This window comes from Couchioplanes azureus, from assembly GCF_014648355.1.
Classification (GTDB): domain Bacteria; phylum Actinomycetota; class Actinomycetes; order Mycobacteriales; family Micromonosporaceae; genus Actinoplanes; species Actinoplanes azureus.
In genome coordinates, this window is sequence record NZ_BMQY01000003.1 from 656,999 (window position 1) to 714,669 (window position 57,671).

Consider the following 57,671-nt stretch of genomic DNA (forward strand, 5'->3'; position numbering starts at 1 on the left):
GCCCCGGGCCCCGACGCGGCCGCCGCCCCGGCAGGCGTGATCGTCGTCGGTGATCTGGTCACGGACGTGCTGGTGGTGCGGGCCGGGCCGCTGGCCACCGGGTCGGACACCGACGCCCGGATCCGGGTCGGCGGGGGTGGGCAGGCGGCGAACACGGCCGCCTGGCTCGCCCACGCCGGCGCCTCGGTGACCCTGGTGGCGGCGGTGGGCGACGACGCCGGCGGACGGGAGCGGGTGGCCGAGCTGGCCGAGGCCGGGGTGCGCTGCGACGTGCGGCGCCACCCGGGCGCGGCGACCGGCAGCGTCGTCGTGCTCAGCACCTCCGACGAGCGGACGATGATCACCGACCGCGGCGCGGCGCTGCTGCTGGCGCCGGACGACGTCACGGCCGCGGTCGAGACCGCACCGGACGCCGGGCACCTGCACCTGTCGGGGTATCCGCTGCTGCACCCCGGATCCCGGGCGGGCGGGCTGGCGGCGCTCGCCGCGGCCCGCTCGCGCGGGCTGACGACCAGCGTCGACGCGGCCTCGGCGGCGCCGCTGCGGCGCTCGGGCGACTTCCTGGAGCTGGTACGCGGAATCGACCTGCTGCTCTGCAACGCGGACGAGGCGGAGGTCCTCGCCGGTCCGGGCGGGCCGGAGCGGCAGGCGGCGGTGCTCACCTCGGCCGCCCGCAACGTGGTCGTCAAGCGCGGGGGCGACGGTGCCGTCTGGGCGACTCGTGACGGGGTGTTGCGGTCGGTGGCGGGTGTCCGCGTACCGTCGCTCGATCCGACCGGCGCGGGTGACGCCTTCGCGGCGGGCCTGCTGCGGGCCTGGTGTTCCGGCGCGGATCCGCAGGCCGCGCTGGCGGCCGGCGCCGCACTCGGGGCCGCGGCCGTGCAGCGGATCGGCGCACGCCCTTGAGGCGGAATTGAGTTCCTCCGGAGAACCGGGCGGCCGGCCCGAGGCATGCTCTCAGCGTGAGAGCACGCATGTCGCCCACGCGCTCAGGGCTCGGCGTCGATGGTGCGGTGCGGGGCCGGCTCGTCCGGCTGCTGCGTGACGGCGCGCGGGTGCGGCCGGGGCTGCGGCGCGGGCGGGTGCGTCTTGCTCTTGGGCGGGCGGTCGTTGGCGATCAGGACCGCCGCCCAGGGCAGGAAGACCATGCCGGCCGCGCAGAGGATCAGCCAGAGCGGGAGCAGCGGAGGCTGGGCGCTGATGAGCACGGCCCCGAGGATCAGACACCCGGCACGAATGCCCATCATCGTGACATAACGGATCTGTCGGCTACGGAGTTGATCTTCTTGGCTGCGGGCGGCGTCGGTGATCAGCACCGGCCGCTCCGGCTGCTTCTTCACCGGCCCATCCTCGCACTGTCTCCGGTCCGCATACCACCGGACGCCGGTCGTTCAAGTACGGCGCGCAACGGCCGATCAAGTACAGCGTGCTGACGAGTACGCCCGTCCTCAAGCGGCGCCGGTGGTCCGGCGTCGCCATCGTGGTCGTGGTCGCGCTCACCGGGATCGCCGCGTCCTGGGGTGCCGCGCAGGGCGCCCGCGACACCGAGCAGCGCTACGCCGCGCAGCTCATGGACCGTTACACCAGCGACCTCAACCGGGCCATCTCCAACGAGATCCAGCGGTACGGCGACACCCTCCTCGACGTGGCGATCGCGCTCGGCGCCCAGAACGACCTCAACGCCGAGCACTTCACCTGGATCACCTCCAAGGTCAGCACCCGCCGCCTGCCCGGCGCGACGTCGCTCTCCTTCGTGGTCTCCTCCCAGGACACCGGCGTCGCGATGCTGGAGCAGTACTGGCGCGGCAAGGGCGCGCCGGACCTGCGGTTCAAGCCGGTGGGCACCGGCATCGAGCACACCTTCGTCGTGTTCACCAAGTCGTTCGACGGCCGGCCGGTCTCCACGGGCTGGGACCTCAACAGCACCCCCGAGGCCGACGAGACCCTGGACGAGGCCCGGATCGTCGGCGGGCTCGCGGTCAGCCGGGCGTACGTGTTCCCGGCCGACCGCGGCCTGCCCCTCGCCGAGCAGCAGCAGTCGTTCACGCTCGCGGTGCCGGTGTACTTCAAGAACGGCCCCATCCGCGGGTGGCTGAGCCTGGGCGTGCACGGCGGCGACCTGCTCAACGAGACGCTGCGGGCACAGGCCCACGGCGCGGTGACCGCCGAGCTGGCCGACCCGGCCAGCACGAGCGACCGGGTGGTCGCCCAGGCGACCGCCGAGCTGGCGCGTCCCTCGGCGACCCTGAGCCGCACCGCCTTCATCCCCGCCGGCCTGCGGATGTGGAAGCTGGAGGTGCACCCGACCGAGCGGCTGCTCGCGGAGACCGACCGCGGCATCGTCGGCTCGGCGTGGGCCCTCGGCCTCACCATCACCCTGCTGCTGACGGCGCTGGTCGGCATCCTGACCGGCGCCCGCAACCGGGCGATGAGCAAGGTCGACGCGGCCACCGCCGCGCTGCGCCGCGACATCGAGCGCCGCCAGCAGGTGGAGACGAAGCTGCGGCAGCGCGAGAACGAGCTGCAGCGGTTGGCGCTGCACGACCCGCTGACCGGGCTCGCCAACCGGGCCGGCCTCGAGGACCGGCTCGCCCGCACGGTGGGCGACCGCGAGGACGTGGCGCTGCTGCTCATCGACCTCGACGACTTCAAGCTGGTCAACGACGCGTACGGGCACGCCGCCGGCGACACGATGCTGACCGGCTTCGCCGAGATCCTGAGCTCCTCGGTGCGCGCCGAGGACGTGGCGGCGCGCATCGGCGGCGACGAGTTCGTCGTCCTGCTCACCGACGTGACCGACGCCGACTCGGCGCTGGCCGCCGCCCACCGCATCCTCGGCGCCGCGGCGGCCTCGCCGGTGTGCTTCGGCAACGACACCGTGCCGGTGCGCGCCAGCGTCGGCGTGGCCACGACCCGCGCCGGCGACACGCCGAAGGACCTGCTGCGCCGCGCGGACATTGCGATGTACCAGGCCAAGAACCTGGGTACGCACGGCGTCCAGCTCTACGACCCGTCGATGACCGACGGCCGCGCGGCCGACGCCCAGCTCGGCGAGGACCTCACCGGCGCCCTGGAGCGCGGCGAGCTGACCGTGCTCTACCAGCCGCTCGTGGACCTCTCCGACAGCCGCCCGGTCGGCGTCGAGGCGCTGGTCCGCTGGCAGCACCCGGAGCTCGGGGTGGTGTCCCCGGCCCGGTTCATCCCGATCGCCGAGCGCAACGGCACGATCAACACCCTGGGGCTCTGGGTCCTGCGGGAGGCGTGCGCCCAGGTCGTCTCGTGGGGCGGCGACACGTACGTCAGCGTCAACCTGTCCCCCCGCCAGCTGCACGAACCGACGCTGGTCCACGACGTGCTCGCCGTGCTGCAGCTCACCGGCCTGGAACCGGGCCGCCTGGTCCTCGAGATCACCGAGTCGGCGCTGGTCGACGACGTCGCGGGCATCACCATGCTGGCCGAGTTCCGCGCCCACGGCATCCGGGTCGCCATCGACGACTTCGGCACGGGCTATTCCTCGCTGCACTACCTCACCCGGCTGCCGGTCGACATCCTCAAGATCGACCGCAGCTTCGTGGCCGAGCTCAACGGCACGCCGGAGGGCGCCGGCATCACCGAGGCGATCCTGCGGCTGAGCCACGCGCTGCACCTGACCACGGTGGCCGAGGGCATCGAGACCACCGAGCAGGCCACCGAGCTGCAGCTGCTGGGCTGCGGCATCGGCCAGGGCTACCTGTTCGCCGAGCCGCTGCCGCCCGCGCAGATGCTCAGCCTGCTCGCGCGCTCTTCGCAGCCGCCTTCATCTCTTTCTTGAAGGCTCGCACCCGCGCCAGCGACTCCCCGTCGACGATGTCGGCCACCGAGCGGTACGAGCCCTCCTCGCCGTACGCGCCGGCAGCCTCCCGCCAGCCGGGCGGCCGGACGCCGTACTGCTTGCCGAGCAACGCGACGAAGATCTGCGACTTCTGCTTGCCGAAGCCGGGCAGCGCCGCGACCCGCCTGAGCAGCTCCTTGCCGTCGACGGCGTCCCGCCACAGGTGGGCCGCGTCGCCGTCGTAGCCGTCGACGAGCGCCCGGCAGACCTCCTGCACCCGTGCGGCCATCGCCTTGGGAAACCGGTGCAGCGCCGGCGGCTCGGCGAAGATCGCGATCAGCGCATCGGGGTCGAAGGCGGCCAGCTCCTCGGCGGTGGGCGCGTGGCCGAGCCGCTGCGCCAGCACGTACGGCGAGCTGAACGCCTTCTCCAACGGGATCTGCTGGTCCAGCACCATGCCGACGAGCAGCGCCAGCGGGTCGGTGGAGAGCAGCTTGTTGGCCTCGGCGTCGATGGGCAGCGAGAGCGTCATGGGCCACATCCTATGGACAACCCCCGGGCCGGTGAGGCAACCTCTAGGTTGTCTAGATGACCTGGAGGACCAATGGCGAAGACGCCGCTCTATGTGCGGATCGAGCGGGCCCTGCGCACCCGTCTCGCCGGGGCCAGTCCAGGCGACCTGGTGCCGGCCGAGTCCGCGCTCGCCGAGGAGTTCGGCGTGGCGCGGATGACCGTGCGCGCCGCGCTCAACGCGCTGGAGGCCGACGGTCTCATCGAGCGGGTGCAGGGCCGGGGCACCTTCGTGCGCCAGCGTCCCGCTCCACGCGCCGCCGCCACCCTGATGAGCTTCCACGACCAGGTGCTCAGCTGGGGCCGGCGCCCGTCGTCGCGGGTGGTCGAGGCCGAGCTGCGGCCGGCCCGCGCCGAGGAGGCCGCGGCGCTGCAGCTCACCGCCGCCGCGCCGCGGGTGATCTCGATCGTCCGGGTCCGGCTCGCCGACGACGTCCCGATGGCGATCGAGTACGCGAGCTTCCCGCCGCACCTGACCGCCTTGCTCGACGTCGACCTCGAGACCGGCTCGCTGCACCGGGCCCTGCACGAGTTCGGGCTGCGGCCCACCCTGGGCTCGTCCACGCTCAGCGCCCAGCTCGCCGGCCCCGACGGCGGCCACCTCCAGGTCGCCGCCACCGAGCCCCTGCTGGTCGAGAGCCGCGTCATCGTCGACCAGTTCTCGCAGCCCCTCGAACACTCGGTGAGCCGCTACGTCGGCAGCCGCTACTCGCTGCACGTCACGTTCGACGTGCAGCCGCCCCGGACAGGAGACACCCGATGAACGTCGCCAAGATGATCGACCACGCGCTGCTGCGTCCCGAGCTGACCCCCGAGGACGTCCGGCAGGGCTGCGCCGTCGCCGCCCGCTACGGCACCGCCTCGGTGTGCGTGCGCCCCGCCGACGTGGCGCTGGCCAAGGCCGCGCTGCACGGCACCGGCGTGCTGGTCGGCACGGTGGTGGGCTTCCCGCACGGCAGCACCCCCACCGCGGTGAAGGTGGCGGAGACCCACGCCGTGGTCGAGGCGGGCGCGGACGAGATCGACGTGGTGCTCGCCATCGGCATGCTGCGCGGCGGCGAGCACGCCGCCGTGCGCGCCGACCTCGCCGCGGTGGTGGCCGCCGCCCAGGGCCGGGTGGTCAAGGTGATCCTCGAGACGGCGTACCTGACCGACGAGGAGAAGGTGCACGCCTGCCGCCTCGCCGAGAGCGCGGGCGCCCACTTCGTGAAGACCAGCACCGGCTTCGCGCCGGGCGGCGCGACCCTCGACGACATCCGGTTGATGCGCGCGGCCGTGTCACCCGCCGTCGAGGTCAAGGCCTCGGGCGGCGTCCGTACGCTGGAAGCCCTGCTCGCCCTCTACGAGGCGGGCGCGACCCGCTTCGGCACCACCGCGACCGAGGCCATCGTCGCCGAGCAGGAGGCCCTCGCCCGCGGCGAACGCCCGGCCGTCGCCGCCCCGGCCACCGCCGGCGACTACTGATCCACGGCCTGCGCCACGCGGGCGGCCAGCGCGCGGTCCGCCGCGAGCACCTGCCGGGCCTGCGGGTCGGCCAGCGCCACGGACACGCCGCGCACCAGGTACGCCCGCAGGCGCGAGGCCGTCCGCGGGGGCAGGCAGCCCCGCAGCTCGTGCAGGGCCGCGAGGACGCGGAGCTGGTCCACCGCGGTCAGCTGGAGCCGCAGCAGGTTCATCTCGTCGACGAGCTCGGGCACGCCCTCCCCGCCGGGTATCCGGGCGGCGGCGAGGCACTCCAGGACCTCCGGCACCACCCGCCGGAAGTAGCTGCTGCGCACGTACGCCCCGAGCCAGCGCAGCACGTCGGCGACCGGAAGCCGGGCGGCGTCGCGGGTCAGCATGCCGAGCAGCAGCCGGGCGGCCCGGCCGAAGTGCAGCTGCGAGGCCGCCTGCTCCGGTCCCCCGCTGAGCAGGGCGTCCACCGCGCGGGCGTAGCCGGCGGCGAGGGTGGCGGCGTCGGCGCTCGCCGCGCCGACCCAGACCCGCACCAGCGCGTGCGCCACGGACTCGGCGTCCTCCTTGCCCATGGCCACCACGGTGGTGACCGCGTCCGGCATCCACCGGGCGAGCGGTTCGGCGGCCCACCGGACCAGGTCGGCCGCGGTGTCGGCGGTCAGATGCAGGCGGTTGGCGACCCGGTCGTACGGCACCGTGCCCCAGGTGCCGGGCGTGCCGGCCGTCGCGCCGGCGGTGCTCCAGCGCAGGTCCACCGCCGGGAAGCGGCGCTCCGCGGTGGGGTCCAGGACGAGGTCGCGGCGGTCGCCGTCCCAGCCGCGGATGACCGTCAGCGTGGCGACGAGCTCGTTCCAGATGCCGGACGGGACCGCCGCCTCCCACTGCAGGGCGGCGCCGCGCAGCCACGCCGCCGGGTCGCCCGCGTACAGGAAGAGCTCGGAGGCGCGCAGCGGCTCACCGCAGGCGAGCGCGAGCAGGGTGAGGTTCAGCGAGTACGTCGCCATCAGGTGGTCCACCCGCTTGTCGACCGGGCGGTATTCCTGGGCCGGATGCGCCGGCCGGGTCAGCGCGACGCGCAGCGTGTCGACCAGCCACCCGCGGATCATGCCCCGGTCCTCGCCGGCGAGCATCGACGTGACGAACGGCAGCACCGTCGCGCGGGCGGCCAGCGGCGCGTATCCCAGCAGCGTCCGCACCAGGCCCTCGTCCCGCGGACCGCCCAGGGGCAGCCGCGCCACGGCCGCGCGCGCCGCCGTGTCCCGCAGCGCCCGGACGGTGAGCCGGGCCACCAGGAACTCCCCGAAGGTGGCGTGCAGGAACTCGTACGTCTGCAGCGTGCGATCGTCCTGCGTGGCCCGGGACCGCTGGATGAAGAAGAAGCGCCCGATCAGCTCCTCCCCCGCGGTCAGCGGCCGGTGGAACGCCTCGGTGCCGGGCCGCACCGCCGCGAGGCCGAGGGCGGCCAGGTCGGCGTCGAGCTCCCGCTCGGTGACCGACTGGCGCAGCCGGTTGAACATCGCGAACGCGACCACCGACAGGCGGACCAGCTCCTCCTCGACCAGGCCCGGCACCGCCGCCTCGGGCTCGCGCGGGTGCAGCCGGCGCACCTCGCGCTCGGCGAAGCTGCTGAGTAACCGCTCGTACAGCTCCGCGGTCTCGAGCGAGGCCTCGCTCTGCAGCGCGTGCGTGGCGGCGTCGTAGAGCGCGAGCATCAGCAACAGCAACGGCTGCTCGCAGAAGTCCGGGAAGCGCGCGAGCACCTCGGCCGGCAGCGGCCGGTGCTCCGGGCGCCCGGCGTTGGCCCGGTTCCAGGTCGCCAGCCAGGCGGCGACCTGGGCCTCGTCGAAACCCTCCAGGCGCACGGCGAGCGTGCCGCCCGGCAGCCGGGCCCGGTCGGCCACCGCCAGGCGGCTGGTGACCACGACCGCCACCGGCCGGCCGAGGACGGCCTCGCGTTGCTGGAACGCCGCCACCCGCTGCAGGTAGTCGGACTGGTGGATGCCGGTCGCCTGGATCAGCTCGTCGAACCCGTCGAGCAGGATCACCGGCAGCGCGCCGGCCGCGGCGCGGGTCAGCTCGGGCCAGGAGACGCTCTCCCCCACGGCCGCGCGTACGGCCAGCTCGACCTGGTCCTGGACGGCCGCCTCGGCCGGCACGTCGCGCAGCACCACCCGCACGACGAGGAAGTCCGCGGCGGGCAGCCGCGCCGCCAGCACCCGGGTCAGCGCCGACTTGCCCGCCCCCGGCTGGCCGAGCAGCACCAGCGGCGCCTCGAAGGCCTGCGGCGTGGTCAGATGGCCGGCGAGGAAGGCGGCGAGGTCCGCACGGGTCTCCCCGGTCCACCACGACTCCTCCGCCAGGCTGGAGTTCGGCGACGCGAGCCGGGCCCGGAACCGCGGATCGAGGTACGCCTCCCCCAGCGACGGGACCCGGACCTCCCCGGTGTCGCCGCGCAGCACGGGCAGCTCCAGGTCGGCGCGGTACGCCGCCGCGAGCGCGGCCCGCCAGCCCTCGGCCCGACGTCCGGAACCCGTCCGTTCCAGCAGCTCGCGCAGCTCGCCCAGGCTGTGGCCGATGGCCTGGCGCTCGGCGCGCGCCACCCAGAAACCGAATTCCGGCACGTCCACGGCCAGGCGCAGGCTGATCTCCTCGTAGCGGCGGACCGCCAGGCCGGGAAGCCGGGCGCCGATCAGGTCGCCGGCGGCGCGCCGCTCCCGCTCGCTCGCCCGCTCCCAGACCGCCAGGCCCTCGAGGAAGCCGCGCAGCCGGGCGCTCGCGGCCGCGTAGAACTCGGCCAGCTCCGCGGCCAGGCCCCGGTGCGGCCGCGCCGCCGACGGGACCGGGAGCTCCGCGGTGACCAGCGACTCCAGCCAGTCCCCGTCGACCCTGGTGCCGGTGGAGAGCAGGATCTGCTCGTCGCGGGTCAGGGCCGCCGCGCCGATCCCGGCCTGCGCCACCACCTGGTCGAACGCCTCGAAGTAGGCGGCCAGCACCAGCACGCCGTGTGCGGCCTGGAGGCGGCTGCTGCGGTCGTGGCGGGGGAGTCCCCGTACGGAATCATGCAGCTTGCCGGCCACGACGTGGCCGAGGCGGACGATCTCGGTCTTGGCGTCGAAGAGCGACAGAGCCGCCGCCGAGCCGCCCGCGGTGGCCACCGCCAGCACCCCGCCGAGGAGGTCGTCGACCGCCTTGGCGGCGGGCCCCGCCCCGTCGAGGATCTTGACGGCATCGACGTAACGCAATCCGCGGGCCATCCGTCCATGATGTCCGGTACGCGGATCGCCGCCAAGAGCCGGTACGCTCGGCGCCGATGAGGGCACTGATACAGACCGTCAGCCGGGCGAGCGTGACCGTGGCCGACGAGGTCGTCGGGAAGATCGAGGACGGCCTGCTCGTCCTGCTCGGCGTCACGCACACCGACACCGCGGAGACCGCCGCGACCATGGCCCGCAAGGTCCACGAGCTGCGCATCCTCGACGACGAGCGCTCGGCGGCCGAGGCCGGCGCGCCGCTGCTGGTGGTCAGCCAGTTCACCCTCTACGGCGACGCGCGCAAGGGCCGGCGGCCGAGCTGGTCGGCGGCCTCACCTGCGGAGGCCGCCGAGCCGCTGGTCACCGCCGTCGTCGAGGCGCTGCGCGAGCGCGGGGCTACCGTCGAGACGGGCCGGTTCCGGGCCCACATGCTCGTCGAGAGCGTGAACGTGGGCCCGCGAACCGTCCTGCTGGAGATCTAGAAAAGACCGCGGCGCTGGGCGGACTGCTGCAGCCAGCCGTTGAGCTGCGCGGTCCAGTCGACCTGGTCGACCGTGTGGTAGTCGACGTCGAAGCGGCCGAACGCGTCGTGGCCCTCGGTGAACAGCCCGCCCCGCTTGTCGATCTCCAGCACCACCTGGAGCTGGTGCGGCGTCGGGATGAACGTGACCTCGAGCTGGTTGATGCCGTGCGCGAACTGCGCCGGCGGGTAGAACTCGATCTCCTGGTAGAACGGCAGCGTCTGCTGCACGCCGTAGACCCGACCGCTCTCCACGTCGGCCCGGCTGAAGCGGAAGCCCAGCCGCAGGAAGGCGTCGAGGATCCGCTCCTGGGCCGGCAGCGGGTGCACGGCCACGGCGTCCAGGTCGCCCTTGTCGACCGCCCGGGCCACCTCGAGCTCCGTACGCAGACCCATGGTCATGCCGTGCAGGTGCTGCCCGTACACCTCCGTGATCGGGGTCTCCCACGGCACGTCGAAGCGGAACGGGATGTCGTAGCGCGCGCCCGCGTCGAGCTTGAAGGAGCCGGTGAGACGCTGGCGGTGGAACTCCTGATCGGTGTTGTACTCGCTGTCGCCGCTCTCCACCTCGACCCGGGTCATGAGTCCGACAGCCACGTACTCGATGTCGACGGCGTGGTCGCCGCCCATCACGTGCACCTGGCCCTCGAGGTAGCCGCCGGGGCGGCAGTTGGGGTTGGCGAGCACCGTCTCCACGGACGGCCCGCCCACGCCCATCGCCTGCATCAACTTTTTGAAAACCACCGAACCTCCTCGTACGACCCGTGCCCTCCTGGCAGATTACCGGTCCTCGACCACGCATTCGGAATTGAGCCGCGTTCGGTAAATGTCACACCAATCCGGGCGCCTGTCGGCTTGCCGACCTCATGGTTCTCCCCGATTCATGCCACCCGCACGCTTGCCTTACCTCGGCTTAACGCCCCCCGGTCCACACTTCTGATCACCGGCACGAATGCGGCTGGGAACGCACGACATCGGTTGAGCGGGGAGGGGACTGAAAGGTGGTCCTGCAGATGAAGGCGATGGAGTCCACGGTGGTTGCCGCCGAGAACATCATGACTGACGGTGTCGAGGCCCTGGCCGATCTGGACGCCACCGACGAGCGCGGCGTCTCCGCGGACCTCGTCCGGGCGTACCTCAACGGCATCGGCCGCACCCGCCTGCTCACCGCGGTCGAGGAAGTCACCCTCTCCAAGCGCATCGAGGCCGGCCTCTACGCCGAGGAGAAGCTCCCCGAGGCGGGCGAGGACCTGGCCCCGCTCCTCGAGATCATCGTCGCCGAGGGCCGCGCCGCGAAGAACCACCTGCTCGAGGCCAACCTGCGCCTCGTCGTCAGCATCGCGAAGCGCTACACCGGCCGCGGCATGGCGTTCCTGGACCTCATCCAGGAGGGCAACCTCGGCCTGATCCGCGCGGTCGAGAAGTTCGACTACACCAAGGGCTACAAGTTCTCCACGTACGCCACCTGGTGGATCCGCCAGGCCATCACCCGCGCCATGGCCGACCAGGCCCGTACCATCCGCATCCCGGTGCACATGGTCGAGCAGGTCAACCGCATGGTCCGGGCCCGGCGCGACCTCGCCGCCCAGCTCGGCCGCGAGCCCGCCGTGGCCGAGATCGCCAAGGCCCTGGGCGTGCCCGAGTTCCAGGTCATCGAGCTCATCTCGTACGACCGCGAGCCGGTCAGCCTGGACCAGGCGGTGGGCGAGGACGGCGAGAGCGCCCTCGGCGACTTCGTCGCGGCGGTCGACCCGAACGCCGAGCCGGGCGGCACCATCACCCAGGGCGAGCTGCGCAACGAGGTCGAGATCGTCCTGGCGACGCTGTCGGAGCGCGAGTCCGCGGTGATCCGCCTCCGCTTCGGCCTGGACGACGGGCGTCAGCGCACGCTCGACGAGGTGGGACGCGAGTTCGGGCTGAGCCGTGAGCGGATCCGCCAGATCGAGAAGGTCACGATGTCGAAGCTGCGGGACCCGCAGCGGGCGTCGCGCCTGGAGGCGTACGCCAGCTGAGTTTCACGGGGGTTCACGGGGTCACGGGGGATCACGGGGGTTTTACGGGGGAAGGCCGGTCGCGGTATGCGGCCGGTCTTTCTCGTCCGGGTGTTTCTTGCCGGGTACCTGTGTCGGTACTTCGCTTGCAGGGGTGTTCGTCTGCGCTTCGCATGCACGCGCCTCGTCCGTGGTCCGTCTGCATGGCGCCTTCTCCGCGCCCCGTTGGCGTGCCGTCTGCCCGGCGCCTTGGTCCGCGTCCCGCCTACCCGGCGCCTTCGTCCGCGTCCCGCCTACCCGGCGCCTTCGTCCGCGTCCCGCCTACCCGGCGCCTTCGTCCGCGTCCCGCCTACCCGGCGCCTTCGTCCGCGTCCCGCCTACCCGGTCCTGTGCCGGGCCCCTCGGTGATGGGCCGCTCGTTGGACGCTGGGTGCCGGCGTCAGGCGGTGTGCAGGCGGCGGGGGCCGGTGTCCGGGCGGGTGCCGGCCTCGCCGATCTCCACCGAGGCGTGCAGGACCGTGTATCCGTCCGGGCGGGCCAGCACCGGTTTCAAGGACAGCGCCCGGACGCGCGGGTGCTCGTCCGCGAGGCGGCCGACGCGGAGCAGCAGGTCGGCCAGCGCGTCCCGGTCGACCGGCTCGGAACCGCGGTAGCCGTGCAGCAGCGGCGCCGCCCGCGGCTCGTCGACCAGCGCCTCGGCGGCCCGGTCGGTGAGCGGGGCCGCCCGCCAGGCCAGGTCGCCGAGGAGCTCGCTGGCCACGCCGCTCAGGCCGAAGCCGATCACCGGGCCGAAGGCGGGATCCTCGACCACCTCGATCGTGCACGCCACCCCGGGGGCCACCATGGACTGCACGAGCACCTGCGGGCCGAACGCCGCGGACAGCTCCTGGTAGGCGGCGACCACGTCACCCTCGTCGGCCAGGGCGAGCCGGACGGCGCCGAGGTCGATGCGGTGGCGCAACGAGCGCCCGGCCGCCTTCACCGCCACCGGGTAGCCGAGGGCCCTCGCCGCGGCGACGGCCTCGTCGAGCGTGGCCGCCGAGACGGACGGCTGCATCGAGATCCCGTACGCCGCGAGCAGCTCCGGCAGCGGCCCGTCGATCTCGGCCGCCGCGGGATCCACCCCGGAGAGCACCGGCAGGACGCCCGGTGGCCGGCGCAGCCAGTCGGCGTACGACGCCACCCGGCCGAGGGCGCGCACCGCCTCCTCCACGGACGGATACGCGGGCACCCGGGCGGGCAGCCGCCCGAGCAGGAACGTCGCCACGGTGGGCTTCTCCCCCGCCAGGGCGACGCTGCCGAGGGCGGCGGCGAAGTCGGCGTCCTCGTCGGAGAGCTGCCCCGGCAGCGGCGGCGCGAAGACCACCACGAGCGCGTCGACCCGGTCGTCGACGGCCGCGTCGGCGAGGGCGTCCGCGAAGTCGTGCGCGCCGGCCTGCGGGCCGATGTCATGCGGATAGCCGTCGGCCACGGTGAGCCCGTTGGCCCGGCACGCGGCCACCGCCAGGCCCGACAGCGCCGACGAGTTGCCCACCACGGCGACCCGGCGCCCGGTCGGCAGCGGCTGGTGTGCGAGCAGGACACCCACGTCGAACAGCTCCGCGACCGTGTCGACGCGGATGACGCCGGAGCGGGCGAACAGCGCGGTGACCGCCTTGGTGTCCGGACCGGGAAGATCTCCGGCCAGCCCCGGCGGGCGGCTCGCGGACGCCACCGCGACCACGGGCTTGGTCCGGCTCATCCGCCGCGCCAGCCGGGCGAACTTGCGCGGATTGCCGAACGTCTCGAGATAGAGCAGCACGACATCGGTGCCGGGGTCGTCCTGCCAGTACTGCAACAGGTCGTTGCCGGAGACGTCGGCGCGGTTGCCCGCCGACACGAAACTCGACAGGCCCAGCCCGCGACGGTCGGCCTCGGCCAGCAGCGCCACCCCGAGCGCTCCCGACTGGCTGAAGAAGCCCACCCGGCCCGCCGCCGGCAGGAGCGGCGCCAGCGTCGCGTTCAGCCGTACCGAAGGGTCGGTGTTGGCGATGCCCAGGCAGTTGGGACCCACGACCCGCAGGCCCGCCGCGCGTGCCGTGTCGACCAGGGCCCGCTGCGCCTGCGCCCCCTCCGGCCCGGTCTCGGCGAAGCCGGCGGAGATGACCACCAGGCCGCCTGCCCCGGCCGCGGCCGCGTCGGCCACCGCCGCCGCAACCCCGTCCGGGGGTACGGCAATGAGCGCGAGGTCGACATCGGCACCGGCGTCGGCGGCCGACCGGTACGCGGGCAGCCCCGCGACCCGGAGGGCACGCCGGTGCACGGGCACGACGGTGCCGGTGTATCCGCCGTCGCGGAGGTGGGCGAGCAGGGCCGCACCGATGCCCTGCCCGCTGGCGCTCGCCCCGTACACGGCGACACCGCGCGGATGCAGCAGGCGCGCGATGGACCGCGCCTCCGTACGCTGCTCGCGGCTCTCCTGCACCTCCCGGGACTTCTCGGTGGGGGCGATGGGGAAGCTCAGGTGCACCACGCCGTCGGCGTACTGGCGCTGGACCTGGTAGCCGAAGTCGCTGAAGACGCGCAGCATGCCGCCGTTCTCGGGCAGCACCTCCGCGACGAAACGCGAGATGCCGTTCTCCTGGGCGGCGTCGGCGAGATGCTCGAGCAGCACCGACCCGATGCCCCGGCCCTGGTGCGCGTCCTCGACCACGAAAGCCACCTCGGCCTCGGGCGAGTCGGGACCGAGGCGCTCGTAGCGCCCGACGGCCATGATGCGCGCACCGGACACGATGACGAAGGCCTCGCGGTCGCGGTGGTCGACGTTGACGAAGCGGTCGAGGTCGCGCTGCGGGATGCGCGGGTAGGGCGAGAAGTAGCGCAGGTAGCGGGTGCGGTCGCTCATTCGCGAGTGGAACTCCACGATGGCGGGTGCGTCATCCGGGCGGATGGGACGCAGATGCACGGCGCTGCCGTCGGAGAGCAGCACGTCGGCTTCTCTGGTCACGGACTCTCTGCTCACCGGCTTCACCTCCCCAGTCTCCGTCTCCGATGCGATCCCGTCGCGGGTCTCTCCCGTTTGTCCCTTGCGAAGGTGGCGCTCCCGCCCCTACGGAGCCGTCACCGGTCGACCGCGCTCCAGGGCGCGGGGGCGGTCAGTCTCGGGGGTCATGGGGGTCCAGTCCGTGCAGGGGGAAGACGGCCGACCGGGTCGCCATGATGGCCTTGTCGACCGCGTCCGTCGCGGTGCCCGGCTCCCAGCGCTCGACGGGCGGAGGGTGGCCGTCTGTCAGCGTCGCCGGGACCGTGCCGCCGGGGCAGCGCTCGGCGGCGAGTTTGCGCCAGCCTGGCGGGGTCGCCGTGCCGGGGTCCAGCGGTGCGCCGGTGGCCACCGCGAGGAGGTGCGCCCAGGCCCGGGGCACGACCTCGACCAGCGCGTATCCGCCGCCGCCGGTGGCGATCCACCGGCCGCCGGTGACCTCGTCGGCCAGGGCGCGCAGGGCGATGTAGGCGGCCCGCTGACCGTCCACCGACAGGCGCAGGTCGGCGAGCGGGTCGAGCCGGTGGGCGTCCGCGCCGCACTGGGTGAACAGGACCTGCGGCTCGAACGCGCGCACGACCGACGGCACGACCGCGTGGAAGGCACGCAGCCAGCCCGCGTCGCCGGTGCCCGGTGGGAGGGCCACGTTGACCGCCGTGCCCTCGGCTCCCGGCCCTCCCGTCTCGTCGGGGAAACCCGTGCCCGGGAAGAGCGCCAGCGGCGACTCGTGCAGGCTCACCGTCAGGACGCGAGGGTCGTCGTAGAAGGCGGCCTGGACGCCGTCGCCGTGGTGGACGTCGATGTCGATGTAGGCGACGCGCTGGGCGCCGAGGTCGAGCAGGCGCGCGATCGCGACGGCGGGATCGTTGTAGACGCAGAACCCGGACGCGCGCGAGGCCATCGCATGGTGGAGCCCGCCGGAGACGTTGACGGCGCGGGTCGCCCCGCCGGACCAGACGGCCTCGGCCGCGGCGATCGTGGCGCCGCAGATGCGGGCGGACGCCTCGTGCATGCCGTCGAAGACCGGGTTGTCCGGCGTGTTGAGGCCCCAGCCCTGGAAGAAGGGATCGATCGGCGCGGCCCGCACGGCATCCAGGTAGTCGGCGCGATGCACGCGCGTCAGGGCGTCGTCGCCGGCCGGCGTGGGCACGATCATCCGGACCCCCGGGCGGTCGAGGACTCCCAGCTCGCGAGCGAGCGCGATGGTGAGCTCGACCCGGACCGGGTTGAGCGGGTGATCGCCCATGTCGTATGCGAGCAGCGCTTCGTCCCAGATCACTGCCGTCGTCCCATCCGCCATGCCGTCACTCTGCCACGCCGGCCCGACAGATTCGGATCGCAAGCCGAGGGCTGTGGATAACAACGCGCCGGGCACTCAGCGGCCGCGGCAGCCAGCGAGGCGCAAGAGGCCAACGAAACGCAGCAGATCAACGGCAGGACACAGGAGGCCAACAACGGGACGCAGCAGATCAACGGCAGGAAGCAGCAGGTCAGCGGCGAGACGCGACGGAGATACGGCGGGGCCGGGTGGACGGCGAGCCGAGGACGGCGAGAGCGGGATGGGCCGGGTTGACCGCGGTGGAGGCGATTTGTCGGGTCCAGACATCTTCGAGTGCCGTCCGGTAAGGTCTCCACACGCACCTCGTCGGCACGAAGTCAACCCCCGGCTGCGAGGTAATATCGCTGCTGGGAGGGCCGCACTGTGAATGATCTCGTCGACACCACCGAGATGTACCTGCGCACGATCCTCGAGCTCGAGGAAGAGGGCGTGCCGCCACTGCGCGCGCGCATCGCGGAACGCCTGCACCAGAGCGGCCCCACGGTCAGCCAGACGGTTGCGCGGATGGAGCGCGACGGCCTGCTCACCGTCGAGAACGACCGCCATCTCCTCCTGACCGAGCAGGGTCGCGTCGCCGCGGTCGCGGTCATGCGCAAGCACCGGCTCGCCGAGCTGCTGCTCGTCAACGTCATCGGCATGCCCTACGAGGAGGCCCACGAGGAGGCCTGCCGCTGGGAGCACGTGATGAGCGACGCCGTGGAGAAGAAGGTCTACGAGCTGCTCAACCGGCCGACACGCTCGCCCTACGGCAATCCGATCCCGGGCCTCGAAGTCCTCGGCTCCCCGTCGGAGGAGCTGCTGGACAGCAGCGCCGCGACGGTGAACGCGGGCGAACGCAACCTTGCCTTCCCGGGGCTCAGCGGCAGTGTGGTGGTACGCCGGATCTGCGAGAGCGTCCAGACGAACGCCGGCGTGCTGCGCCAGTTGCACGCCGCGGGCATCGACCCGGGCGCGACCGTGACGGTCGCCCAGGAGCGTGACGGGGTCACGATCGACCGGTCGGGTGACAAGATCCGGCTACCGCGCGAGGTCGCGTCCCGGGTGTTCGTCGACGCCCACTGAGCGGTCCCCGCGCAGGCCGGCGTGCCCCGGCAGAGCCGCCAGGATCAGGCATGTTGAGCCCGGCGGAGTACGGCACACCCAGGCAGACGGCGCCCCGCGCAGGTGGAATGCGCCGCCGCAGGAAGGAATAGGGCCGCGGGAGGAACCCGCGGAGCGCCAAGCTCGTAGGACAGGGCCGCGACGACGACGCCGCCGGACGAACCAACGGAGCGCCAAGTCAGGGACAAGCTCGACGCGGCAAGACTCCGAGGCAGGTTCGCAGCGGCATGGTTCCGAGACAGCCTGCGGCATGGTTCCGAGACAGCCTGCGGCATGGTTCGCAGAGGGTCCGGAGCGGCACGGCCCGGTACACGTCAGGCGGGAGGCGTCGCGGTTACGCAGAGCATCCGCCGCTTGGGCAGGCTGCCGGGCGGCGGTCGTGCCAATCGGTGGGCGGTCAGCCGTTGGTGGTGTTCAGCGCCTTGGCCAGCGACAACAGCCTGGGCTGCATCCGCTCGACGTCCTTCGCGGGGGCGCCCTTCGCGAAGGTGAACCGCAGCGTCTGGAGCTGTTCCGCCTCGCTCAGCCAGCCGAACTCGATCGTCGGGCCGTGACCGCCGGACGCCTTCGTCACCAGGCGGTAGCCCGCCTTGCCGAGCCCCTTCACCTTCGTCGACTTCGCGGGCATCATCTCGTCGAGGAACAGGTCGGCGTCCGCTTTGGTGCTTTCCACCACGGAGAGCACCAGATACGGCCCTTCGGCCGACGTGGTCTGGACCACGCAGGTCGAGGTCTCGTCGACCTGGTCCGAGGCCGCGACGGAGAAGGCGACGCCGATGGTCTTCTGGATGAACGGGTAGTCCCAGAGGATGCAGGCCCCGCCCGCCGATGCCGCCGGTTGTTCCGCGATCCGGACGGGAGGAAGCGGCGTCGTGCCGGGTTGCTCCTTCGAGCAGCCCGCCGGCGCGAGCAGCGCCACCGCGGCGCCGAGGGCGATGAGACGCTTGCGCACCTGGTCCTCCCGAATATTTCGGGCACACCGTACTGGTCTCCGGGGGCCGGCGGAAGGCCGGGTCAGACACCATTTGTGTACGGACAGTGACGGCATCCGCGTCCGCAGCACGTGCCGCGTTTGGCCAGGAAGCCGGCGGTGAGCACGAAGAGCCCGGTCTCCGGATCCGGGTAGCCCGCCTGGCCGGCTTCGAGGGCCGCGGCGTGGGCGGCGAGGATCTCCGCCCGGCGGGGATGGCCGGGTGCGAGGCGGGACGGGTGCGGCTCGGTCAGGGGGCGCGGGGCCGGTTCGTCCACCGCTCGACCCTAGATGGCAGGCTCCCCTCGGCGGGGCGGAGGGCGGGAGACCGGGAGGCATGCTCCTTGACAGCCCTTGTCTCGCAGATGACACGATTTGACCCGCCGAGGACGGCATGAGCATCGAAAACGGCAGGAGCCGCCGCGGACATCACGAGCTGCAGGAAAAGCACCAGGGCCAGGACGACACGAGGGCCGGAAACAGCAGGAGCGCCAGGAACAGCACGAGCGCCGGAAACAGCACGAGGACCACGAACAGCACGAGCGCCGGAAACAGCGTCGGCGCCGAGGACATACGGCGTCGAGCGCCAGGGAGACGATGATGATCAATGACCGACTGGTCGACGCCGGGGAGCTTCCGATCGCCGTGCGGGATTTCGGCGGGGACCGGCCTCCGCTTCTGCTGTTGCACGGGGCCGGCGGCAATCTTGCGATGCTCACCACGCTGGCCCGGGCGCTGCGGCCCCGGAACCGGGTGATCACCATGGACCTGCGGGGGCACGGGCGCTCCGGCGACGGCCCGTGGTCGTGGGATGCGGCGCTCGGTGACGTCGCCGCGGTGACCGTACAGCTGGAATTGGATCGTCCTGCTGTGGCCGGGCATTCCCTCGGCGGGATGCTGGCCGTTCTCTGGGGGCAGCGGCATCCGGAGTCGCCGGGTGTGGTGAATTTGGACGGTAATCCGCCGCCCACGCGGGTCGAGCAGCTGCCGGGCCTGGAGCCGGAGAAGGCGTCGGCCGAGCTGGCGCGGTTGGATGCCGCCTTCGATGCGGCGCAGGCGCAGCTCGGGCGCACGATCACGGCGACCGAGCTGCCGGATCTGGTGGAGCGGCAGCAGATGGCGGCCCGGGACATGGGCGCCAACGAGAAACTGTGGATCGAGGGCTTCCGGCGCAACCTCGTGCACAAGGACGGGGAGACCACGATGCGGCCGACGGTGGAGACGTCGGGCTCGTTGCGTACGCTGATGAGCGAACTTGATCTTGGCCCGGTCTACGCCTCGACGCCCGCGCCGACACTGACGGTTCTCGCCACGCGGAACCTGCCGGAGCAGGAGCCGCTCGCCGACCTCTACGCCGCGCACCGCCGCCACCTGCTGGCACAGGCGGAGACGGCTGCGAAGGTCAATCCGCGCATGCGGCACCTGCAGCTGGCGGACGCGTCGCACGCCATGGTGATCGAGCAGCCGGAGGTGCTGGCCTCGGTCATCGGCGACTTCCTGCACCGCTGACGGAAGATCGGGCGGCGCCCGAGCCCAGCAGGCCGAGCCCGATGGCCACGGCGACCACCGACAGGGCGCGCAGCACGCCGAAACGCTCGGCGAGCAGGCCGATGAGCGGCGGTCCGGCGAGAAACGCCCCGTACCCGATCGAGCCCGCGACCGACACCCGCAGCGCCGCCCGCAGCGGGTCGTCGGCCGCGGCGCTCATCCCGATCGGGAAGCCCAGCGATGCGCCCGCGCCCCACAACAGCGCGCCGGCGAGCACGGCCGGCACGCCGATGCCGGACACGACCAGCAGCAGACCGGCGAGGGCGGTCACCGCGGTCAGCCGGAGCGTACGGACGCGGCCCCAGCGCTCGATCGCCGCGCCGCCGAAGAGCCGGCCGAGGGTCATCGCCGTCACGAAGAAGCCGAAGCCGACCGCCCCGACGGTCTCGCTCGCGCCGTAGCCGTCCACGAGGCCGATCGCCAGCCAGTCGTTGGCCGCGCCCTCGGTGAAGCCGAAGCCGAGCATGATCACGCCGATGAGCAGCGTGCGCGGCTCCCGCCAGGCGTCCCTGACCCGGCCGCCGTGCGAGCGCTCGTCGCGATCCTCGGGTACGGGAAGGAACCGGCGCACGGTCACCAGCATCAGCACCGCGGCCACGGCGGCCATGACGAACACCTGCACGGCGACCGTGACCGAAGCCGCGGCCGCCACGGCGCTCACCCCGGCGCCGGCCACCGTGCCGAGGCTGAAACCGGCATGAAAGCGGGGCATCAGCGTCCGGCCGAGCCGCCGTTCCACGTCCGCGCCCTCGACGTTCATCGCGACGTCCCAGGTGCTGTTCCCCATGCCGATGAAGATCAGCCCGGCACCCGCCGCGACCACGGAACCGGCCGCCGTGCCGACGCCCAGGCCCACCAGGCCCAGCACGACGGACATGCTGCCGAGCAGGACCGCGCGCGCCGGACCGACCCGCTGGACGACCGGCCCGGCCAGCGGGATCGCGGACACCGCCGCCCCGGACAGGCACAACAGGAGCAGGCCGAACCCCGCGGGAGAAAGGCTCAGATCATCGCGTACGGCGGGAGCCCGGGCCAGCCACCCACCGAAGGCGAGCCCGTTCGCGGCGAAGGTGACGCCGACGGCTACCTTGGCGCCCTCCAGCCGGCGGCGGTCGAGAACGTCAACGGTCATCACTCGACCGTAGTGGCGGCCGGCGTACAACGCCGGATGCCTCCCACCCTGACGCGGGTGGGAGGCATCACGTCAAGACGTCAGCTGCAGCCGGACGTCGACCCGCATCCCTCGCACACGTAGCAGCTACCGGCCGGGCGCATCTTCGTGCCGCAGGTGAAGCACAGCGGCGCGTCCGCGGACGTTCCCAGCACGATCTCGAGCAGCTCCGTCGAGGAGTGCGCCTCCTTCTCGGCCTCGGCCGGCGCCTGCGCCTCGGCAGCCGGAGCCGCCGGGGCCGGCGCGGGAGCCGCCGGGGTGGACGCGGCGCCGACCGGGGCCGACACCGGGGCGGACGCCGCCATGCCGGCCAGGTCCACGTTCGCGGCCTCGGCCGCCGCCTCGGCCGCGACCTGGGCCGCGCGCTCCTTGGCGGTGAAGATGCCGAGCTCGGCGCGGGTGTCGTAGGGCAGGAAGTCCAGCGCCAGGCGGCGGAAGATGTAGTCCATCACCGACGCGGCCATGCGGACGTCCGGGTCGTCGGTCATGCCGGCCGGCTCGAAGCGCATGTTGGTGAACTTGCTGACGTACGTCTCCAGCGGCACGCCGTACTGGAGCCCTATGGAGATCGCCACGGAGAAGGCGTCCATGACGCCCGCGAGGGTGGAGCCCTGCTTGGACATCTTGAGGAAGACCTCGCCGAGGCCGTCGTCCGGGTAGGACGACGCGGTGAGGTAGCCCTCGGCGCCGCCGACCGAGAACGACACCGTCTGCGACGGGCGCTTCTTCGGCAGCCGCTTGCGGACCGGGCGGTACTCGACGACCTTCTCCACGACCTTCTCGGCCTGCGCCTCGGTCTTCTCCTCGACCGCCTTGTTGGGCTTCGCCGCGGACAGCGGCTGGCCCACCTTGCAGTTGTCGCGGTAGATCGCCAGCGCCTTGAGGCCCAGCTTCCAGCCCTGGAAGTGGATGTGCTCGATGTCCTCGACGGTCGCCGACTCCGGCATGTTGACCGTCTTGGAGATCGCGCCGGAGATGAACGGCTGCACGGCGGCCATCATCCGGACGTGGCCCATCGGGGCGATGGACCGCTCGCCCATGGCGCAGTCGAACACCGGGTAGTGCTCCGGCTTGAGGCCCGGGGCGTCGACGACGTTGCCGTGGTCGCCGATGTGCTCGACGATCGCCTCCACCTGCTCCTCGGGGTAGCCGAGGCTGCGCAGGGCGCGCGGCACCGTCTGGTTGACGATCTGCATGGAGCCGCCGCCGACGAGCTTCTTGAACTTGACCAGGGCCAGGTCGGGCTCGATGCCGGTGGTGTCGCAGTCCATCATCAGGCCGATGGTGCCGGTCGGCGCGAGCACGGACGCCTGGGCGTTGCGCCAGCCGTTCTTCTCGCCGATCTTGATGCCGTCCTGCCACTGCCTGGTGGCTTCCTTGACCAGCGCCGTCGCGACCGGGCCGCTCGGGCGGATCTCGTCGTTGGCGGCCGCGTGCTTGCGCATGACGCGCTTGTGCGCCTCGGCGTTGCGGGCGTAGCCGTCGTACGGTCCGACGACGCCGGCGATCTCCGCGGAGCGGCGGTAGGCCGTACCGGTCATCAGCGAGGTGATGGCCGCGGCGAGCCCGCGGCCGGACTCCGAGTCGTACGGCTGGCCGGACGCCATCAGCAGCGCGCCCAGGTTCGCGTACCCGATGCCGAGCTGGCGGTAGGCCCGCGTGGTCTCGCCGATCTTCGGGGTGGGGAAGTCCGCGAACGCGATGGAGATCTCCATGGCGGTGATGACGAGCTCGACGCTCTTGACGAACTTCTGCACCTCGAAGCCGCCGTCGGCGTTGAGGAACTTCATCAGGTTGAGCGACGCCAGGTTGCAGGACGAGTCGTCCAGCGACATGTACTCCGAGCACGGGTTCGACGCGGTGATGCGGCCGGTCTCGGGGTTGGTGTGCCAGTCGTTGATGGTGTCGTCGTACTGCAGGCCGGGGTCGGCGCACTCCCACGCGGCCTTGGCGATCTCGGTGAAGAGCTTCTTGGCGTCGATGGTCTCGATGACCTCGCCGTGCAGGCGGCCGCGCAGGTCGAACGTGCCGCCCTCCTCGACCGCGCGCATGAACTCGTCGCTGACGCGGACCGAGTTGTTGGCGTTCTGGTACTGGACGGAGACGATGTCGCTGCCGCCGAGGTCCATGTCGAAGCCGGCGTCCCGCAGCGCGCGGATCTTGTCCTCTTCGCGGGCCTTGGTGGTGACGAACTCCTCGATGTCGGGGTGGTCGACGTCGAGGATGACCATCTTGGCCGCGCGCCGGGTGGCGCCACCGGACTTGATCGTCCCGGCGCTGGCGTCGGCGCCGCGCATGAAGCTGACCGGGCCGCTGGCCGTGCCGCCGGAGGAGAGCAGCTCCTTGGAGGAGCGGATCCGGGAGAGGTTCACCCCGGAGCCCGAGCCGCCCTTGAAGATCAGACCCTCTTCCTTGTACCAGTCCAGGATCGAGTCCATCGAGTCGTCCACGGACAGGATGAAACAGGCGCTGACCTGCTGCGGCGACGAGGTGCCGACGTTGAACCAGACCGGCGAGTTGAAGCTGAACACCTGGTGCAGCAGCATCCAGGTCAGCTCGTGCTCGAACACCTCGGCGTCGGCCGGGGAGGCGAAGTAGCGGTGGTCCTCGCCCGCCTTGCGGTAGGTCTTCACCACCCGGTCGATGAGCTGCTTGAGCGACCACTCGCGCTCCGGCGTGCCGACCGCACCCCGGAAGTACTTGGTGGTGACGATGTTGGCGGCGTTGACGCTCCAGAAGTCGGGGTACTCGACCCCGCGCTGCTCGAAGTTGATCGAGCCGTCCCGCCAGTTCGTCATCACGACGTCGCGGCGTTCCCACTCGACCTCGTCGTAGGGGTGGACACCCTCGGTCGTCCAGACCCGCTCGACGCGCAGCCCCCCGACCGCGGCGCCCCCGTTACCAGCGCGGCTGCGCTGCCTACCTGCTGTCATGCCGTCACCGGCCATGTGTGCTCCCCCTCGAACGATCGCGGCTTCCCCACCGCGACCCAACTTTCCCGACATCGGCACGGCCGTGGCCGCGCCATCTTTCAAGCCCTCTGGTACGCGCGGCGCCCCGTGGCAACGGTTCGTCATCTCGCGCCCTACCTGCGGCCGCCCGGCCCTTCACTGTCTTCCGGGCGGCATCTCCGCCCTGTGTGCATGTGGCTGCCCGTGCATGCCGGTGCTTCCGCTCTGCGCCCTGCGGTCGCCCGGCACCGGCTCGCCGGGGCTTGGGGACGTCCTCGCCTGTGCACCCGGCCGACGCCCCCGGTGCTTACGGCGCGCGGTCACCGACCTTGGGTGCGCGGCCTCCGGCACGGGGAGTGACGACATGCCGCACCGCCGACTCCTTGCTCGTCGCGGCCTCCCGCAACTCCGTGATCTCCCGCTCGAACTCGTCGAGAGAATCGAATGCCTTGTAGACGCTGGCGAACCGGAGATAGGCGACCTGGTCCAGCTCGCGCAGCGGGGTGAGGATGGCCAGCCCGACGTCGTGGCTCGGCACCTCGGCCGCTCCCCGGGCCCGGACGGTCTCCTCGACCCGCTGCGCCAGCAGGGCGATCGAGTCCTCGTCGACGGGACGTCCCTGACAGGCCTTGCGCACCCCACTCATGATCTTGGTCCGGCTGAAGGGCTCGGTGACACCGCTGCGCTTGACCACCGCGAGCACGGCCTCCTCCACGGTGGTGAACCGCTTGCCGCACTCGGGGCAGGACCGACGGCGACGGATCAGCTGACCGTCGTCGGCCTCGCGCGAGTCGACCACGCGGGAATCCGCGTGGCGGCAGTACGGGCACCGCACCGCTGACCTCCTGTCGCCGGGGCCCGCCATCCCAGGGAGTTGACCGCGGCGCTCCCCCGCAACCCGGGCACGCCTCACCCAGCTCCGCGGTGATCATTTTCCGCCTCGGAGCTGTGGACGAACCTGTGGATGACGGTGGGACCCGACCCCAACCTGTGGACGACTTACACCCTTGTAACTACTAGATGTTGGGGTCGACGTTAGGCCGCCGGGGACCCCGGCGCAAGTTCACCGGCGCGTCGGCGCGCCGTATTTTCTACCTCAACACGACCGGTACCGCGGCAGTCACGGCCAGCACCGGATCGCCTTGATCGCCGGGTCTGAGGCGAGCGCGACGCGTCCGACTCGATCACCATGACGATGGATAGCGACGACTCCGCACCGGCCCGTGGTTCGCGCCCGGCTCTCCGGCGGCGCCCTGTCGCGCGGGACACGCCGGACGGCGAGTTCGGTCCGGCGGCTCTGGATCACGGCGTGCCGTCGGCGTTGCGCTCGACCGGACGACATTCGGCCCGGCAGTCGACCTTGGACGGCCAGCGGCGGGGCGGCCTCAGCGGGGCGGCCTCAGCTGGGGGGGGGCTCAGCAGGGCGGGCTCAGCAGGGCGGACTTGGCGGTGCGGACGGCCTTCAACGGCTCGCGCTGCGGCGAGCGCCTTCTACGGCTCGCACCGCGGCCAACGCCTTTCACATCCGAGCCATGGCGAGCGACCTCCACAGCCCGCGCCGCAGTGAGTGCCGTTGACAGCTCGCACCGTCGAGAGCCCCGTCAACGCCCGCGATGGCAGGAACCTTGACAGCCCGCGCTGCGGCGGGCGACCCCCGACGGCCTGCGCTGCGGCGGGCGACCTCCGACGGCCTGCGCTGCGGCGGGCGACCTTCACGACCCCGCGCTGCCACGGGGAGCCGATCCTTGCTCGGCGCGGCGTTCGCTCGCGGCCAGGTTGGGCCCTTTCGGACGGCGGCGCCCGCGGCCGCCGTTCGGACATCTGACCGCTCGGCGGGGTCGCCGCGACGGCGGGTCAGTTCGGGGGCGGGACGATCAGTGTCTCCCCGGCGTACACATAGGAGTGCTCGATGCCGTTGAGGGCGCGGATCTCGGCGATCACCTCTCGCGGCGCACGACCGGGAGCGGCCCGTTCGGCGACGGACCAGAGCGTGTCGTCGGGCTGCACCACGACCACGGCGGCGGGACCTGCCGGCGTTTCGTCGGCGCGTGAGGCAGTGGTCCACAACACAGCGCTGGCGAGGGAGGCCAGGAGGAAGAAGAGGGTCAGCAGGACGATCCGACCTCGCCGCGTCAACCGCAGTGGAGCGGGACGACCCGGACGCACACCGGTGGCTACCACGGCAAATACCTTTCCTCGCGGACGATCTTCGTACGGGCGTTCGATCGAACGTCCGTACGACGGTGTATCAGAACAGGCGTACGGAAGTCGAGCACTTCCGGGCGACACGCCGCGAGAAAGTCGTACAGATGTTTGAATCTGTCGTACCCCGCCGATACGGTTCTCCATCAAGAGGGGTCAGCCGGACAGACGTCCATCCCCACGGCGCAGGTCCGGCTCCGCGAGCAGACCACGGGCCTGTGAGGCCGTGGCCGACAAGGAGGGCGGACGTGTCGACCGACGACCGGACGAGCCGGCAGGATCAGAAGGACTCGAAGTCCGAGGCCACGAACGTCAAGGCGGCCATGCGGCGCCGCAGCCCGGCCCGGGCCCGCAGCGCCGACGCGCCGCAGCTCCGCTCGGTCACACCGGTGGTCAGCCAGTTCCCGGACCTGGTCACCGCCGACCTGACCGCCCGGCAGCGGCGCATCCTGGAGTTCATCAAGGACTGGGTGGAGCGCTACGGCTATCCCCCGAGCGTCCGGGAGATCGGTGAGGCGGTCGGGCTCGTCTCACCCTCCAGCGTCGCCTACCAGCTGAAGGAGCTCGAGAAGAAGGGTTTCCTGCGCCGCGACCCCAACCGGCCCCGCGCGGTCGACGTGCGTTCGCCGAGCGACATGGTCGACGACGAGGCGCTGCGCACGGCCCGCCCGGCCCCGGCGTATGTGCCACTGGTCGGCCGGATCGCCGCCGGTGGCCCCATCCTGGCCGAGCAGGCGGTCGAGGACTTCTTCCCGCTGCCGCGCGAGCTCGTCGGCGAGGGCGAGGTCTTCATGCTGGAGGTCAAGGGCGACTCGATGATCGACGCGGCCATCTGCAACGGGGACTGGGTCGTGGTACGCCAACAACCCACGGCGAACGTCGGCGACATCGTCGCTGCCATGATCGACGGCGAGGCGACGGTCAAGAGTTACCGGCAGCGGGACGGCCACGTGTGGCTGATGCCGGCCAACCCGGCGTTCGACCCCATCCCGGGCGACGACGCGACAGTGATGGGCCGGGTCGTGGCGGTGCTGCGCCGGGTCTGACGGATTCCGTGGCCGCGCTCGGTGAACCCGATCGGCACGCCGGACCATCGAGCCACGACACCGTGGCCGCGGTCGCCGGCCCCGCCTGCGCCGGTCTCGCCCGCGCTTGCCTGGGCCACGCCGGTCTCACCCACGCCAGCCCGGGCCACGCCGGTCTCACCCACGCCAGCCCGGGCCACGCCGGTCTCACCCACGCCAGCCCGGGCCACGCCGGTCTCACCCACGCCAGCCCGGGCCACGCCGGTCTCACCCACGCCGACCTCACCTGCGCCAGCCGGGCCCGCGCCGGTCTCACGGCGCCGGCCTCGCCCATGTCCGCTTCGCTCGCGGGTGCAGTGGGCGCGGCGGCGCGCCGCACAGCCGGGCACCTCGACGACGCCGGCGTGGTCCGGAGGTCGCTCGGCGGAGGAACGGGGTTTTCGGCCCTGTGCGGAGCCTCCGTGGCCAGGGTCCTCCAGGGTCGCGGGGCGCCCTCAGCCTGCCGGCGGCGAGGCCGGAGGCCACGACGGCGGAGCTGCCGCCGAGGACGATGGCGGGGTGCCGTAGACGCTTCCTCCGCGACCGCTCGAGGACGGGCTACCGGAAGCAGAGCCGCCGGAGGCGGGGGCGCTGGAGATGGCGTTTCCGGTGGGTCGGTTGCCAGGTTGTCCGCCCTGGGCCGGGCGGGTCGGTGCGGCGCCTTGCGGCCGGCCGGCCTGCGCCACGCCGCCCGAGCCGCCGGGCTGCGCCGCGCCGCCCGAGCCGCCGGGCCGAGCTGCGCCGGCGGGGCGACCCGGCTGGGCCACGCCGCTGAGACGACTGGGCTGGGCACCGGGCTGGGCGGTGCCACTGGAGCGGCCCGGCTGCGCCGCGCCGTTAGCGAGACCGGCCTGGGCAGCGCCGCTGGGACGGCCTGGCTGGGCGGCGCCACTAGGGCGGCTCGGCTGGGCGGTGCCGCTAGGACGACCGGGCTGCGCCACGCCTCCGGGGCGGCCGGGCTGGCCGGCGTTGGGATGGACCGGTTGTCCTCCGCCGGGACGTACCGGCTGGCCACTCGTGGGGCGAGCGGCGGGCTGGCCGGCGCCCGGACGTGCGGGCTGGCCACTCGTGGGACGCGCGGCGGGCTGGCTCCCGGCCGACGGCTGACCGCCGCCACCGGGGCGGCCCTGCGGACCGCCGCCCGGACGACCCGGCTGGGCAGCGGGACCACCCGGCTGCGCGGCGCCGGGACCAACCGACTGAACAGCGCCGGGACCACCCGACTGGGCGACGCCGGAACCACCCGACTGGGCGACGCCGGGACGACCCGGCTGCGCGGCGCCCGGACCACCCGGCTGAGCAACGCCCGAGCCGGCACCGGGACGACCCGACTGCACCGCGCCGGGACCACCCGCCTGAGCAGCGCCAGGACGACCCGGCTGGGCAGCGCCCGAGGCAGCGCCAGGACGACCCGGCTGGGCAGCGCCCGAGGCAGCGCCAGGACGACCCGGCTGGGCAGCGCCCGGGCCAGCGCCAGGACGACCGGGCTGGGCAGTGCCGGGCCCACCCGGCTGACCGGCTTGCGGACGGCCGTGGACCGTGCCGGGACGACCTTGGGCGCCGCCGGCCGGGGCTGGCTGGGCGGCGCCGCCGGGGCGGGCCGGCGCGCCTCCGTAGACGCCGCCTGCCTTGGGGGCTTGCTTGGCGCCGTACACGCCGGGGGCTGATGCGGCGCCCGCGCCGTAGACGCCGCCCTTCGGTGCGGAGCCGCCGACGGTCAACAGCTCCGTTTCCGCGTCCAGCGGGTCCGGGCCGGTGGCGTCCGGGTCCTTCTCCGTCTTCTCCGGCTGGGGCTTCCGGCGGGAGCGCATGATGCCGAAGACGCCCGCGCCGACCAGGATGGCGCCCAGCACGCCGACGCCGCCGACGAGGTAGGTGATGTCGGAGAGGCTGAGATCGGAGTACCAGCTCGGGCCGGCGGCCGACTTCGTGTCCTTGGCGGCCTTGGTGCTGGCCTGGGCGATCGTGGTGGCCGGCGTGTAGCGCAGGATGTAGTTGTCGGTCTCCTGGTCTTCCTGCTGGCCGAAGTCGGAGACCGTGGCGAACGTCTTGCCGTCGGGGCTGTAGGTGATCGCCTCGCCGAACGGCTCGTTGGGCAGGCCCGTTCCTCGCGGCTTCTGCTTCAGCGCGGCGATCACGTCACCGTTGGTGACATCCCATTCGAAGGCGTCCAGGTACGTCCGGAGCACCACCTTGCCGCCGCCGGGAGCGACCGCGCCGCCGGTGACCACGCTCTGTGCCAGCCGGGCGAAGGACGTGCCCGGCGTGTCGGTGCGGGGCAGCTCGACCTGGCCGACCTTCTTGAGCAGTACGCCGTCGGTGTTGTCCGTTTTGAGCGCGGACGTGGGCGTGTAGAGCTGCGCCGGGCCGGTGATCTCCTTGGTGACGATGATCGGCTTGCCGGTGCCGTCGAGGAGCAGGGCCTCGGCGTCGTGCCGGTCGCCGGCCGGGTACGCGAGACGGTGGATCTTGGGCTTCTTGGAGCCGTCGGCCGGCATGGACCAGAGGCTGATCGTCTCGCGGGGCTCGGCCGACTTGGTGCGTACGTTGTTGTCACCGGTGTCGGCGATCCACAGCGTCTTGCCGTCCGGCGACAGGATCAGGTCCTCGGTGTCGCGGGGGCCGTTGCCGCTGAACGGCACCTGTTTGGTGATGCCGCAGTCCTTGTCCAGGAAGAAGACCTTCTGGCGCTGCGCGTCGGTGCTGTCGTTGATCACGACGTAGCCGTCGTCCGTGGCGACGATGCCCGAGAGCTCGTTGAGGAGCGGATCGGTGACCTTGCACACCTTCTTGCCGGCCGCAGCCTTCGCCGCGGTGGCCGCGGGGGCCGGCTCGGCAGCGGCGGGCACCGCACCCGCCACCACCAGCCCGGAGGCCACGATGGCCGGGAACACGAGACGCCGCATCCGATCAGTGTCGCATGCGCGGTCACGAACCGGCGTTACGCGTAGATCAAGCCTGGTCACCCGGGGCGCGCCGAGCCTGGGGCGGCGCCGAGCCCGGGGGCGCCGAGCCGGGGGGCGAGTCCGGGGCACGCCAAGCCCGCACCGCCCTGGCCGCGAGGACCCGGGCGGGACAGAGCGGTAGCGAGAAGAGACGCCCGGTGACGGCGAGGGCGCGGGTGAAGAGCGGAGGCCCCGCGGCGAAGGCCTGAGGTGGACCGAAGGCCAGGTGGGAGGCCACAGGACAAGGTGATCACAGACCGGGGTGACGGGCCGGTGGAGGGGGCAGGTACCGGGCGGTGGAGGAGGCAGGTGCCGGGCCGCCTCCGCGCTGGGCACGGCGACGGCCGGACCGCCCGGCCCGGGCCTGTCGCCCGGGCCGAGACCGTCAGACCCGGAACTGCTCCAGCTCAGCCGCCAGCTGCTCGTCGACGCGGACCCGGAGCTCGGTTCCCTCTTCCGTGTGCCGGGTGTCGAGAACCTGCCCCTTCCGGTGGATTCGCGCCACCAGATCGCCCCGGTCGTACGGCAGGAGCACCCGCAGGTCCACCGCCGGGCGCGGCAGCCGCTGGGCGATGGCCGCGTGCAGGTCGGCGATGCCCTGCCCCGAGCGGGCCGAGACGAAGACCGCGTCGGGCCAGGCGCGCTTGAGGCGCAGCATCGTCTCCTCGTCTGCGGCGTCGATCTTGTTGACCACCAGCAGCTCGGGGATCCGGTCGGCGCCGACCTCGCCGAGGACCTCGCGGACCGCGGTGACCTGGCCCTCGGGGTCCGGGTGGGCGCCGTCGACCACGTGCACGACGAGGTCGGCGTACGAGACCTCCTCCAGCGTCGAGCGGAACGCCTCGACGATCTGGTGCGGCAGGTGGCGGACGAAGCCGACCGTGTCCGAGAGGGTGAAGACGCGCCCGTCCTCCGCCGCCGTGCGCCGGGTGGTCGGGTCGAGGGTCGCGAACAGCGCGTCCTCGACCAGGACGCCCGCCGAGGTCAGGCGGTTGAGCAGGCTGGACTTGCCCGCGTTGGTGTAGCCCGCGATGGCCACGGCCGGCACGCCGCTGCTGGCGCGGCGGGAGCGCTTGGTCTGGCGTACGGTGCGCATGGCCTTGATCTCGCGCCGCAGCTTGGCGATGCGGTGGTTGATCCGGCGCCGGTCGGTCTCCAGCTTCGTCTCACCGGGACCGCGCGTGCCCACGCCGCCACCGCCGGCGCCGCCGCCGGCACCACCGCCCTGCCGGGAGAGCGACTCACCCCAGCCTCGCAGCCGCGGGAGCAGGTACTGCAGCTGGGCCAGCTCGACCTGCGCCTTACCTTCCTTGCTCTTCGCGTGCTGGGCGAAGATGTCGAGGATCAGCGCCGTACGGTCGACGACCTTGACCTTGGTCTGCTGCTCCAGGTTGCGCAGCTGGGACGGGGAGAGCTCGCCGTCGCAGATGACCGTGTCGGCGCCCGTGGAGATGACCACGTCGCGCAGCTCCTCCACCTTGCCGCGGCCGATGAAGGTGGCCGAGTCGGGGCGGGAGCGGCGCTGGATGAGGCCCTCGAGCACCTGGGAGCCGGCGGTCTCGGCCAGCGCGGCGAGCTCGCTCAGCGAGTTCTCCGCGTCGGCGACGCTGCCCTCGGTCCAGACGCCGACCAGGACTACTCGCTCGAGCCGCAGCTGCCTGTACTCGACCTCGGTGATGTCCGTGAGCTCGGTGGAGAGACCGGCGACCCGCCGCAGCGAGTGCCTCTCCTCCAGTTCCAGCTCACCGGTGGTGACGTCGGGTTCGAAAAGCTCAGTTCGCAAAAGGTGACCTCCTCCGCCCGATCGTGGCATGCCGGGGGTACCGGGCGCATCCACATAACGCGGCGGGGCGTTGTCGCAGAGTGTCTGACTCACCAGTAACCACCGCGATGTCCACCGGCATTCCCGCGGCGGGAGAATATGAACCTTCACCCGCTGACGACGGAGGGACTTCCGTGGTGACCACCCGCCTGCCCAGCGCAGGATTCTCGATCACGATCCGGATCGCCGTGACCGCCGACGCCTCGTCCATCGGCCGGCTCACCACGTGTGTGGGTGAGGCGGGCGCCATCGTGACGGCGCTCGACGTGGTGGACTCCGACCCGGGCCGGGTCCTGGTCGACCTCACCTGCGACACCGCCGACTCGACCCACGCCGACCAGGTCGTCAAGAACCTGGAGGAGCAGGACGGCGTCGACGTCCGCAAGGTCTCCGACCGGACCTTCCTGCTGCACCTGGGCGGCAAGATCGAGGTGTCGTCGAAGGTCGCGCTGCGCAACCGTGACGAGCTGTCCCGGGCGTACACGCCGGGCGTGGCGCGGGTGTGCATGGCCATCGCGGAGAACCCGGCCGACGCCCGTCGGCTGACCATCAAGCGCAACACGGTCGCGGTGGTCAGCGACGGCTCGGCCGTGCTCGGGCTGGGCAACATCGGCCCGGCCGCGGCGATGCCGGTGATGGAGGGCAAGGCGGCGCTCTTCAAGCGCTTCGGCGGGGTCGACGCCTGGCCGGTCGTGCTCGACACCCAGGACACCGACGAGATCGTCAACATCGTCCGGGCGATCGCTCCGGCGTACGGCGGCATCAACCTGGAGGACATCGCCGCGCCGCGCTGCTTCGAGATCGAGATGCGCCTGCGGGAGCTGCTGGACATCCCGGTGTTCCACGACGACCAGCACGGGACGGCGATCTGCGTGCTGGCCGCGCTGACGAACGCGCTGCGGGTCGTGGGCAAGAACCTCGCCGACGTCAGGGTCGTCGTCTCCGGCGCGGGGGCCGCGGGAACTGCGATCATGAAGCTGCTGCTGCGCCAGGGCGTGGGCGACATCATCGCGTACGACCGCAGGGGCGCCCTGCACCGCGGCATGGCCGACATGACGCCGACCTGGCAGTGGCTCGCCGACCACACCAACCGCGACAACTACTCCGGCGACCTGCCCGGCGCGATCGCCGGCGCGGACGTCTTCATCGGGGTCAGCGCCCCGAACCTGCTGACCGGTGCCGACATCGCCAAGATGGCCGACAAGTCGATCGTCTTCGCGCTGGCCAACCCGGACCCCGAGGTGGACCCGCGGGAGGCGCGCCAGCACGCCGCCGTGGTGGCCACCGGCCGCTCCGACCAGCCCAACCAGATCAACAACGTGCTGGCGTTCCCCGGGGTGTTCCGCGGCATGCTGGACGTGAGCGCCGAGGAGTTCACCGAGGAGATGGCGCTGGCGGCGGCGATGGCCATCGCCAACGTGGTCGGCGAGGACAAGATCAACCCGACCGTGATCATCCCCAGCGTCTTCGACTCGCGGGTGACGCCGGCGGTGGCGGCCGCCATCCGGGCGACGGTCAAGGGCACGCCGGCCCCGCACAACCCGGCCGCGACGCCTCACGCCGAGCTGGACGAGGCTCCCGAAGAGACGTTCTGAGCCCAGCCGGTCAGCTCCCCGGTGTGGTCGGTGATCAGGCCGGCCACACCGGAGCGCACCAGGTCCGGCCAGAGCGTCATGTCGTTGGCCGTCCACGGCATGACCGCCACCCGGGCCTCCGCGAGCGCCGCGACGGTCCCCGGCGAGCCGAGCACGGCGTTCATGGACGGGTTGCAGTGCACGACGCCCAGCTCCGTGGCGACCGCCACCTGCGCGGCGTCGAACGCGTCCCGCAGCAGACCCCGGCGCACGTCCGGGGCGGCCTCGGCGACGAGGCGCACGATCGCCGGGTCGAAGCTCTGCACGACCGTACGGCCGAGCAGCCCCGCGTCGGCGACCTGGCCGACGATGATCTTCACCTGCTCGAGGGTGGCCGGCGGCTTGATCTCCAGCAGCAGCTCGACGCGGGGTGCCACCTCCGGCGTGACGCCCGCGTCGTCCGCCGAGTCCGCGAGGACGGCGTGCGGGCGCAGCAGCGCGAGCGCGTCGGTCAGCCGGGGCACACCGACCCCCGCGTACGCCGGGGAGAACCAGGATCCCGCGTCGAGCCGGGAGATCTCGTCGAGGGTCAGCTCCCAGACCTTGCCGGAGCCGTCGGTGGTGCGGTCGACCGTGCGGTCGTGGATCACCACCGGCACGCCGTCGGCGGTGGTGCGGACGTCGAACTCGATGAAGGTCGCCCCGGCGAGGACCCCGGCCGCGAGGGCGGGCAGGGTGTTCTCGGGCGCGACGGCGGAGTAGCCGCGGTGCGCGACCCGGTGCAGCGCCGCCATCCGATCCGGTGCGGCCGAACGATCCGCCGGCATCAGACGAGCGCCGCCACGTCGATCTCGCCGGTGGCCACCAGCACCGCCGGGCCCGCCAGCCACCAGCGGCCCCGGTCGTCGGCGGTCACGGTGAGCCGCCCGCCCGGCACGTCGACCGCCACCACGCCGGTCGTGCGCCCCGCGTCGCGCAGCGCGACCGCGCCGACGGCCAGGGCGCCGGAGCCGCAGGAGAGGGTCTCGGCGGAGCCGCGCTCGTGGACGCGCATGTGTACGTGCAGATCGGCGCCGTCGACCGGCGCGCCGGGGGTGGTGAACTCGACGTTGACGCCCTCGGGGAACAGGGCGGTGTCGTGGCCGGGCGCCGTGGTCAGGTCCAGCGACGCCAGGTCCACGCCGTCGTGCAGCGCGCTGACCAGGTGCGGGTTGCCGCAGTCCACGGCCACCCCGGGCACGGTCAGCGGGCCCACGGTCGCGGTGCTGCCGGCGTACACCCGGGGGGTGCCCATGTGGACGGAGATGAGCGGGTCGCCGACGACCGCGTGCACGACGCCCGATCGCGTCGCGACCGGCAGGCCCTCGGGGCCGGCGGTCGCCAGACCCCGGGCGACCAGATAGCGGGTGAAGACCCGGACCCCGTTGCCGCACATCTCGGCGGACGAGCCGTCGGCGTTCCAGTAGTCCATGAACCACTCGGCCTCGCCCGCGTGGCCCGCGCCGTCCGGATGCTTGGCGCTGCGCACGACCCGCAGGACGCCGTCCGCGCCGATCCCGCGGTGACGGTCGCAGAGCGCCGCGACCAGCGACGCCGTGAGATCGAGCGCCCCGTCGGGGTCGGGCAGGATGACGAAGTCGTTGCCGGTGCCGTGGCCCTTGGTGAACAACACGCGGTCCATCATCCCGTAGCCGCTTCGCAGGCCGCCAACGCCTCCGCCGTGCACGACGGCGACGCGCCGTCGAGCCAGGTGATCCGCGGATCCCGGCGGAACCAGGAGCGCTGGCGGCGGACGAAGCGCCGGGTGCCGCGGACCGTGTCCGCCTTGGCCTCCTCCTCGGTCAGCGCGCCGTCGAGCTGGGCCAGGGCCTGCTGGTATCCGAGGGCGCGGCTCGCCGTGCGGCCCTCGCGCAGGCCCGCCGCGTCCAGCTTGCGCACCTCGTCCAGCAGGCCGCCGGCCCACATGAGGTCGACCCGCTCGGCGATCCGCCGGTCGAGCTCCTCGGTGTCGCGGTCCACCCCGATCTGCACGCTGGGGTAGTAGGGCTTCGGATCCGGCAGGGCCGCGGTGAAGGGTGCGCCCGTCATCTCGATGACCTCCAGGGCCCGCACGATGCGGCGCCCGTTGGACTCGAGGATCCGCGCGGCGGCGTCCGGGTCGGCCGCGCGCAGCCGCTCGTGCAGCCGCGCGGGGCCGGTCTCGGCGAGCTCCGCCTCGAGCCGTTCCCGAATGCCGGGATCCGTGCCGGGAAAAGAGAAGTCCTCCAGCACGGCCCGCACGTACAACCCCGAACCCCCCACCACGATGGGTACGCGGCCCCGCGCGGCGATCTCCGCCACGGCCGCCCGGGCCGCCTCCTGGTACTCCGCGACGCTCGCCGGGAAGGTGACGTCCCAGATGTCGAGGACGTGGTGCGGCACGCCCTCCCGCTCCCCGGCTGGGAGTTTGGCCGTACCGACGTCCATACCGCGATAGAGCTGCATCGAATCGGCGTTCACCACCTCGCCGCCGAGGGCGTGCGCGAGGGCGAGGCTGAGGGCGGTCTTCCCGGCCGCCGTCGGCCCGACGACGGCGACGACTCCGGGGGGCGGGAGCAATGGCACGGAGCCACCGTAACGGGCTGGTCACGGTCATCCGCGGGCGCTTCCCCGGAACCGGGTTGGACCTGTGACAATGCGCGAGAAAGAATGCCGGTGGAAAGATGGCATTCGGCTGCGCTATGGCGGCGGTCGCGGGCAGCGAGGCTCGAGCCGCCGGGAGAACGAGGATGGGCTCATGAACGACTGGACGACCTTCGGGCGCGTGGATGCCGACGGCACCGTGTACGTGAAGACGGCCGAGGGCGACCGGGTGGTCGGCTCATGGCAGGCGGGCACGCCCGAGGAGGGCCTGGCCCACTTCGCCCGGCGGTTCGCGGACCTGGTCACCGAGGTCGACCTCGTGGAGGCCCGGCTGAAGTCCGGCGCGGCCGACGCGGCACACTCGCTGACCAGCATCAAGCGGCTGCGCACCACCCTCGACGAGGCGCACGTGGTCGGCGACATCGACGGCCTGGCCGCCCGCCTGGACCGGCTCGCCGCGATCGCCGACGAGAAGGCCGGCGAGGCCAAGGCCGCCCGCGAGGTGGCCCGCACCGAGGCGCTGGCGCGCAAGACCGCCCTGGTCGAGGAGGCGGAGGCGATCGCCGCCGAGGCGACCGGCTGGAAGAGCGCGGGCGACCGGCTCAAGGAGATCCTCGACGAGTGGAAGACGATCCGCGGCGTCGACAAGAAGACCGACGGCGAGCTGTGGAAGCGCTTCGCCGCCGCCCGGGACGGCTTCACCCGCCGCCGCGGCGCGCACTTCGCCACCCTCGACGGTCAGCGCAAGCAGGCGCAGTCCGCCAAGGAGGAGCTGGTCAAGGAGGCGGAGAGCCTCGCCGAGTCCAGTGAGTGGGGCCCGACCGCGGCCCGGCTCAAGGAGCTGATGAGCGAGTGGAAGGCGGCGCCGCGCGCCGCCAAGGAGGCCGAGCAGCGCCTCTGGGAACGCTTCCGCGCGGCCCAGGACACGTTCTTCAGCCGCCGCAGCGAGGTCTTCTCGGCCCGCGACGCCGAATACCAGGGCAACCTCGAGAAGAAGCAGGCCATCCTCGCCGAGCTCGAGGCGATCGACGTCGACGCGGACCCGCGCGCCGCGCAGAACAAGCTGCGGGACGCGCAGGCCGAATGGCACGACGCGGGCCGGGTGCCGCGCGAGTCGGCCGCCTCCCTGGACCGGCGCTGGCGCGCGGCCGAGGAGCGCATCCGGGTCGCGATGGACTCGGCGTGGCGCAAGACCACCCCGCAGGACAACCCGCTGCTGCGGCAGATGCGCGAGCAGGTGGCCGAGGCGGAGCAGCGGCTGGCCCGGGCCCAGGCGGCCGGCGACAGCCGGCGCATCAAGGAGGCCGAGCAGGCCCTCGCGTCGAAGAAGCAGTTCCTGGCCCTGGCCGAGCAGGCCAACTGAGCAGGCGGTCCGGACAGGTCCGGCCCCGCGTCCACGGCGCGGGGCCGGGCCTTCTCAGGCGTGGGCGAGGCTGAGCTCTCCCAGGGCCTTCGACTGCTTGGCCTCGTACATCGCCAGGTCGGCGCGGTTGATCAGGTCGTCGGTGGTGGCGCGCGGACCGGCGAAGGCGACACCCACGCTGAGGCCCACCCGCACCTGCTCGCCGCCGACGTCGATGGGCTCGCGGACCACCTTGCGGATCCGCTCGCAGACCGCCTCGACGGCGGCGCGCGGGTCGTCGGCGTGGCAGACGACCACGAACTCGTCGCCTCCGAAGCGGCTCACCAGGTCCTCCTCGCGGACCGAGCCGCGCAGGCGGGCGGCGACCGCGACGAGAAGCGCGTCTCCGGCGGCGTGGCCGAGGCGGTCGTTGACCGGTTTGAAGCCGTCCAGGTCGCAGAAGAGCACCGCCTGCCGCCCCGGATCCGTGGCGAGCTCGGCGGCCAGGCGCTCCAGGCAGGCCGCCCGGTTCGGCAGGCCGGTCAGGTGATCCACGGTGGCGAGCCGCAGCAGCTCCTGCTCGGCCCGGCGGCGCTGCGCCGCCAGCCGGCCGACCCGCAGCATCACGAGCGGGACCAGCACGGCGGAGCCGACCGCGATCAGCACCCCGTCGACCGGGAGACCGAGCAGGGCCCGGCCGCCGCCGACGACCGGGATCAGGGCCATCATCAGGCCGAGGAAGACCAACCGGCCGGGCGTCAGGTCGTCCGCGGGCTCCGGCCCCGGCTCGGTGATCAGGACGGCGGTCGGGTGCAGGGCGGCCGACCCCAGGCACACGTACGCGAGCAGGAACGGCACGTTCGTCCAGTCGGGCAGCGCGTTGGTGACCGGCTCCGCGGCGACCACCGCGACCACGTTGCCGACCAGGCAGGCGGCGAGGCCCGCGGCGAGCAGCCACACGGCGACGAGGTGCCGCGACACCAGGGCGACCCGCAGCACGGCGCCGAGGATGCCCATCATGACGAAGACGTCGATGAACAGGAACGCCTGCTCGGTCACCGGCACGTGCGCGGCCTGGTGGAAGGGCAGGAAGACGACGTCCCACAGCAGCCCGCCGAGGGCCAGCAAGGTGATCGCCGCGTCGATCACCCCGCCGAGGTCGCGCCGGCCGCGGCGCAGGACGATCAGGACCGCGTCGCCGAGCAGGAAGAGGTAGCCGAGGGCGTAGAGCCCGGCCGAGGCCACGTCGTAGCGGACCGGCTCCGGCGCGAGATAGGTGGCCCAGGCCCAGGCCACGTTGGCCACGTTGAGCAGGCCGACCGCGGTCAGCAGCAGCCACCACGGCAGCCGCGTGCCCACCGGGCTACGCCGCAGCCCGATCGCCACCGCCGGGATCGCCGCGCAGCTCACCAGCAGGAACGGCAGCCACCGCAGATCCGCCGGGAACGCGAAGTACGCCGCGATGACGCCGAGGGAGGCCACGGCATAACCACGGGACGTCACGCTCAGTCCCATCGGCCGCACGGAGATGGAGTTGAGCTATCCCAGAGCCCACCTAGAGGGAGCAGCCGCCGGTCGGCGCGGGCAGGGGCGCCGGGACGCCGACGCTCGGCAGGCCCAGCGAGACGCCGGGCAGGCGCGGGGTGCGGCCGGCCTCGTACGCGTCGCCCGCCCGGGTGCGCCGGTGGCTCAGCGGGTCGCCGTCGGCGTTCAGGTGGTGCGGCGCCGCGTAGGTGACCACGGTCTCGATCACGTCGCCGGGGCGCGGGGCGGTGCCGCCGGTGGCGAAGTGCACCAGCCGCCCGTCGCGGGCCCGGCCGCTCATCCGGCCCGTACGCTCGTCCTTGCGCCCCTCGCCGACCGCGACCAGGACCTCGACCTTCTCCCCCACGAGGCGCTTGTTCTCGGCCCAGGTGATGTCCTCGAGCGTGGCGATCAGCCGCTCGTAACGCTCCTGGACGACCTGCTTCGGCAGCTGCTCGTCCATCGTCGCGGCGGGCGTGCCCGGGCGCTTCGAATACTGGAAGGTGAACGCGCTGGAGAAGCGCGCCTGCCGGACCACCTCGAGGGTCTGCGCGAAGTCGTCCTCGGTCTCGCCCGGGAACCCGACGATGATGTCGGTCGTGATGGCGGCGTCCGGCATCGCGGCCCGCACCTTGTCGATGATGCCGAGGAACTTCTCCGAGCGGTAGCTGCGGCGCATCGCCTTGAGCACCCGGTCGGACCCGGACTGCAGCGGCATGTGCAGCGAGTGGCAGACGTTGGGGGTCTCGGCCATCGCCGCGATCACGTCGTCGGTGAAGTCCTTGGGGTGCGGGCTGGTGAACCGGACGCGCTCCAGGCCGTCGATCTCGCCGCAGGCGCGCAGCAGCTTGCCGAAGGCGAGGCGGTCGCCGAACTCGACACCGTACGAGTTGACGTTCTGGCCGAGCAGGGTGACCTCGAGGACGCCCTCGCGGGCCAGCGCCTCCACCTCGGCCAGGATCTCGCCGGGCCGGCGGTCCTTCTCCTTGCCGCGCAGCGACGGCACGATGCAGAAGGTGCAGGTGTTGTTGCAGCCGACCGAGATCGACACCCAGCCGGCGTACGTCGACTCGCGCTTGGTGGGCAGGGTCGACGGGAACACCTCCAGCGACTCGAGGATCTCGACCTCGGCCTCCTGGTTGTGCCGGGCGCGCTCGAGCAGCGCCGGCAGCGAACCGATGTTGTGGGTGCCGAAGACGACGTCGACCCACGGCGCGCGCTTGACGATGTCGCCGCGGTCCTTCTGGGCCAGGCAGCCGCCGACCGCGATCTGCATGCCGGGGTGCTTGAGCTTGCTGGGACGCAGGTGGCCGAGGTTGCCGTAGAGCCGGTTGTCCGCGTTCTCGCGGACCGCACAGGTGTTGAACACCACGACGTCCGCCGCGTCCGCGTCGGCGGCGCGGACGTAGCCCGCGTCCTCCATCAGGCCGGAGATGCGCTCGCTGTCGTGCACGTTCATCTGGCAGCCGTAGGTACGCACGTCGTAGGTGCGGGGCCCGGCGCTCTGCGAAGTCTCAGTCATGGCAATTGACCAGGGTAGTCCCCCGGGGCGCCCGAGCCCTAGGCGGCCGTGTTCGCGCTCGGCGTGCCTCGGGGCGGGGGCCTGTGCTTACGCGGCGGCGGGGCGTTCCGGCGACGGGCGCGGCTTCCACACCGATCCGGAGCATCCGGGGCCGACCGCGCACGCCGGGTCGGCGCCGGTGCAGGGGCGCAGGTGGCGGCGCTCCGTACCGTCGTCGGTCTCCGTCTCGTCCACGTGCACGGCCCGCAGCGTCCCGTCCGGCTCGGCCAGCACGTAGCGGGTGGGGTTGAGGGTGTCGTCCGGGAGCAGGACGTCGGCGCCGAGCCGGACCGCGACGGCACTGGCGATCGTCGCCTCGGGAAGCTCGCCGGGCACGAGGTAGCAATCGATCATCGTCGAGAAGTCGCCGCCCACGTGCCAGACGTCACACAACACCGCGCCGTCGGCCGGGGCGTCCAGGGTCGCCACCGGTCGCTGCAGGGCCCCTGCTACGGCAAGTCGGATAAGTCTGGCGTCCAGAGCTCCCCGAGCGCACCAGTTCCAGAGGCCAGCTGTCGGATCGGCATCTGCCATACCGCTCATCGTGGACGTCCTTTCGCCACATATGCCCCCGGTGTTACTGCTCCGTGACCATTCTCGGCGCCATCCGATACCCCCGCCCTTCTAGAGTGGCCCCATCCGAGTGAACCCAACGACGGGACGGTGGTCAGACGGTGACGACGAGTGAGCCTCTCATCGTCCTCGAGCACGTCAACAAGTACTTCGGCCCGTTGCACGTCCTGCAGGATGTCAGCCTCTCCGTGGATCGCGGTGAGGTGGTCGTCGTGATCGGACCGTCCGGGTCGGGCAAGTCGACGCTGTGCCGCGCGATCAACCGCCTCGAGCCGATCAACTCCGGAACGATCACATTCGACGGCCGGGAGCTGCCCGCCGAGGGCAAGGCCCTCGCGCGCCTGCGCAGCGAGGTCGGCATGGTCTTCCAGTCCTTCAACCTCTTCGCGCACAAGACGATCCTGCAGAACGTCATGCTGGGTCCGGTCAAGGTCCGCAAGGAGAACTCCGCCGCCGTCCGCGAGCGCGCGATGAAGCTGCTGGACCGGGTCGGCATCGCGAGTCAGGCGGAGAAGTACCCGGCTCAGCTCTCGGGCGGGCAGCAGCAGCGAGTCGCGATCGCCCGAGCCCTGGCCATGCAGCCGAAGGCCCTCCTCTTCGACGAGCCGACGAGCGCCCTCGACCCCGAGATGGTCGGCGAGGTCCTCGACGTCATGACGTCGCTCGCCAAGGAGGGCATGACCATGGTGGTGGTCACCCACGAGATGGGCTTCGCCCGGCATGCCGCCGACCGGGTCGTCTTCATGGCCGACGGTCAGCTCGTCGAGCAGTCCACCCCGGCCGACTTCTTCGAGAACCCGAAGAGTGACCGCGCCAAGGACTTCCTCTCTAAGATCCTGACTCACTGATACGTCCAATGCGGACTCCATTTTGCTCCCAGTAGGAGGAACGTGACGATGCGCATCACCCGATTGACGGCTGCGGCCGGGGCCTTCGCCCTGGCCATGGCCGCGGCAGCGTGCGGCGGAGGCGACGACAGCGGTTCGGGTAAGGCCAGCGGCATCGTGGGCAAGGCGAGCAGCGACAAGAAGCTCGTCGTCGGCGTCAAGGCGGACCAGCCCGGTCTCGGCCTGCAGACCGGTGGCACCTACACCGGCTTCGACATCGAGATCGCGAAGATCATCGCCAAGGGTCTCGGCGTCCCGGAGACCGGCATCGAATACAAGACCACCGTCTCGTCGAACCGCGAGCCGTTCATCCAGCAGGGCCAGGTCGACATCGTCGTGGCGACCTACACCATCACCGACGATCGCAAGAAGGCCGTCAACTTCGGCGGGCCGTACTACGTGGCCGGTCAGGACCTCCTCGTGCCCACCGCGTCGACGATCACCGGCCCGGAGGGGCTGGCCGGGAAGAAGGTCTGCTCCGTCTCCGGCTCGACGCCGGCCAAGCGGATCCAGACCGAGTACAAGGACGCCAAGCTCCAGCAGTTCGACTCGTACTCGAAGTGCGTGCAGGCGCTCTCCGACGGCTCCGTGGACGCGGTCACCACCGACGACATCATCCTCGCCGGGTACGCCGCCCAGGAGCAGTACGTCGGCAAGTTCAAGGTGGTCGGCAAGAAGTTCAGCGACGAGCCGTACGGCATCGGCCTGAAGAAGACCGACAAAGAGGGCTGCGAGAAGATCAACGAGATCCTGAAGACCGCGGCGTCCGACGGCTCGTACAAGGCCGCGTGGGACACCACGCTCGGCAAGAGCGGCCAGGCCGCGCCCACGCTGGACGTCACCAAGCTGACCAACTGCAGCTGAGCGACCGCGACGCGGGCGGGGCCGGTGTGACTGCCGGCCCCGCCCGCCGTTCCGGGCCGCTCGGCCTCGCTCCACCCGGCGCCCTCCCCGGCGCCTGATCGTTTCTCCGGCGCCGCCTCCCGGCGGAGCCTGCTGTTCCCGGCGTCGCTGTCCGGCGCCCGTGCTGTTCCTTCGGCGTCGCTCGGCGCCTGTCCTGTTCGTTCGGCGTCGCGAGGAAGCGAGGGTGATGGACGTCTTCTCCGATCCCACCAACATCGACACGTACGTCACCGGGTTCCTCTGGATCCTGAAGCTCACCGCGGCGGCGACGGTCGGCTCCGTGGTGCTCGGCGTCGTGCTGGCCGCCATGCGCGTCTCGCCGATCCCGGTGCTGCGCGGCTTCGGCACCGCGTGGGTCAACATCTTCCGGAACACGCCGCTGACACTGATCATCTTCTTCTGCTACTTCGGCCTGTACTCCGCGCTCGGGCTGGCCCTGTCCGACGACGACATCGACCTCAACAACTACTGGCTCGGTGTCGTCGGGCTCTCCGTCTACACCGCGGCGTTCGTGTGCGAGGCGATCCGCTCCGGCATCAACACGGTGCCGGCCGGGCAGGCCGAGGCCGCCCGCGCCATCGGCATGTCGTTCTTCCAGACGCTGACGGTGATCATCCTTCCGCAGGCCGGCCGCGCGGTGATCGCGCCGCTGGGCAGCATCTTCATCGCGCTGGCGAAGAACTCCACGATCGTCGGCACGATCGGCCTCATGGAGTCCTCGAGCGCGATGAAGGACCTGATCAACGCGAACGGCGACGCGGTCATCCCGATCTTCCTCGTCTTCGCCGGCACCTTCGCCGCTGTCCTGATCCCCACCGGCTACCTCTTCGGCTGGCTGGCCAACCGACTGGCGGTGAAGCGGTGAGCAGCAACACCGACGCTGTCCTCTACGACCACCCGGGTCCGCGGGCGAAGACCCGCAACGCGGTGCTCACCGTCGTCTTCGGGATCGCCCTCGTGGCGCTGCTGTGGTGGATCTACCGCAAGTTCGACGAGAAGAACCAGTGGGAGGGCGCGCTGTGGCGCCCCTTCCTCGAGTCCTCCACCTGGACCGACTACATCCTGCCGGGACTGTGGTCGACGATCAGCGCCGCCGCGGTCGCCATGGTGCTGTCGCTCCTCTTCGGCCTGATCTTCTCCGTGGGGCGGCTGTCGGAGCACTGGTGGCTGCGGATCCCGGCCGGTGCCGTGGTGGAGTTCTTCCGCGCCGTACCGCTGCTGCTCATGATCTTCTTCATCTTCTACGGCATCCCGTTCCTCACCGAGGAGCCGATGCCGCCGTTCTGGGCGGTCGTGGCGGGTCTCACCCTCTACAACGGCTCGGTGCTGGCCGAGGCGTTCCGCGCCGGCATCCACGCCGTGCCGCGCGGCCAGAGCGAGGCCGGGTACGCGATCGGCATGCGCAAGTACCAGGTGATGACGGAGATCCTGGTCCCGCAGGCGGCACGCGCGATGCTGCCGGTGATCGTCAGCCAGCTCGTGGTCCTGGTGAAGGACACGGCACTCGGCTACATCATCGGCTACACCGAGCTGCTGCAGAACGGCGTCAACACGCTCGGTGCCAACTTCGGCAACATCGTGGCCGCGGCCATCGTCGCCGCGGTGATCTACGTCCTGCTGAACGCGTCGCTGACGTTCTTCGCGGGCCTGCTGGAGCGCCGGACCCGGCGCACCGGCAAGGCGCCGCGGGTCGCCGCCGCCGACAACGACGCGGCCGACACCGCCGTGGCCGCCGGCGGCGCCGGCGCGGGCCTGTCGCAGGGCTGATCCGAACGAGCTCGGCCCACCTCCGCCGCCGAACGCGGGCCGGTGGGTCGAGCTCAGCCACTCACGCACGTCGCCGGGTGGGGGAAGGACCTTGGTCCTCAGCGGGCCAACTCCGTGACGCGCGACTCGCGGACAACCGTGACCCGGATCTGGCCGGGGTAGGTCAACTCCTCCTCGATCTGCTTGGCGACGTCCCGGGCCAGCACCGCGGCGGCGATGTCGTCCACGTCCTCCGGGCGGACCATCACGCGGATCTCGCGGCCCGCCTGCATGGCGAAGACCTTGTCGACGCCCGTCTTGCCGCCGGCGATCTCCTCGATGCGCTCCAGGCGCTTGACGTAGGCCTCCAGGCTCTCCCGGCGCGCGCCCGGGCGACCGCCGGAGCAGGCGTCCGCGGCCTGGGTGAGCACCGCCTCGACGGTCTGCGGCGGCACCTCGTTGTGGTGGGCCTCGATCGCGTGGACGACATCCTCCGACTCGCCGTACTTGCGGGCCAGGTCCGCGCCGATCAGCGCGTGGCTGCCCTCGACCTCGTGGGTGAGCGCCTTGCCGATGTCGTGCAGGAAGGCGGACCGCTTCATCGTCGGGACGTCCAGGCCCAGCTCGGCGGCCATGATGCCGGCGATGTGCGCGGTCTCCACCAGGTGCTTGAGCACGTTCTGCCCGTAGCTGGTGCGGTAGCGCAGCCGGCCCAGCAGCGTCGCCAGCTCGGGATGGATGTCGGTGATGCCGACGTCCACGAGGGCCTCCTCGGCGGCGCGCTCGCAGAGGCGGTCCACCTCGTTCTTCGCGCTCTCGAAGACCTCCTCGATGCGGTGCGGGTGGATGCGGCCGTCGAGCACCAGCTTCTCCAGCGTCAGGCGGCCGACCTCGCGGCGTACCGGGTCGAAGCAGGAGAGCAGGACCGCCTCGGGGGTGTCGTCGATGATCAGGTTGACGCCGGTGGTCGACTCGAACGCCCGGATGTTGCGGCCCTCGCGGCCGATGATGCGGCCCTTCATCTCGTCGCTCGGCAGGTGCAGCACGCTGACCACGCTCTCCGCGGTCTGCTCGCTGGCGATGCGCTGGATCGCGTCCACGACGATGTGCCGGGCGCGGGTGTCGGCGGTGCGCTTGGCATCCGTCTCGATGTCGCGGACCAGGATCGCCGCCTCCCGCTTGGCCTGGCCCTCGATGGTCTCGATCAGTTCGGCCCGGGCCTGCTCGGCGGTCAGGTTCGCGATCCGCTCCAGCTCGCGGCGGCGCTGCTCCTCGGCGTCCGCGATCGCGGCCTCCCGCTCGCCGAGAGCGGCCTCCCGGGCGGTCAGGTCGGAGTCCATCGCGGCGAGGCGTCGCTCCCGCTCGACCAGCCGCTCGACCTCCTCCGCGTGCAGGCGCTCGCGCTCGTCGATCCGGGCGGCCCGCCGCTCGACCTCGGCGGCGTGCTCCTTGGCCGTGGTGTTGAGCAGCGCCACCTCGCGCTCGCCGCTGCGCCGGGCGGCCGCGCGGACCTGCTCGGCATCGGACTCGGCCTGGCGGTGCGCGTGCTCGAGAATCGTGTCGGCTTCCTCGTGCGCGGACTCGAGCACCCGCCGGGCCTCGGCCCGGGCGGCGGTCGCCTCGGCCTTGGCGGCGGCGACTTCCGCGCGTACGGACGCCGCCTTCGCGTTCGCGTCGTCGACCTTGGCCTTGGCGCGCTGGAGGGTGCGTTCGCGGTTCTCCTGGTCGGCGGAGCGGCTCTCCTGGAGGCGGCGCAGGGAGCGGGCGCCGAAGACGAGGCCGGCTACGACCGCGGAGGCGAGGATGATGACCGCCACCGTGAGCACCCACACCAGGGCCGTCATCTCGTCGAGTCTCCCTTCGGCGCCGCAGGGGGTCTGCGGGTTCGTTGCTGTGCTGCTTCCTGCTGGGGGCAGGTCGCTATTTTGCGGGGTGGGTCCGCGGGTTGGTGCGTCAGGGATGCCCGCCCGGAGGCTGTGATCGCAAGGGGCTTCGGTGGACGGGCCGGCGGGTCCCGGGGGCGCTGGACCCCGGGCGGGACGCCCGTCGCTTCCCGCTCCCGGCTGCCCGGCTTCCCGGCTCCCGGCTACTGCCTGGCTTCCGGCTGCCTGGCTTCGCTGCCTGGCTTCCGGCTGCCTGGCTTCGCTGCCTGGCTTCCGGCTGCCTGGCTTCCGGCTCCCGGTGACTTCATCGGCTGCCCGCTTGTGTTCGGGCGGTGGCTCCGCGGCCGTCGGCGATGCGTGCGGCCGCTGCCGTGCTGCTGGTCAGCCACCGCGGACAGCTCGCGGATCCGCCGTGCGAGCCGTTCACGAGCCAGGGGCCGTGGCCTACGGGCCGTGGCCCGTTGGCCGCGGGCCAATGGCCTGCGGGCCACGGCCGGTGGGCCAATGGCCTGCGGGACGTGGGCCGTGGGCGGGCCGTTGGCCTGCGGGGTCGCTCGCGGGGCTTGCGGGTCTGCGGGCCGCTCGTGGGCTTGCGCTCGCGAGCGTTCTGCGGGTTCGCGGGCGGCGGGGATCGCCGGTGGTGCGGCGTCCGGGCGGTGCCGTCGCCGGGTGTCCGGCTCGCCGCGCCGTCCGGGGACCTCGCCGGTCCGCGTGGGCCAACCGTTCGCCGGCGTTCCGAACCCTCGGTTGGTGCCGATGGTCCGTCCTGCCGGCCTGTGCCGATGTTGTCGCCGGCGTTCCGGTCGTGGCGAAGATCTCGCCGCGTTTCCGGTCCGCCACGTAGCCAAAAGCTCACCGCCGGTCGTGGTGAGGCACGCCGACGACGGTGATGGCCGCCGACGAGCCGTCCGCCAAGGGGTGCGGTCCGCCGCGGCGAGGTGCCGCCGAGCGACCGCTTTCCCGGGATGTCCGGCACGGCGATGGCGTCGCCGAGCTCATCCCGGCAAGCGGTCCGCCGCGGCGAGAGCGTCGCCGGGCGTCCCTGTCCGGCGGAGGTACGCCTCCCGACGATGGGTTCGCCGGGACCGCCGAAGTGGTGCGCTGACGGCGATGGGTTCGCCGGGCGCCCCACCCCAAGACCGGAAGTGATGCCGAAAAGTAATGCGATCTATGTTGTGCGCTTAGCCTGCGATGGTCGTGCAAACCTGTGTAACGCGAGGCTAGGTCGCGGGGGCCGGTTCGGTCAAGGACTCATGATTCGGCCGCGGACGGGACGTACGGCACAGACCCACACCCGCCCAGGTCACGCACGGTGGCGTGCACCACGGTAGTCGGCCGACTACCACTGGGCCGTCCGGTGGTTCAGGCGTAGCGGGCCCAGATGTCGCGCATCGGCTCCCACTTCTCGCGCGCACCTTCCTTCCAGAACGCCAGCAGGTACGCCGCCACGGGAGTGGACGCGTCGTCCCACCAGATCCCGGCCACGGTGCGACCCGAGACCCTGTAGGCGTACTCGACGTAGTTGCCCTTGGTCCGCCCCGACGGGGTGGCCCGCTCGACGACCGGGCCGACGCCGGGGGTGAGCGTGCGGGCGTCGACGTTCTGCCCGAGCGTCGTCACCCGGGCCTTGTCCCGGTCGGCGGTCGTGGCGTACTCGACGAAGATCACACTCATCGCGTCCATCTCGCAGCGGACGCGCGCCTTCTCACCCCGGTTCAAGACCGGACCCTTGTCCTCGCCGCTGCGGGAACAACCGGACAGGTGCGGTAGCCAGCCCTGCGCGACCGTGGCCAGCGAACCGGCGAACCGCGGCTGGTTGATCGCCACCTGGTTCTGCTCGTAGATCCCCGGGGCGCTGGGGGCCGGGTCGGGGGCGGCGGCCGTGCTCCCGGTGGGCCGAGGCTCGGGTGCGGTGCTGCGTCCGACGAACCAGCCGCCCGTACCGAAGATCAGCAGGCCCGCGACGAGGCCGGCGAGGGCCGGGACGACGAAGCGGCTCCGGGGCGGTTTGGGGGTGGGCACGATGCGGGGGCCGCTGCCGTAGCCGGGGCCGGCCTCGAAGCCGAAGCGGTCCTGGGCCGGGCTTGCTGCTCCCGGAGGACCTGCCGCACCCTGCGCGAGGGGAGCTTGAGCAGCGGACTCGGCGCCGAAGTATCCCGGGCCGGCGACGTCGAGGCCGTACCGGTCGACCCCGGCGCCGGAGGTGGGCATGGCGGTATGGCCGGAAGCGGACCACCCCGGCGGGATGGGAGTTCCGGCAGGACCGGGAGCGGACCACCCGGGCGGCGACGACGTCGGACCGGCGCCAGAGGTAGGAGTCGCGACAGGGCCCGAAGCCGACCACCCCGGCGGCGACGACGTCGGACCGGCGCCGGAGGTGGGGTATGCCTCGCGAGGGAAAGGTCCGTAGGGCGGGCTTTGAGGAGCAATGCCGGGATGGGCGGAAGCGCTACTCGGACCGACTGTCGGGGCTGCGCTCGGCGGCGGGGCTGCGCTCGGCGGCGGGGCTGCTGCCGGCGTGGTGTTGCCCGCGCTGGGAGGTACCTGCGGACCCGGTTGTTCGGCGGCGCCGGGCTGCAGCGGCACCGTCGTCTCGGATCGGTCGACGACTGCCCCGGGAGGCGTGGTCGCGGGCGTCGCGCCGGCGTCCCCGGGAAGGGTGGCGTCGTCGCGCCGAGCGCCGTGGGAGTCGTCTGTCACGACGATGCAGGTTACCAGTCCGGTCGGGGCCCCAGACGCCGGCGAAGATTCGCGGAAAGGAATGGACCCGCAGCCCAGGCGGGTCGCGGGTCCATCGCCGGACGACCATCCCACCGTACGGCCGGCAGCACAGCCGGCGGCTGGGTGGGTGAGGCCCGTTGGCCTCGGAGGGGCGGCGCCGCAGCACCCCTGGGTTCGGGGCGGCGGCGCCGCGTCACTCCTTATGGCGCGTCACTCCTTGTATCGCGTCGCGTCACTCCGACTCGGCGGTGCGGCGACGGCGCGTCACCAGGATGAGGCCGGCACCACCCGCGGCGATCGCGGCACCGACGCCCGCGATGCTGACGATGTTGCCACCGGTGAGCGCAAGGGCGCCGGAACCGCCCTGACTGGCGCTGGCGTTGCGGAAACCGCCAGTACCGGTGCCGTTACCGCTGGCGCCACCGGAGCCGTTGCCCGAGCCGCCGTCGTTGCCGGATCCGGCGCCCTCACCGGAGTCCGACGGAGTGGCCGGATCGATCGGGTTGGTGGGGACACCGCCGCCGCCTCCAGGCGTCTCGCCGCCGCCACCGCCCGGAGTGCCGGTCCCACCGCCCGGGGTGCCCGTGCCGCCGCCAGGCGTGCCGGCGCCGCCGCCGGGAGTGCCCGTGCCACCGCCAGGCGTGCCGGCGCCGCCGCCGGGGGTATCCGTGCCACCGCCAGGAGTGCCGGTCCCACCGCCAGGAGTGCCGGTCCCACCGCCAGGAGTGCCGGTCCCACCGCCGGGCGTGCCCGTGCCACCGCCCGGGGTGCCCGTGCCACCGCCAGGCGTGTCCGTGCCACCGCCGGGAGTGCCGGTCCCACCGCCGGGCGTGCCCGTGCCACCGCCCGGGGTGCCCGTGCCACCGCCCGGGGTGCCCGTGCCACCGCCAGGAGTACCCGTGCCGTCGCCCGGGGTGTCCGGCCCGTCGCCGCCGCCAGGTGTGTCCGTTCCTGTGCCCTCACCGGGGGCGCCCGGAGTGTCCGGGGTTTCGCCACCGGGGTTGCCCGGGTTGCCGGCCCCGCTGCCGCCCGGGGTTTCCGGGTCCTCGGCGGCGGGAGCCTCGGCGGCCTGGGAGGTGGTCGTGTCGTCATCGGCCGCGGCGGCAGGCTCGGCGAGCGCCACCACGGGAGCGGCGTTGAGCTCCGTGGCTGCAGCAGCAGAGGTGGCGCCCGCAAGACCGGCGACACCCACGGCACCGACGACGACGCCGAGCTTTACCGCTGCACGCACGCCACGACGGCGCGCGAGCTGATTGGTTCGCATGTTCCTCCCCGTAATTCCTACTGATGTGGTCTTCATTGGACGATGGCGTGCGTCAGTCCGGCGCGAAGATTACCGGCAACCACCGGATCACTTCCATTCACGGCGAGCAATACCGGTCAAGCCGGACACTCCCGAGAACGCCGATCCACAATTCACACGGAACGAACGCACTCGACCACCCACAGCCAGCGCAAACGAGGCCGTCACCGGGGCGCACTCCATCACCGCCGCGCCGGCACACACCAAGGCCGGGCCTGCGCCTCGTCTGGCGGCAACGGCACCCGTCGCCAGAGCCGTTCACCGTCCCACAGTCGAGCGCCAACCGGCCGACGCAGGCGCGCCTATGTCAGGGCGCCGCCCTCTTGATCGGCCAAGGCATCGGCGTCTATCTGATCGGCGAACTCCGCCGCCTCGGCGTCCCGGGCCGCGAGTGCGTCCTTGACGGCGCGGATGGCCACACCGGCGGGATAGCCCTTGCGGGCCAGCATGCCGACCAGGCGACGAAAGATCTGGTCCGGCGTTCCGGTCGCGGCACGGAGCTTCCGGTCCACCAGGGCGCGAGCAGTCGCCGCCTCCTCGTCCTCGTCGAGGGTCTCCAGCGCCTCGCTCGCCACGTCGGCGTCGACGCCACGCTGCCGGAGCTCGTTGGCCAGCGCCCGCCGGGCGAGCCCCCGACCGTGGTGACGGCTGGACACCCACGCCCGCGCGAATGCGGCGTCGTCGATGATGCCGACCTCGTCGTAGCGGTCGAGAACCTCGGCGATGACCTCGTCGGAGATCTCCTTCCGGGCCAGCACCTTGGCGAGTTCGGCGCGGGTCCGCGGGCGGACGGCGAGCTGCCGAAGGCAGATCTCGCGCGCCAGCTCGGACTCCGACTTCGGTGGTACGGGCGGCTGCTCCACACCGGCACCTCGACGGCCACGTCCGCCCCTGGCCGCCCACGCGGATCCATCCGCCGCGGTCGCGCGCCCCCTGCCCGAGCCCGTACGGCCGGGCGCCCGGGATCCGACGCTTGAGCCGTCGACGGAGCCGTCAGCAACGCCGTCGACGGAGCCGTGGGCGGGTCCGTCGGCGGACGCGTCTCCCATGGACCGGGGAGGGATCGCATCCCAGCCTCGCCCGGATCGCGCCCCACGTCGTCCGGCCATCGTTCGGCGCCTCCTCACTCCCCTACCCTCGCTTGCGGTCATCGTCGCAGCCCGGCGCCCCGCACTCGATGAGGCACACACCGCGCCCGGCTGAAAGGAGACCTCCCGGCCTGCCCCAGCAGCACATCGACGGCCGGGACGTGAAGTCTCATCAGTCACGCCGAGGACATGACGCCATCGCGCCGTACCACGCTCCGCGCGGAATGCCCGGCGCTTACGCCAGGGCGAGCCCGATCAGCTCGTGAAGCAGCTCACGACCCGGCCGGAACACGAAGCCCGACCGACAGCCACAGCCCAGCCCAGCCGCCCTGCAGAGGCGGCCGACGGCGCCCGCTCCCGGCGCCCGGCTCCCCGCACAAGCTCACGGCCCCCGCGGGCGCCCCGCCCTCCCTCGGGCCGGAGCGGCCGGAGGGAGCGGTCGGGAGGCCAGCGAGGAAACGGCCGGGAGACCAGCGAGGAAACGGCCGGGAGACCAGGCGGGAGATGCGAGTCCACCCGGCGGGCGGAGCCAGGAGGCCGCGCCCACCGGAAGCGACGGGTTGCGGGCGATCGATCAGAAGTCGACCGGCGGAAGCTCCGGCCCGCCCGCGGCGTCACCACCGGTCTGGCCGACGCCGAGCTTCTCGAGGATCTTCTTCTCGATCTCGGCGGCGACGTCCGGGTTCTCCTTCAGGAACTCGCGGGCCTTCTCCTTGCCCTGCCCGAGCTGGTCACCGTCGTACGTGTACCACGCGCCGGACTTGCGGATGATGCTCTGCTCGACGCCCACGTCGATCAGCGAGCCCTCGCGGGAGATGCCCTTGCCGTACATGATGTCGAACTCGGCCTGCTTGAACGGCGCCGCGACCTTGTTCTTGACGACCTTGACGCGGGTGCGGTTGCCGACCACGTCCGTGCCGTCCTTGAGGCTCTCGATGCGGCGCACGTCAAGGCGCACCGACGAGTAGAACTTCAGTGCGCGGCCACCCGTCGTCGTCTCGGGGGAGCCGAACATGACGCCGATCTTCTCGCGGAGCTGGTTGATGAAGATGGCGGTCGTGCCGGAGTTGTTGAGGACACCGGTGATCTTCCGCAGTGCCTGGCTCATCAGGCGGGCCTGGAGACCCACGTGACTGTCACCCATCTCGCCTTCGATCTCGGCGCGGGGCACGAGGGCGGCCACCGAGTCGATGACGATGATGTCGAGCGCGCCGGAGCGGATCAGCATGTCCGCGATCTCGAGCGCCTGCTCACCGGTGTCGGGCTGCGAGACGAGCAGGGCGTCCGTGTCCACGCCGAGGGCGCGGGCGTATTCCGGGTCGAGCGCGTGCTCGGCGTCGATGAAGGCCGCGATGCCGCCGGCCCGCTGGGCGTTGGCCACCGCGTGCAGGGCCACCGTCGTCTTACCGCTGGACTCGGGTCCGTAGACCTCGATGACGCGGCCGCGCGGCAGGCCGCCGACGCCGAGCGCCACATCGAGGGCGATGGAGCCGGTCGGGATGACGGCGGTCTGCACGACCGGCCGCTCCCCCAGCCGCATCACCGAGCCCTTGCCGAACTGCTTGTCGATCTGCGCCAACGCCAGATCGAGAGCTTTGTCCCGGTCAGGTCCTGCCACCATGTCCGCCACCCCTGTACTCGACTTCGCAGGCGTCTTCGCCGATGAGCTTCTGTTCACCACGCGGGTCACGCTAGACGTTGGGTCTGACAGAAAACGACCGCCCGGCCCTGAGCTGTGGATGACCACGCCGCTGAGGACAATAGCCGAACACTTGTTCGACGATCGAGCGACACGCCAGAACAAACGTACGAAAGGTGCTCAGTGCAGGCGCGCAGGCACCCGATCGGAGTACGCGGCCACCACAGCGCGCCAGATCGTAGCCGTGTCGACACCGCCCGCTATGGCCTCGTCGATCGTCCGTCCACCGAGGTCCGCGAAGGCGTGATCGGCGGCGAGACTGCGCGCGTAGGCGGGCCCGAAGGCCTGCTCGAGGCGCTGCCAGAAATCCGTCAACCGCACGGGAGAAGCGTACTCGCGCCGCGGGAAGGACCGGAGACGTCGCCCGGGAAGCCGCCTGCGAGACATGGGTCACTGCCCGCTCCCGGCCACCCGGGTCCGGCACCACAGCCGAGCCTCAGGCCAGCGCCGTCGCCGCCACCTTGAGGTCGTCGACGAGGCTCCGGTACGCGGCACCCCGGTCGTCGGCCCGCAGTACGGCCGAGGGATGGATGGTCGCGAGCGCCTGGATCTCCTCGACCGGGAGGCCCTCGGGATGCTGCGCGGACGCCGGCCACGGCATGAGCTGGCCCCGCGACCGGGTGACCCGGAACGCCGGGCCGAGCAGGGCCTTGGCCGCCGCGGCGCCCAGCACGACCACGAGCCCCGGCTTGAGCAGGGCGAATTCCGCGCCGAGCCAGGGACGGCACCCGGTGATGTGGGCGGGCCCCGGACTCTGGTGGATGCGCCGCTTGCCGTGCAGTTCGAAGCGGAGGTGCTTGACCGCATACTTCTCACGTTGTCATGGCGGTTTACCGAGGTCAGGGGACTCCCCTCAGGCAACTACCGTCGCCACGACTCGGAGATCTTCCACCAAGCTCTGATACGCGTTGTCTCGATCGTCGGCCCGCAGCACGGCCGAGGGGTGGATGGTGGCAAGCGCTTGAGTTTTCGTGGTCGGGAAGTCTTCGGGGTGCTGAGCTGATGCCGGCCATGGCATGAGCTGGCCGCGAGACCGGGTGACCCGGAACGAGGGACCGAACAATGCCTTGGCGGCGGTAGCGCCGAGGGCCACCAGAACTTGCGGCTCCAACAGCGCGAGTTCCGCGACCAGCCAGGGCCGACAGGCCGTGATGTGCGCGGGGCCGGGGCTCTGGTGGATGCGCCGCTTGCCTCGCAACTCAAAGCGGAAGTGCTTCACAGTATTGGACAAGTACACGGAGGCCGGATCGATCCCCGCATCGTCGACCGCCTCGCGCAGTAGTCGCCCGGCTGGACCGACGAACGGGAGTCCCTGCTTGTCCTCGACGTCGCCGGGTTGTTCACCCAGAAGAACGACCTTCGCGTGTGGGGCTCCTCGCCCGAACACCGTTTGGGTTGCATCCTCGTACAGTTCGCACCCGCGACAGCCAACCGCTGCCGTCTTCAGCTCGTCCAGGCTGTGAGCGTTGGACGGGACGAACTCCTGTGCTCCTGGTGCCTTCTCAGTCGATCCCATGTACCTCTTCTACCCCGCCCACGGCTCTACGCTCACCGTGCATCCGGCGACATCAAGGCCGGCACCCTGACGACTGTCACGATCTCGGTTGGTGGCCCTACAGGGGTAGGTCCGCTCTGTGCCAACTGCCAGAAGCCGCTCGAGGACATCTTGGCGCTGGCAACTGGCCCTGAGGGTGCGGAGGACGTGAAGCCGAAGCCACCGGCACGCCGTTCGGGGCCGAAGGTGCCAAAGCCGAGCATGGCGGGTGAACGTGTCCTGCTTGCTTCGTCTTCCTCACACGGCTCTGACGCTCGCCGCGAACTCGGGAACTTCGGACGCGAATGATGGACGGGCACCACGCAGAGATCGTGTCAGGAACTTTCAGGAGGGCGGAAGTCCCCTTCCACGACGGATGTTCCCATTACCCTTCTACCTTGGGGATCGGAATACACGAAAGACCAGTTGCCGCGAGGCGAGATGACGGTCTTCAGGGTGACCGGTCCCCTCATGAATCAGAGATCGTCCAGCGGAACCCGGCGCTAGACCCGAACCGATTCGTGCTCGCCGGAGCCCGCCGCGAGATCAGAACTACCGCGTTCGGAAAGTCCTGGCCCTTCCTCGGTCATCGGTCGAGCGGTGTTGTTAAAGCCCACGCCGTCTTCGGACACCGACCGTGCGAGCCGTTCTGGTAGAGCTCGCAGCCCATCACGGTGGCCTGCGGCGGCCTTGAGCTCGTCGAGTTCGTGCGCGCGCGGCGGTACGAAATGCTGTGCCCCGATCGGCGCTGCCGTCCTCGGCATTCCACCGTTCTACGCGTTCGCGTGCCGTCCACGCCCGGCGGTATCCCCTGAACGAGGTGGGCGCCGGACGAGCCGCGATCATCGGCTCACGACGCTCACGCCGGGCGGATGGGCGGCAGCCGCCACGACGTCGGCGAGCGGCTCGATCGCCTCGTCGTCGAGCGGACTGACGGTGATCCGTACGCCGGGAGGCGCGTCCATGCGGAACAGCGACCCGGGCGCCACCGCGTACCCGGCGTCTCGCAGCGCGGTGATCAGCCGGGTCTCGTCGGGCGTGCGTACCCAGAGATTGATGCCGGTGGCTCCGTAGGCCTTGACCCCCCGGGAGGTCAGCGCCTGCCGCAATGCGTCGCGGCGACGGTCGTAGCTCCGGCCCGCCGCCGCGATCTGGGCAGCGACGGCCTCGTCGCGCCAGATCCGCAGCAGCAGACGCTGCAGCAGCGTGGAAACCCAGCCGGTGCCGATCCGCATGCGGCCGGCCACCCGCGCGATGGTCGCCTCGTCGCCTGCCATCACGGCGATCCGGAGATCGGGCCCGAACGGCTTGGACGCCGACCGGACGAACGCCCAGGAGGCGGTGGCACCGCTCAGGCAGTGCAACGGCACGCCGGACAACTCGGCGGCGTGATCGTCCTCGATGAGCAGCACTTCGGGGCGGGAGGACAACACCTCACGCAGGGCGGCCGCACGCTCGGCGGTGACCGCGGCGCCGGTCGGGTTCTGGGCCCGGGTGGTGACGACGACCGCGCGCGCCCCGGCGGCGACCGCGCCCAGCAACCGGTCGGGAAGCGGACCTTCGTCGTCCATCGGGACCGGCACGGGCGTCAGGCCGAGCGCGGCGAGCAGATCGAGCAGGTTGGCCCAGCCGGGGTCCTCCACGGCCACCGCGTCACCGGGGCGCAGATGGGTCGTGAGCAGGCGTTCGATGGCGTCGAGGGTGCCGTTGGTGACGGTGATCGCCGCGCCCGCCACCGGCACGCCGTCGGCCTCGAAACGCGGACCGGCCGCGTCGACGAGCTCGGGCATCGCGGCGGCGGCCGCATAACCCCCGGGGGCGCCGACCTCATCGGACACCGCGCGCAGGTGCGGACCGAGCGCGGGCAGCAGCCGGACGTCCGGATCTCCCGACGACAGGTCCAGGGCGCCGGCGGGCACGGGCAGCCGCAGAGCCGCACGCGCACCGCCGATCGGCGGACGCGACCGGATGCGCGTGCCGCGCCGTCCGGAGGTCTCCACGATGCCGCGTTGGCGCAGGTCGGCATACGCCTTCGACACCGTGGCGGGGCTGACGTGCAGCTCGTCGGCAAGGATCCGGATCGGCGGCAACGCCTCACCCCAGACCCAGTCGCCCCGGAGAACGCCGGCCTCGATGCTCCCGGAAATCGCTGCGGCGGTCGAGCCGGTCACCTGGTATTGTTCTGGCACAGCTCCGATTATGTACTAGTACATAAATCCTGGCAAGGAGGATCCGTGACCGACCTCTACCAGCTCACCGCCCGCACGACCGCGACTCGCAACCGCGGCCGCATGCGCTACGAGCACGACTCGGCACACGCGATCCTCGACGAGGCATACGACTGTGCGGTGGCGTTCGTGGTCGACGGGGAGCCGCGTGTGCTGCCCACCATGCACGTCCGTGTCGGCAACACGCTCTACCTGCACGCATCGACGGGAGGCCGGCTGGGCCTGACGGCACGCGCCGACGGCGTGCGGGTGTGCGTCTCGGTGACCTTGCTGGACGGGCTGGTCTACGCGCGCTCGCAGTTCCACCACAGTGCCAACTACCGGTCTCTGGTGGCGCACGGGGTCGCCCGGCCGGTCAGCGACGAGAGCGAGAAGAAGGCCGCCATGTCGGCCCTGGTGGAGAAGCTGGGAGCGGGCCGGACGGCCGAAAGCCGACCACCGACGACCCGGGAACTGGCGACCACCGTCGTTCTCTCACTGCCGTTGACAGAGGTTTCCGTACGGCTACGGCAAGGCGGAGTGGTCGACGACTCCGAAGACCTACCGCTGCCGCACTGGGCGGGAGTGATCCCGTTGCAGCGAGTCGCGGGCCTGCCACAGCCGGACGCGGGCGTGACGTCGGCGATCCCGGCCTACCTTCCTGGCGCGCCGCTCTCACCATGGGCGACACCCGTGCCGATGCGCGGAACGCACGTCTCCCTGGAGCCGATCTCACCGTCACACGTGGACGGCCTGATGGCGGCGCTCGCGGAC

The 57,671-nt window shown here is 72.1% G+C and carries 45 protein-coding genes and 1 pseudogene (1 of these 46 cut by a window edge); 16 read left to right on the top strand and 30 right to left on the bottom strand.

Features of this window, described 5'->3' with window-relative positions:
- The first annotated feature begins 36 nt into the window (after window positions 1–36).
- Complete coding sequence (locus IEY99_RS14250) at window positions 37–906, top strand: carbohydrate kinase family protein (RefSeq protein WP_189203627.1); 870 nt, start codon at window positions 37–39, stop codon at window positions 904–906.
- Window positions 907–989: 83 nt separating this feature from the next.
- On the opposite strand, the gene IEY99_RS14255 is transcribed toward IEY99_RS14250, so the two are convergent.
- Entirely contained in the window at window positions 990–1,340 is a 351-nt protein-coding gene (locus tag IEY99_RS14255; RefSeq protein ID WP_189203224.1) for a DUF3099 domain-containing protein, read from the bottom strand.
- Between the two features lie 86 nt (window positions 1,341–1,426).
- Between IEY99_RS14255 and IEY99_RS14260 the strand changes: the two genes are divergently transcribed.
- Complete coding sequence (locus IEY99_RS14260) at window positions 1,427–3,811, top strand: putative bifunctional diguanylate cyclase/phosphodiesterase (RefSeq protein ID WP_189203226.1); 2,385 nt, start codon at window positions 1,427–1,429, stop codon at window positions 3,809–3,811.
- Here the strand turns inward: IEY99_RS14260 and IEY99_RS14265 are convergent.
- Window positions 3,765–4,343, bottom strand: a complete 579-nt coding sequence (locus IEY99_RS14265) for an HhH-GPD-type base excision DNA repair protein (RefSeq protein ID WP_189203228.1) — start codon at window positions 4,341–4,343, stop codon at window positions 3,765–3,767. The genes IEY99_RS14260 and IEY99_RS14265 overlap by 47 nt on opposite strands.
- Before the next feature lie 72 nt (window positions 4,344–4,415).
- Here IEY99_RS14265 and IEY99_RS14270 point away from each other — a divergent pair, with 72 nt between their 5' ends.
- Window positions 4,416–5,144, top strand: coding sequence for a GntR family transcriptional regulator (locus IEY99_RS14270; protein ID WP_189203230.1), 729 nt, complete (start codon window positions 4,416–4,418; stop codon window positions 5,142–5,144).
- A complete protein-coding gene (gene deoC / locus IEY99_RS14275; protein WP_189203232.1) occupies window positions 5,141–5,845 on the top strand; it encodes a deoxyribose-phosphate aldolase in 705 nt (234 codons plus the stop codon). The genes IEY99_RS14270 and deoC overlap by 4 nt, the downstream gene beginning before the upstream one ends.
- On the opposite strand, the gene IEY99_RS14280 is transcribed toward deoC, so the two are convergent.
- Complete coding sequence (locus IEY99_RS14280) at window positions 5,839–9,090, bottom strand: NACHT domain-containing protein (protein WP_189203234.1); 3,252 nt, start codon at window positions 9,088–9,090, stop codon at window positions 5,839–5,841. The two genes, deoC and IEY99_RS14280, sit on opposite strands and share 7 nt — an antisense overlap.
- A gap of 56 nt (window positions 9,091–9,146) precedes the next feature.
- On the opposite strand from IEY99_RS14280, the gene dtd reads away from it, so the two are divergent.
- Window positions 9,147–9,569 (top strand): D-aminoacyl-tRNA deacylase, encoded by a 423-nt coding sequence (gene dtd / locus IEY99_RS14285; RefSeq protein ID WP_189203236.1) that lies wholly within the window; start codon window positions 9,147–9,149, stop codon window positions 9,567–9,569.
- On the opposite strand, the gene IEY99_RS14290 is transcribed toward dtd, so the two are convergent.
- Window positions 9,566–10,351 (bottom strand): sporulation protein, encoded by a 786-nt coding sequence (locus IEY99_RS14290; RefSeq protein WP_189203238.1) that lies wholly within the window; start codon window positions 10,349–10,351, stop codon window positions 9,566–9,568. The two genes, dtd and IEY99_RS14290, sit on opposite strands and share 4 nt — an antisense overlap.
- A gap of 278 nt (window positions 10,352–10,629) precedes the next feature.
- Between IEY99_RS14290 and sigB the strand changes: the two genes are divergently transcribed.
- Window positions 10,630–11,619, top strand: a complete 990-nt coding sequence (gene sigB, locus IEY99_RS14295) for an RNA polymerase sigma factor SigB (RefSeq protein WP_189203629.1) — start codon at window positions 10,630–10,632, stop codon at window positions 11,617–11,619.
- A 418-nt stretch (window positions 11,620–12,037) separates the two neighbouring features.
- On the opposite strand, the gene IEY99_RS14300 is transcribed toward sigB, so the two are convergent.
- Window positions 12,038–14,599 carry a bifunctional acetate--CoA ligase family protein/GNAT family N-acetyltransferase gene (locus IEY99_RS14300; RefSeq protein ID WP_229798649.1) on the bottom strand — a complete coding sequence of 854 codons (2,562 nt, stop codon included), beginning with the start codon at window positions 14,597–14,599 and terminating at the stop codon, window positions 12,038–12,040.
- A gap of 133 nt (window positions 14,600–14,732) precedes the next feature.
- A complete protein-coding gene (locus IEY99_RS14305; protein ID WP_189203240.1) occupies window positions 14,733–15,917 on the bottom strand; it encodes an acetoin utilization protein AcuC in 1,185 nt (394 codons plus the stop codon).
- A gap of 402 nt (window positions 15,918–16,319) precedes the next feature.
- On the opposite strand from IEY99_RS14305, the gene IEY99_RS14310 reads away from it, so the two are divergent.
- Window positions 16,320–17,018, top strand: a complete 699-nt coding sequence (locus tag IEY99_RS14310) for an iron-dependent transcriptional repressor DtxR (RefSeq protein WP_189203242.1) — start codon at window positions 16,320–16,322, stop codon at window positions 17,016–17,018.
- A gap of 436 nt (window positions 17,019–17,454) precedes the next feature.
- On the opposite strand, the gene IEY99_RS14315 is transcribed toward IEY99_RS14310, so the two are convergent.
- The 3 genes from IEY99_RS14315 to IEY99_RS14325 form a co-directional block, all read right to left on the bottom strand.
- Window positions 17,455–18,009, bottom strand: a complete 555-nt coding sequence (locus tag IEY99_RS14315) for a hypothetical protein (protein ID WP_189203244.1) — start codon at window positions 18,007–18,009, stop codon at window positions 17,455–17,457.
- Window positions 18,010–18,071: 62 nt separating this feature from the next.
- A complete protein-coding gene (locus IEY99_RS14320) occupies window positions 18,072–18,305 on the bottom strand; it encodes a DUF5522 domain-containing protein (RefSeq protein ID WP_189203246.1) in 234 nt (77 codons plus the stop codon).
- Between the two features lie 151 nt (window positions 18,306–18,456).
- Window positions 18,457–18,600: a hypothetical protein gene (locus IEY99_RS14325; RefSeq protein ID WP_189203248.1), complete on the bottom strand. Its 144-nt coding sequence runs from the start codon at window positions 18,598–18,600 to the stop codon at window positions 18,457–18,459.
- A 27-nt stretch (window positions 18,601–18,627) separates the two neighbouring features.
- Between IEY99_RS14325 and IEY99_RS14330 the strand changes: the two genes are divergently transcribed.
- Complete coding sequence (locus IEY99_RS14330; RefSeq protein WP_189203250.1) at window positions 18,628–19,536, top strand: alpha/beta fold hydrolase; 909 nt, start codon at window positions 18,628–18,630, stop codon at window positions 19,534–19,536.
- On the opposite strand, the gene IEY99_RS14335 is transcribed toward IEY99_RS14330, so the two are convergent.
- The 4 genes from IEY99_RS14335 to IEY99_RS34215 all read right to left on the bottom strand — a co-directional run bounded on the left by IEY99_RS14335 (window position 19,511) and on the right by IEY99_RS34215 (window position 25,833).
- Window positions 19,511–20,707 (bottom strand): MFS transporter, encoded by a 1,197-nt coding sequence (locus IEY99_RS14335; RefSeq protein WP_189203252.1) that lies wholly within the window; start codon window positions 20,705–20,707, stop codon window positions 19,511–19,513. The two genes, IEY99_RS14330 and IEY99_RS14335, sit on opposite strands and share 26 nt — an antisense overlap.
- 80 nt (window positions 20,708–20,787) lie before the next feature.
- Window positions 20,788–23,694 carry a vitamin B12-dependent ribonucleotide reductase gene (locus IEY99_RS14340; RefSeq protein ID WP_189203260.1) on the bottom strand — a complete coding sequence of 969 codons (2,907 nt, stop codon included), beginning with the start codon at window positions 23,692–23,694 and terminating at the stop codon, window positions 20,788–20,790.
- A 310-nt stretch (window positions 23,695–24,004) separates the two neighbouring features.
- Window positions 24,005–24,532, bottom strand: coding sequence for a transcriptional regulator NrdR (gene nrdR, locus IEY99_RS14345; protein ID WP_189203262.1), 528 nt, complete (start codon window positions 24,530–24,532; stop codon window positions 24,005–24,007).
- 1,019 nt (window positions 24,533–25,551) lie between these two features.
- On the bottom strand, window positions 25,552–25,833 hold the full coding sequence (locus IEY99_RS34215) for a LysM peptidoglycan-binding domain-containing protein (RefSeq protein WP_229798651.1): 282 nt from the start codon (window positions 25,831–25,833) through the stop codon (window positions 25,552–25,554).
- 389 nt (window positions 25,834–26,222) lie between these two features.
- Between IEY99_RS34215 and lexA the strand changes: the two genes are divergently transcribed.
- Entirely contained in the window at window positions 26,223–26,945 is a 723-nt protein-coding gene (lexA, locus tag IEY99_RS14355; RefSeq protein WP_229798697.1) for a transcriptional repressor LexA, read from the top strand.
- Between the two features lie 473 nt (window positions 26,946–27,418).
- Here lexA and IEY99_RS14360 read toward each other — a convergent pair whose 3' ends face one another.
- The gene (locus tag IEY99_RS14360) at window positions 27,419–29,869 is read right to left on the bottom strand and encodes a hypothetical protein (protein WP_189203268.1); all 2,451 of its coding nucleotides are present in this window, start codon (window positions 29,867–29,869) and stop codon (window positions 27,419–27,421) included.
- Between the two features lie 424 nt (window positions 29,870–30,293).
- Window positions 30,294–31,691: a GTPase HflX gene (gene hflX / locus IEY99_RS14365; protein ID WP_229798653.1), complete on the bottom strand. Its 1,398-nt coding sequence runs from the start codon at window positions 31,689–31,691 to the stop codon at window positions 30,294–30,296.
- 173 nt (window positions 31,692–31,864) lie between these two features.
- Here hflX and IEY99_RS14370 point away from each other — a divergent pair, with 173 nt between their 5' ends.
- Window positions 31,865–33,325 (top strand): NAD-dependent malic enzyme, encoded by a 1,461-nt coding sequence (locus tag IEY99_RS14370; RefSeq protein WP_189203270.1) that lies wholly within the window; start codon window positions 31,865–31,867, stop codon window positions 33,323–33,325.
- Here the strand turns inward: IEY99_RS14370 and IEY99_RS14375 are convergent.
- Genes IEY99_RS14375 through miaA form a run of 3 tightly spaced genes read right to left on the bottom strand, consistent with a single transcriptional unit; the run spans window position 33,286 to window position 35,908 of the window.
- The gene (locus tag IEY99_RS14375; protein ID WP_189203272.1) at window positions 33,286–34,131 is read right to left on the bottom strand and encodes a glycerophosphodiester phosphodiesterase; all 846 of its coding nucleotides are present in this window, start codon (window positions 34,129–34,131) and stop codon (window positions 33,286–33,288) included. The genes IEY99_RS14370 and IEY99_RS14375 overlap by 40 nt on opposite strands.
- The gene (gene dapF / locus IEY99_RS14380; RefSeq protein ID WP_189203274.1) at window positions 34,131–34,976 is read right to left on the bottom strand and encodes a diaminopimelate epimerase; all 846 of its coding nucleotides are present in this window, start codon (window positions 34,974–34,976) and stop codon (window positions 34,131–34,133) included. Before dapF ends, IEY99_RS14375 begins: the two co-directional genes overlap by 1 nt.
- Before the next feature lie 8 nt (window positions 34,977–34,984).
- Window positions 34,985–35,908, bottom strand: a complete 924-nt coding sequence (gene miaA / locus IEY99_RS14385) for a tRNA (adenosine(37)-N6)-dimethylallyltransferase MiaA (RefSeq protein ID WP_189203276.1) — start codon at window positions 35,906–35,908, stop codon at window positions 34,985–34,987.
- A gap of 172 nt (window positions 35,909–36,080) precedes the next feature.
- Between miaA and IEY99_RS14390 the strand changes: the two genes are divergently transcribed.
- Window positions 36,081–37,289: a DUF349 domain-containing protein gene (locus IEY99_RS14390; protein ID WP_189203278.1), complete on the top strand. Its 1,209-nt coding sequence runs from the start codon at window positions 36,081–36,083 to the stop codon at window positions 37,287–37,289.
- Between the two features lie 54 nt (window positions 37,290–37,343).
- On the opposite strand, the gene IEY99_RS14395 is transcribed toward IEY99_RS14390, so the two are convergent.
- The 3 genes from IEY99_RS14395 to IEY99_RS14405 form a co-directional block, all read right to left on the bottom strand.
- The gene (locus tag IEY99_RS14395; RefSeq protein WP_189203280.1) at window positions 37,344–38,771 is read right to left on the bottom strand and encodes a GGDEF domain-containing protein; all 1,428 of its coding nucleotides are present in this window, start codon (window positions 38,769–38,771) and stop codon (window positions 37,344–37,346) included.
- 52 nt (window positions 38,772–38,823) lie between these two features.
- Window positions 38,824–40,314, bottom strand: a complete 1,491-nt coding sequence (gene miaB / locus IEY99_RS14400; protein WP_189203282.1) for a tRNA (N6-isopentenyl adenosine(37)-C2)-methylthiotransferase MiaB — start codon at window positions 40,312–40,314, stop codon at window positions 38,824–38,826.
- Between the two features lie 87 nt (window positions 40,315–40,401).
- The gene (locus IEY99_RS14405) at window positions 40,402–40,782 is read right to left on the bottom strand and encodes a hypothetical protein (RefSeq protein WP_229798655.1); all 381 of its coding nucleotides are present in this window, start codon (window positions 40,780–40,782) and stop codon (window positions 40,402–40,404) included.
- Between the two features lie 245 nt (window positions 40,783–41,027).
- Between IEY99_RS14405 and IEY99_RS14410 the strand changes: the two genes are divergently transcribed.
- The 4 genes from IEY99_RS14410 to IEY99_RS14425 all read left to right on the top strand — a co-directional run bounded on the left by IEY99_RS14410 (window position 41,028) and on the right by IEY99_RS14425 (window position 44,483).
- Complete coding sequence (locus tag IEY99_RS14410) at window positions 41,028–41,774, top strand: amino acid ABC transporter ATP-binding protein (RefSeq protein ID WP_189203285.1); 747 nt, start codon at window positions 41,028–41,030, stop codon at window positions 41,772–41,774.
- A 48-nt stretch (window positions 41,775–41,822) separates the two neighbouring features.
- Window positions 41,823–42,677: a glutamate ABC transporter substrate-binding protein gene (locus IEY99_RS14415; protein ID WP_189203287.1), complete on the top strand. Its 855-nt coding sequence runs from the start codon at window positions 41,823–41,825 to the stop codon at window positions 42,675–42,677.
- Window positions 42,678–42,903: 226 nt separating this feature from the next.
- A complete protein-coding gene (locus tag IEY99_RS14420; protein ID WP_189203634.1) occupies window positions 42,904–43,581 on the top strand; it encodes an amino acid ABC transporter permease in 678 nt (225 codons plus the stop codon).
- Window positions 43,578–44,483: an amino acid ABC transporter permease gene (locus IEY99_RS14425; protein ID WP_189203289.1), complete on the top strand. Its 906-nt coding sequence runs from the start codon at window positions 43,578–43,580 to the stop codon at window positions 44,481–44,483. The genes IEY99_RS14420 and IEY99_RS14425 overlap by 4 nt, the downstream gene beginning before the upstream one ends.
- A gap of 98 nt (window positions 44,484–44,581) precedes the next feature.
- On the opposite strand, the gene rny is transcribed toward IEY99_RS14425, so the two are convergent.
- The 9 genes and pseudogenes from rny to IEY99_RS14470 all read right to left on the bottom strand — a co-directional run bounded on the left by rny (window position 44,582) and on the right by IEY99_RS14470 (window position 56,879).
- Window positions 44,582–46,306: a ribonuclease Y gene (rny, locus tag IEY99_RS14430; RefSeq protein ID WP_189203290.1), complete on the bottom strand. Its 1,725-nt coding sequence runs from the start codon at window positions 46,304–46,306 to the stop codon at window positions 44,582–44,584.
- A gap of 1,401 nt (window positions 46,307–47,707) precedes the next feature.
- Window positions 47,708–48,556, bottom strand: a complete 849-nt coding sequence (locus tag IEY99_RS14435; protein ID WP_189203292.1) for a hypothetical protein — start codon at window positions 48,554–48,556, stop codon at window positions 47,708–47,710.
- Between the two features lie 742 nt (window positions 48,557–49,298).
- Window positions 49,299–50,297 carry a hypothetical protein gene (locus tag IEY99_RS14440; protein ID WP_189203649.1) on the bottom strand — a complete coding sequence of 333 codons (999 nt, stop codon included), beginning with the start codon at window positions 50,295–50,297 and terminating at the stop codon, window positions 49,299–49,301.
- Between the two features lie 374 nt (window positions 50,298–50,671).
- Window positions 50,672–51,478: a regulatory protein RecX gene (locus IEY99_RS14445; protein WP_189203294.1), complete on the bottom strand. Its 807-nt coding sequence runs from the start codon at window positions 51,476–51,478 to the stop codon at window positions 50,672–50,674.
- Between the two features lie 553 nt (window positions 51,479–52,031).
- Window positions 52,032–53,078: a recombinase RecA gene (gene recA, locus IEY99_RS14450; RefSeq protein WP_189203296.1), complete on the bottom strand. Its 1,047-nt coding sequence runs from the start codon at window positions 53,076–53,078 to the stop codon at window positions 52,032–52,034.
- 198 nt (window positions 53,079–53,276) lie between these two features.
- Window positions 53,277–53,477 carry a DUF3046 domain-containing protein gene (locus tag IEY99_RS14455; RefSeq protein ID WP_189203298.1) on the bottom strand — a complete coding sequence of 67 codons (201 nt, stop codon included), beginning with the start codon at window positions 53,475–53,477 and terminating at the stop codon, window positions 53,277–53,279.
- A 115-nt stretch (window positions 53,478–53,592) separates the two neighbouring features.
- Window positions 53,593–53,961: pseudogene (locus tag IEY99_RS14460) on the bottom strand (uracil-DNA glycosylase family protein); the annotation flags it as partial.
- Window positions 53,962–54,009: 48 nt separating this feature from the next.
- The gene (locus IEY99_RS14465; protein WP_189203300.1) at window positions 54,010–54,672 is read right to left on the bottom strand and encodes a UdgX family uracil-DNA binding protein; all 663 of its coding nucleotides are present in this window, start codon (window positions 54,670–54,672) and stop codon (window positions 54,010–54,012) included.
- Between the two features lie 860 nt (window positions 54,673–55,532).
- On the bottom strand, window positions 55,533–56,879 hold the full coding sequence (locus tag IEY99_RS14470) for an aminotransferase class I/II-fold pyridoxal phosphate-dependent enzyme (RefSeq protein WP_189203302.1): 1,347 nt from the start codon (window positions 56,877–56,879) through the stop codon (window positions 55,533–55,535).
- Between the two features lie 102 nt (window positions 56,880–56,981).
- On the opposite strand from IEY99_RS14470, the gene IEY99_RS14475 reads away from it, so the two are divergent.
- A protein-coding gene (locus IEY99_RS14475) for a bifunctional pyridoxamine 5'-phosphate oxidase family protein/GNAT family N-acetyltransferase (protein ID WP_189203636.1) crosses the window boundary here: on the top strand, window positions 56,982–57,671 show its 5' portion. The gene runs 495 nt beyond the window's last position; 690 of the gene's 1,185 nt are visible here — the first part of the coding sequence; it begins with the start codon at window positions 56,982–56,984; its stop codon lies off the right edge, out of view.

Excerpts from the sequence above, each read along its gene's own strand:
- IEY99_RS14330 (WP_189203250.1), top strand. The coding sequence starts at position 18,628 with ATGATCAATGACCGACTGGTCGACGCCGGGGAGCTTCCGATCGCCGTG.
- IEY99_RS14465 (WP_189203300.1), bottom strand. The coding sequence starts at position 54,672 with ATGGGATCGACTGAGAAGGCACCAGGAGCACAGGAGTTCGTCCCGTCC.
- deoC (WP_189203232.1), top strand. The coding sequence starts at position 5,141 with ATGAACGTCGCCAAGATGATCGACCACGCGCTGCTGCGTCCCGAGCTG.
- miaB (WP_189203282.1), bottom strand. The coding sequence starts at position 40,314 with ATGACTGAGACTTCGCAGAGCGCCGGGCCCCGCACCTACGACGTGCGT.
- IEY99_RS14445 (WP_189203294.1), bottom strand. The coding sequence starts at position 51,478 with ATGGCCGGACGACGTGGGGCGCGATCCGGGCGAGGCTGGGATGCGATC.
- IEY99_RS14265 (WP_189203228.1), bottom strand. The coding sequence starts at position 4,343 with ATGACGCTCTCGCTGCCCATCGACGCCGAGGCCAACAAGCTGCTCTCC.
- IEY99_RS14390 (WP_189203278.1), top strand. The coding sequence starts at position 36,081 with ATGAACGACTGGACGACCTTCGGGCGCGTGGATGCCGACGGCACCGTG.
- recA (WP_189203296.1), bottom strand. The coding sequence starts at position 53,078 with ATGGTGGCAGGACCTGACCGGGACAAAGCTCTCGATCTGGCGTTGGCG.
- IEY99_RS14360 (WP_189203268.1), bottom strand. The coding sequence starts at position 29,869 with ATGCGGCGTCTCGTGTTCCCGGCCATCGTGGCCTCCGGGCTGGTGGTG.
- IEY99_RS14375 (WP_189203272.1), bottom strand. The coding sequence starts at position 34,131 with ATGCCGGCGGATCGTTCGGCCGCACCGGATCGGATGGCGGCGCTGCAC.
- IEY99_RS14435 (WP_189203292.1), bottom strand. The coding sequence starts at position 48,556 with ATGCCCACCTCCGGCGCCGGGGTCGACCGGTACGGCCTCGACGTCGCC.
- dtd (WP_189203236.1), top strand. The coding sequence starts at position 9,147 with ATGAGGGCACTGATACAGACCGTCAGCCGGGCGAGCGTGACCGTGGCC.
- sigB (WP_189203629.1), top strand. The coding sequence starts at position 10,630 with ATGGAGTCCACGGTGGTTGCCGCCGAGAACATCATGACTGACGGTGTC.
- IEY99_RS14305 (WP_189203240.1), bottom strand. The coding sequence starts at position 15,917 with ATGGCGGATGGGACGACGGCAGTGATCTGGGACGAAGCGCTGCTCGCA.
- IEY99_RS14335 (WP_189203252.1), bottom strand. The coding sequence starts at position 20,707 with ATGACCGTTGACGTTCTCGACCGCCGCCGGCTGGAGGGCGCCAAGGTA.
- IEY99_RS14340 (WP_189203260.1), bottom strand. The coding sequence starts at position 23,694 with ATGGCCGGTGACGGCATGACAGCAGGTAGGCAGCGCAGCCGCGCTGGT.
- IEY99_RS14325 (WP_189203248.1), bottom strand. The coding sequence starts at position 18,600 with ATGTCCTCGGCGCCGACGCTGTTTCCGGCGCTCGTGCTGTTCGTGGTC.
- IEY99_RS14420 (WP_189203634.1), top strand. The coding sequence starts at position 42,904 with ATGGACGTCTTCTCCGATCCCACCAACATCGACACGTACGTCACCGGG.
- IEY99_RS14280 (WP_189203234.1), bottom strand. The coding sequence starts at position 9,090 with ATGGCCCGCGGATTGCGTTACGTCGATGCCGTCAAGATCCTCGACGGG.
- IEY99_RS14270 (WP_189203230.1), top strand. The coding sequence starts at position 4,416 with ATGGCGAAGACGCCGCTCTATGTGCGGATCGAGCGGGCCCTGCGCACC.
- rny (WP_189203290.1), bottom strand. The coding sequence starts at position 46,306 with ATGACGGCCCTGGTGTGGGTGCTCACGGTGGCGGTCATCATCCTCGCC.
- lexA (WP_229798697.1), top strand. The coding sequence starts at position 26,223 with ATGCGGCGCCGCAGCCCGGCCCGGGCCCGCAGCGCCGACGCGCCGCAG.
- IEY99_RS14415 (WP_189203287.1), top strand. The coding sequence starts at position 41,823 with ATGCGCATCACCCGATTGACGGCTGCGGCCGGGGCCTTCGCCCTGGCC.